At 73.8% G+C, this 57,671-nt stretch carries 40 protein-coding genes and 1 tRNA gene (2 of these 41 running past the window's edge); 27 read left to right on the top strand and 14 right to left on the bottom strand.

Annotation, left to right across the window (positions count from 1 at the left end):
• Window positions 1-729, bottom strand: the 5' portion of a protein-coding gene (locus tag ACZ6ZR_RS02575) for a M20/M25/M40 family metallo-hydrolase (protein ID WP_465638600.1). Its footprint begins 597 nt before the window's first position; the window shows 729 of its 1,326 coding nt (coding positions 1-729); the start codon lies at window positions 727-729; its stop codon lies beyond the left edge, outside the window.
• A gap of 206 nt (window positions 730-935) precedes the next feature.
• Between ACZ6ZR_RS02575 and ACZ6ZR_RS02580 the strand changes: the two genes are divergently transcribed.
• Together ACZ6ZR_RS02580 and ACZ6ZR_RS02585 are read left to right on the top strand one after the other, a co-directional pair.
• Window positions 936-1,023 (top strand) — tRNA-Leu (locus ACZ6ZR_RS02580).
• Between the two features lie 178 nt (window positions 1,024-1,201).
• A complete protein-coding gene (locus ACZ6ZR_RS02585) occupies window positions 1,202-2,008 on the top strand; it encodes a hypothetical protein (protein WP_465638601.1) in 807 nt (268 codons plus the stop codon).
• 257 nt (window positions 2,009-2,265) lie between these two features.
• Here ACZ6ZR_RS02585 and ACZ6ZR_RS02590 read toward each other — a convergent pair whose 3' ends face one another.
• From ACZ6ZR_RS02590 to ACZ6ZR_RS02605, 4 genes are read right to left on the bottom strand one after another with little or no spacing between them, the layout of a single operon-like run.
• Window positions 2,266-3,546 (bottom strand): TIGR02679 family protein, encoded by a 1,281-nt coding sequence (locus ACZ6ZR_RS02590; protein WP_465638602.1) that lies wholly within the window; start codon window positions 3,544-3,546, stop codon window positions 2,266-2,268.
• Window positions 3,543-7,829, bottom strand: a complete 4,287-nt coding sequence (locus tag ACZ6ZR_RS02595) for a TIGR02680 family protein (protein ID WP_465638604.1) — start codon at window positions 7,827-7,829, stop codon at window positions 3,543-3,545. Before ACZ6ZR_RS02595 ends, ACZ6ZR_RS02590 begins: the two co-directional genes overlap by 4 nt.
• A complete protein-coding gene (locus tag ACZ6ZR_RS02600) occupies window positions 7,826-9,169 on the bottom strand; it encodes a TIGR02678 family protein (RefSeq protein ID WP_465638605.1) in 1,344 nt (447 codons plus the stop codon). Before ACZ6ZR_RS02600 ends, ACZ6ZR_RS02595 begins: the two co-directional genes overlap by 4 nt.
• On the bottom strand, window positions 9,169-10,764 hold the full coding sequence (locus tag ACZ6ZR_RS02605) for a TIGR02677 family protein (protein WP_465638607.1): 1,596 nt from the start codon (window positions 10,762-10,764) through the stop codon (window positions 9,169-9,171). Before ACZ6ZR_RS02605 ends, ACZ6ZR_RS02600 begins: the two co-directional genes overlap by 1 nt.
• A gap of 147 nt (window positions 10,765-10,911) precedes the next feature.
• Here ACZ6ZR_RS02605 and ACZ6ZR_RS02610 point away from each other — a divergent pair, with 147 nt between their 5' ends.
• The 3 genes from ACZ6ZR_RS02610 to ACZ6ZR_RS02620 are packed head-to-tail and all read left to right on the top strand — an operon-like array spanning window position 10,912 to window position 15,488.
• Window positions 10,912-13,899, top strand: a complete 2,988-nt coding sequence (locus ACZ6ZR_RS02610; protein WP_465638609.1) for a DEAD/DEAH box helicase — start codon at window positions 10,912-10,914, stop codon at window positions 13,897-13,899.
• Window positions 13,896-15,209 (top strand): SWIM zinc finger family protein, encoded by a 1,314-nt coding sequence (locus tag ACZ6ZR_RS02615; protein WP_465638611.1) that lies wholly within the window; start codon window positions 13,896-13,898, stop codon window positions 15,207-15,209. Before ACZ6ZR_RS02610 ends, ACZ6ZR_RS02615 begins: the two co-directional genes overlap by 4 nt.
• A 57-nt stretch (window positions 15,210-15,266) precedes the next feature.
• Window positions 15,267-15,488, top strand: a complete 222-nt coding sequence (locus ACZ6ZR_RS02620; RefSeq protein ID WP_465638613.1) for a hypothetical protein — start codon at window positions 15,267-15,269, stop codon at window positions 15,486-15,488.
• 54 nt (window positions 15,489-15,542) lie between these two features.
• On the opposite strand, the gene ACZ6ZR_RS02625 is transcribed toward ACZ6ZR_RS02620, so the two are convergent.
• Window positions 15,543-17,174, bottom strand: coding sequence for an amidohydrolase (locus ACZ6ZR_RS02625; protein ID WP_465638615.1), 1,632 nt, complete (start codon window positions 17,172-17,174; stop codon window positions 15,543-15,545).
• Window positions 17,175-17,206: 32 nt separating this feature from the next.
• Window positions 17,207-17,650, bottom strand: a complete 444-nt coding sequence (locus ACZ6ZR_RS02630; RefSeq protein WP_465638617.1) for a RidA family protein — start codon at window positions 17,648-17,650, stop codon at window positions 17,207-17,209.
• Window positions 17,651-17,773: 123 nt separating this feature from the next.
• Between ACZ6ZR_RS02630 and ACZ6ZR_RS02635 the strand changes: the two genes are divergently transcribed.
• The 7 genes from ACZ6ZR_RS02635 to ACZ6ZR_RS02665 all read left to right on the top strand — a co-directional run bounded on the left by ACZ6ZR_RS02635 (window position 17,774) and on the right by ACZ6ZR_RS02665 (window position 26,129).
• Window positions 17,774-18,577 carry a fumarylacetoacetate hydrolase family protein gene (locus tag ACZ6ZR_RS02635; RefSeq protein ID WP_465638619.1) on the top strand — a complete coding sequence of 268 codons (804 nt, stop codon included), beginning with the start codon at window positions 17,774-17,776 and terminating at the stop codon, window positions 18,575-18,577.
• Window positions 18,578-18,647: 70 nt separating this feature from the next.
• Window positions 18,648-19,133 carry a cupin domain-containing protein gene (locus ACZ6ZR_RS02640; protein ID WP_465638621.1) on the top strand — a complete coding sequence of 162 codons (486 nt, stop codon included), beginning with the start codon at window positions 18,648-18,650 and terminating at the stop codon, window positions 19,131-19,133.
• Complete coding sequence (locus ACZ6ZR_RS02645; protein ID WP_465638623.1) at window positions 19,133-20,104, top strand: acyl-CoA thioesterase; 972 nt, start codon at window positions 19,133-19,135, stop codon at window positions 20,102-20,104. The genes ACZ6ZR_RS02640 and ACZ6ZR_RS02645 overlap by 1 nt, the downstream gene beginning before the upstream one ends.
• A complete protein-coding gene (locus ACZ6ZR_RS02650; RefSeq protein ID WP_465638625.1) occupies window positions 20,101-21,750 on the top strand; it encodes an AMP-binding protein in 1,650 nt (549 codons plus the stop codon). The genes ACZ6ZR_RS02645 and ACZ6ZR_RS02650 overlap by 4 nt, the downstream gene beginning before the upstream one ends.
• A complete protein-coding gene (locus ACZ6ZR_RS02655; protein WP_465638627.1) occupies window positions 21,747-24,137 on the top strand; it encodes a bifunctional salicylyl-CoA 5-hydroxylase/oxidoreductase in 2,391 nt (796 codons plus the stop codon). The genes ACZ6ZR_RS02650 and ACZ6ZR_RS02655 overlap by 4 nt, the downstream gene beginning before the upstream one ends.
• Before the next feature lie 222 nt (window positions 24,138-24,359).
• The gene (locus ACZ6ZR_RS02660) at window positions 24,360-25,268 is read left to right on the top strand and encodes an RNA-guided endonuclease InsQ/TnpB family protein (RefSeq protein WP_465638629.1); all 909 of its coding nucleotides are present in this window, start codon (window positions 24,360-24,362) and stop codon (window positions 25,266-25,268) included.
• Between the two features lie 27 nt (window positions 25,269-25,295).
• Window positions 25,296-26,129: a PaaX family transcriptional regulator gene (locus tag ACZ6ZR_RS02665; RefSeq protein ID WP_465638631.1), complete on the top strand. Its 834-nt coding sequence runs from the start codon at window positions 25,296-25,298 to the stop codon at window positions 26,127-26,129.
• A gap of 14 nt (window positions 26,130-26,143) precedes the next feature.
• On the opposite strand, the gene ACZ6ZR_RS02670 is transcribed toward ACZ6ZR_RS02665, so the two are convergent.
• Window positions 26,144-27,061, bottom strand: a complete 918-nt coding sequence (locus tag ACZ6ZR_RS02670; protein WP_465638633.1) for a TIGR03619 family F420-dependent LLM class oxidoreductase — start codon at window positions 27,059-27,061, stop codon at window positions 26,144-26,146.
• A gap of 109 nt (window positions 27,062-27,170) precedes the next feature.
• A complete protein-coding gene (locus tag ACZ6ZR_RS02675) occupies window positions 27,171-27,515 on the bottom strand; it encodes a VOC family protein (RefSeq protein ID WP_465638635.1) in 345 nt (114 codons plus the stop codon).
• Between the two features lie 52 nt (window positions 27,516-27,567).
• On the opposite strand from ACZ6ZR_RS02675, the gene ACZ6ZR_RS02680 reads away from it, so the two are divergent.
• Entirely contained in the window at window positions 27,568-27,909 is a 342-nt protein-coding gene (locus ACZ6ZR_RS02680; RefSeq protein ID WP_465638636.1) for a zinc ribbon domain-containing protein YjdM, read from the top strand.
• 64 nt (window positions 27,910-27,973) lie between these two features.
• Here ACZ6ZR_RS02680 and ACZ6ZR_RS02685 read toward each other — a convergent pair whose 3' ends face one another.
• A complete protein-coding gene (locus ACZ6ZR_RS02685; RefSeq protein ID WP_465638638.1) occupies window positions 27,974-28,375 on the bottom strand; it encodes a DUF5997 family protein in 402 nt (133 codons plus the stop codon).
• A gap of 83 nt (window positions 28,376-28,458) precedes the next feature.
• Between ACZ6ZR_RS02685 and ACZ6ZR_RS02690 the strand changes: the two genes are divergently transcribed.
• The gene (locus tag ACZ6ZR_RS02690; protein ID WP_465638640.1) at window positions 28,459-29,247 is read left to right on the top strand and encodes a LysR family transcriptional regulator substrate-binding protein; all 789 of its coding nucleotides are present in this window, start codon (window positions 28,459-28,461) and stop codon (window positions 29,245-29,247) included.
• Window positions 29,248-29,484: 237 nt separating this feature from the next.
• On the opposite strand, the gene ACZ6ZR_RS02695 is transcribed toward ACZ6ZR_RS02690, so the two are convergent.
• A complete protein-coding gene (locus ACZ6ZR_RS02695; RefSeq protein ID WP_465638642.1) occupies window positions 29,485-30,591 on the bottom strand; it encodes a DUF1152 domain-containing protein in 1,107 nt (368 codons plus the stop codon).
• Between the two features lie 135 nt (window positions 30,592-30,726).
• Between ACZ6ZR_RS02695 and ACZ6ZR_RS02700 the strand changes: the two genes are divergently transcribed.
• Window positions 30,727-32,127: an STM4012 family radical SAM protein gene (locus ACZ6ZR_RS02700; RefSeq protein WP_465638644.1), complete on the top strand. Its 1,401-nt coding sequence runs from the start codon at window positions 30,727-30,729 to the stop codon at window positions 32,125-32,127.
• Here ACZ6ZR_RS02700 and ACZ6ZR_RS02705 read toward each other — a convergent pair.
• Together ACZ6ZR_RS02705 and ACZ6ZR_RS02710 are read right to left on the bottom strand one after the other, a co-directional pair.
• Window positions 32,115-33,023, bottom strand: coding sequence for a DMT family transporter (locus ACZ6ZR_RS02705; protein ID WP_465638646.1), 909 nt, complete (start codon window positions 33,021-33,023; stop codon window positions 32,115-32,117). The genes ACZ6ZR_RS02700 and ACZ6ZR_RS02705 overlap by 13 nt on opposite strands.
• A 115-nt stretch (window positions 33,024-33,138) precedes the next feature.
• Window positions 33,139-34,437, bottom strand: coding sequence for a M64 family metallopeptidase (locus ACZ6ZR_RS02710; protein ID WP_465638648.1), 1,299 nt, complete (start codon window positions 34,435-34,437; stop codon window positions 33,139-33,141).
• A 137-nt stretch (window positions 34,438-34,574) separates the two neighbouring features.
• Between ACZ6ZR_RS02710 and ACZ6ZR_RS02715 the strand changes: the two genes are divergently transcribed.
• Together ACZ6ZR_RS02715 and ACZ6ZR_RS02720 are read left to right on the top strand one after the other, a co-directional pair.
• A complete protein-coding gene (locus ACZ6ZR_RS02715) occupies window positions 34,575-35,921 on the top strand; it encodes a helix-turn-helix domain-containing protein (RefSeq protein ID WP_465638650.1) in 1,347 nt (448 codons plus the stop codon).
• A 236-nt stretch (window positions 35,922-36,157) separates the two neighbouring features.
• On the top strand, window positions 36,158-38,431 hold the full coding sequence (locus tag ACZ6ZR_RS02720; RefSeq protein WP_465638652.1) for a M9 family metallopeptidase: 2,274 nt from the start codon (window positions 36,158-36,160) through the stop codon (window positions 38,429-38,431).
• 55 nt (window positions 38,432-38,486) lie between these two features.
• Here the strand turns inward: ACZ6ZR_RS02720 and ACZ6ZR_RS02725 are convergent, their stop codons facing one another.
• On the bottom strand, window positions 38,487-39,500 hold the full coding sequence (locus ACZ6ZR_RS02725) for a helix-turn-helix transcriptional regulator (RefSeq protein WP_465638654.1): 1,014 nt from the start codon (window positions 39,498-39,500) through the stop codon (window positions 38,487-38,489).
• Window positions 39,501-39,816: 316 nt separating this feature from the next.
• Between ACZ6ZR_RS02725 and ACZ6ZR_RS02730 the strand changes: the two genes are divergently transcribed.
• From ACZ6ZR_RS02730 to ACZ6ZR_RS02775, 10 genes are all read left to right on the top strand, one after another.
• Window positions 39,817-40,002 (top strand): hypothetical protein, encoded by a 186-nt coding sequence (locus ACZ6ZR_RS02730; RefSeq protein ID WP_465638656.1) that lies wholly within the window; start codon window positions 39,817-39,819, stop codon window positions 40,000-40,002.
• 193 nt (window positions 40,003-40,195) lie between these two features.
• Window positions 40,196-41,377 carry an AAA family ATPase gene (locus tag ACZ6ZR_RS02735; protein ID WP_465638657.1) on the top strand — a complete coding sequence of 394 codons (1,182 nt, stop codon included), beginning with the start codon at window positions 40,196-40,198 and terminating at the stop codon, window positions 41,375-41,377.
• 351 nt (window positions 41,378-41,728) lie between these two features.
• Window positions 41,729-42,226 (top strand): cobalamin B12-binding domain-containing protein, encoded by a 498-nt coding sequence (locus ACZ6ZR_RS02740; RefSeq protein WP_465638659.1) that lies wholly within the window; start codon window positions 41,729-41,731, stop codon window positions 42,224-42,226.
• On the top strand, window positions 42,223-43,551 hold the full coding sequence (locus ACZ6ZR_RS02745) for a methylaspartate mutase (RefSeq protein WP_465638661.1): 1,329 nt from the start codon (window positions 42,223-42,225) through the stop codon (window positions 43,549-43,551). Before ACZ6ZR_RS02740 ends, ACZ6ZR_RS02745 begins: the two co-directional genes overlap by 4 nt.
• A complete protein-coding gene (locus ACZ6ZR_RS02750; protein ID WP_465638663.1) occupies window positions 43,548-44,567 on the top strand; it encodes an asparagine synthetase A in 1,020 nt (339 codons plus the stop codon). Before ACZ6ZR_RS02745 ends, ACZ6ZR_RS02750 begins: the two co-directional genes overlap by 4 nt.
• The gene (locus ACZ6ZR_RS02755; protein ID WP_465638665.1) at window positions 44,564-45,880 is read left to right on the top strand and encodes a glutamate synthase-related protein; all 1,317 of its coding nucleotides are present in this window, start codon (window positions 44,564-44,566) and stop codon (window positions 45,878-45,880) included. Before ACZ6ZR_RS02750 ends, ACZ6ZR_RS02755 begins: the two co-directional genes overlap by 4 nt.
• Window positions 45,873-47,144 (top strand): MFS transporter, encoded by a 1,272-nt coding sequence (locus tag ACZ6ZR_RS02760; RefSeq protein ID WP_465638667.1) that lies wholly within the window; start codon window positions 45,873-45,875, stop codon window positions 47,142-47,144. The genes ACZ6ZR_RS02755 and ACZ6ZR_RS02760 overlap by 8 nt, the downstream gene beginning before the upstream one ends.
• Window positions 47,137-48,573 (top strand): amidase family protein, encoded by a 1,437-nt coding sequence (locus tag ACZ6ZR_RS02765; RefSeq protein ID WP_465638669.1) that lies wholly within the window; start codon window positions 47,137-47,139, stop codon window positions 48,571-48,573. The genes ACZ6ZR_RS02760 and ACZ6ZR_RS02765 overlap by 8 nt, the downstream gene beginning before the upstream one ends.
• Window positions 48,574-48,661: 88 nt before the next feature.
• A complete protein-coding gene (locus ACZ6ZR_RS02770) occupies window positions 48,662-48,868 on the top strand; it encodes an MbtH family protein (RefSeq protein ID WP_465638671.1) in 207 nt (68 codons plus the stop codon).
• Between the two features lie 61 nt (window positions 48,869-48,929).
• Window positions 48,930-57,671 carry the 5' portion of a non-ribosomal peptide synthetase gene (locus ACZ6ZR_RS02775; protein ID WP_465638673.1) on the top strand. The gene runs 717 nt beyond the window's last position, so only the first 8,742 of its 9,459 coding nucleotides appear in the window; the start codon lies at window positions 48,930-48,932; the stop codon falls past the right edge of the window.

Consider the following 57,671-nt stretch of genomic DNA (forward strand, 5'->3'; position numbering starts at 1 on the left):
CTTGTGCCGCCCCAGCCGGGCCACCGCCTCGCACAGCTCGGTGATCGCGTTGTCGTCGTTCTCCATCGAGCCGTGCCCGGCCCGGCCCTCGACGGTGAGCCGCATCCAGTGCATGCCCTTCTCCGCCGTCTCCACCAGGTACAGCCGCACCTGGTCGTTGACGGTGAAGGAGAAGCCGCCGACCTCGCCGATCCCCTCGGTCACGCCCTCGAACAGCTCCGGGTGCTTGTCCACCAGGAACCGCGCGCCGTAGGTACCGCCGGCCTCCTCGTCCGCCACGAAGGCCAGCACGATGTCGCGCGGGGGCTTGCGCCCGGTCCGCAGCCGGTCGCGGACGACCGCCAGGGTCATCGCGTCCATGTCCTTCATGTCCACCGCGCCGCGGCCCCAGACGCAGCCGTCCGCGATCTCCCCGGAGAAGGGGTGGTGCGTCCAGTCCGCCGCGTTGGCCGGCACCACGTCGGTGTGACCGTGGATCAGCAGCCCGGGCCGGGACCGGTCCTCGCCCTCGATCCGCACCACCGTGGACGCCCGGCCCTTGGCCGACTCGTAGATCTTCGGCTCCAGGCCGAACTCGGCGAGCTGCTCCGCGACGTACTCCGCCGCCTTCCGCTCCCCCGGCCCCGACCCGTCCCCGTAGTTGCTGGTGTCGATCCGGATCAGGTCCCGGCAGATGTCGGCGACCTCCGACTCCCCGGTCACCTTCGACCCCGTCCGCGCGTCGCTCACGGTCTCTCCTCGTCGTCTCGCCCACCCGGCCGGCCGGCACGCCGCACCATCCGGCCATCCTCCCCCAGGCACCGCTCCGCCCCAAGACCATTCCCCCGGATCGAAGCCCCGCGAGCCCCCGCAGGCACGGTTTTGGGTCCTGAAGCTGATCTTTGCTACAGTTACACATGTCGCCGCGGGGAACAGCCCGCGAAGACAGACACCTTGTCCGGGTGGCGGAATGGCAGACGCGCTAGCTTGAGGTGCTAGTGCCCTTTATCGGGCGTGGGGGTTCAAGTCCCCCCTCGGACACCAGCAAGACCCCAGTAATCACTGGGGTTTTTTGCGTTTCCGGGTTACCGCGTGACCAACGGCGTGACCAACAGAAACGATCTTGCCCGAGGCAACCGTGGAAGTAACGGTCCTGGCCGTGTACGGGATCCTCAAAGGCGTGCCGACCGTCCTACGCTGAATCGCCGTGTGAGGAGCCTCCATGACTGTGCCTCCGATACAACCGCGTCACGCCCTCCTGCCCGACCGTGAGCGTTCCCACGCGGTGCTCGTCGGCTCCAGCGCCGGCCTGCACCTCCGGCCCTCCCCCCGGCAGCCGGAGGAGTCGACCGCCCGCCTGGCACGGGCGCTCACCTCCCCCGGTCCCGGTGGGGCGTTCCACTGGAAGAACACCGCGGTGCTGCTCGGCCCGGAGCGACCGGCCGACGTGCTCGACGCCCTGCGGCGCGCCGCCGAGGCAGCATCGGACGTGCTGCTGTTCTGGTACGCCGGGATCGGCTTCCCTCACGACGGGGGACTCGCCTTCGGCGTGACGGGCACCGATCAGCAGCACCCGGCCGACACCGGCGTCGACCTGGACGCCGTCGCCGGGATCATGAGCACCAGTCAGGCGGCCCGTCCCACCGTCATCCTCGACTGCGACTACGCAGCCGTAGCCACGACGCGGTTCACCGGCACAGCCCCCGCTCCATCCCTGATGGCCGCCGAAACCTCGAGTTTCCGGCCGATGGCGGACCCCTTCACCGAGACCCTCGTGGACGGCCTGACCGGTGGCGTCCACTCGGGCCCTGAGGCGTTGGACCTGGTGACACTCCAGAACGCGATCGAGGCCGCCTTCACCCGGACCCGCTACTACGTGGAGAACGAGCACATAGGAGGACCCTCCCACGTGCTGCTCCGGGGCGGCCGAGAACTGGCCCTGGGCATCAATCCTGCCTTCGGCCTCCCGAACCGCTCCGGCGCGCTGCCCCCTCATCCGGATGTCGTCGACGCGCAGGAGTCGTGGTGAGCGCTCGAACCGCGCGACCTGCCGTGATTCGGACGCGAGAACTCCCGCACGGGCCGCGGCGGATGGGTGAAAGCAGGTGGTGCCGGTCCCGTCCGCCGTGGCCTGACGCGACACACGGACAGCGGGTGCCCGTCCTCCCATGCCCGGAGGCGCATCCGCATCGGGACTCATCCGATCGGACACCAGGAAGGACCCCACCTCAGGTGGGGTCCTTCTGCTTCTACGGGCTCCGTGCAAGGGGCGGGTGACCTGGTGGATCAGGCCAGGTCGGCGATCAGCAGGTGGAGCGCGGACTCCTCGTGCAGGGCGGTGTCGAGGGCGGCCATGGCGGGTCTGAGGCCCGGGTCCCAGAGGGCGTCGACCGGTGTGCCCGTGAGGGGCAGGGGTGGGCTGCCCTGGGCGTGGGTGTGGGCGGCGAGGTGTTCGTAGTCGTCGGCCGTCATCCGCCAGGGGCGGGCGTGGTAGCGGTGGACGAGGCGGTTGGCGAGGGCGATGCCGGGCCAGTCGAAGTCGCCGTGGTAGGCGAAGTCGCGGCCGGCGGCGGACAGGGTGTCCAGGAGTTCGAGGACGACGGTGGCGGCGCTGCCCGAGGTGCAGATGAGGGTGGCGCGGCATTCGGAGGCGGCTGCCGCCTCGACGACCTGGGGGTTCTCGCAGATGTGTACCGGGGTGCGGGAGGGTGTGGAGAGGTCGAGGGAGCGGAGTTCGCGCAGGGTCAGGTGGGTCTCGGCGTGGTGGTCCGCGCGTTCGCGCAGTGCCCGCTCGCGCCAGCCGTGGCCGGCTGGGCGGAGGCCGTAGGTGAGGACGGTGCTTGACACTTCGTCAGGGGAGACGGCGGCGAGCCGCCAGAGGGCGCGCCGGCCTGCGGCGTCGGCGGGGAGTGGTGAACCGTGGGCGAGGGCGAGGCCGCGGAGGACGAGGCGGGAGAGCAGGGTGTCGTCGTCCAGGCCGTGGGCGGTACCGGTGACCAGGGTGGCGAGTTCGCCCCGGCCTCGGAGCGGCGGGGTGGATTCTGCGGCCGGGCGGAGCAAGCCGAGGAGCCGGATGGCCTGCTGGAGGAGGTCCTTGGCGGCTTCGGCCGGGAGGCGGCCGGCGGTGCCGGTGCGTCGGATGTCGGCCAGCCACTGGTGGGCCCAGTCCTCGTCCGCCAGGGGTGAGGTGGCGAGCGAGGCAGCCACCACAGCCCAGAGGTCGGTGCGGACGGACTGGGCGGCGGAGCGCGCCGCCTGCCGGTCGGTGAGCGGGCCGCCGAGCAGGCGGACCGTGTCCGCCAGGCCGCACCCGGCCGCGCCGGCGCGGAGGCGGGTGTCCAGGTCGGCCAACCGGATGGTGGTGGTGGGGCTGCCGATCCGGCGGCCGAGTAGGAGGGAGAGTGCTTCTCGTGACGGTGCGTCGAGGCCGGTGAGCCGGATGCTGCCGCCGATGTGCAGGCCGTTGCGCTCCAGGCGGGCCCGGACGGCGGTCCAGAGTCCGGCGAGTTCGGGTTGGGAGAGCCAGGTGATGGCCGAGGACGGCAGCTGGTGGTCAGGTCGGCTCATTCGGTCACCAGGCGGCGGTTGCGGCCGTTCCAGGCGTAGTGGAGGGTGGCGACGCCTCGGTGGCCGGGGTCGCGCAGGCATTCGTAGATGTGGAGTGACGGGACGTCAGGCCAGTTCCCCATCAGCCGTTCGCTGGTGAGGACGAAGTCCAGATCGAGGTCGACCAGGATCCGGCCGAGCCGGGCGTGGGTCGGTTCGTCGACCTTGGCGAAGGCGTCGTCGAGCAGGATGAGCCGGGGCACCTGCGGGGCGGTCTCCGCCAGGGTGGTGAAGTGGGCGGCGGCCGCGGCGAAGAGCACCAGGTAGGAGAGGACGCGCTGCTCTCCCTGGCTCAGGCCGGTACGGCCGGAGAACTTGCGCCGCCGTACGGCCGCCGCCTCGTTGACGACCCAGGGCTGGAAGGTGAACCAGGTCCGGTAGTCGAGCGCGCTCCGCAGGTGGGCGGCGTAGCCGGCTCCGGGGTCGGCCCGGCGGGCGTCCTCGATCCGCCGCTGGAGGACTTCCCGGAGCTGCTCGGACTGCTCACGGGTGCGCAGTCCGGACGGGCTGCGCAGCAGTTCCACCGCGGCGCGGACGTCGGCGTCCACCGTGTCGGCGAGCCGCCAGTCGAGTTCGACGCCGAGCCCGTGCGAGGTACGTACCGAGCGCAGGGTGTCGTTGAGTGCCGCCACCAGGGCGCCTGCGGACAGGACCTGACGGGACAGGTTGTCGCCGAGTTCGCCAGTGAGGAAGCGCTGGAAGACCTCGTGCTCGCGTTCGGTGAGCCGGGAGCGGGCCTCGGCTGCCTGGCCGGCGATCCGCTCGCCGACCAGGGCGACGTCGTGCTGGCCCAGGTCGTCGACCAGGTGGCAGACCATGATGCCGTCGAGTTCCTCCAGGGCCGCGTCGTAGCCGCCGGCCAGTTGGTCGCGCAGGTCGTTGAAGCGGTTGAGCAGGGTGGTGCCGGTGACGTCCCGGCGTTCGGCGTCGAGGGCTCCTCGGCAGACGTCCGTCAGGGTGTGCAGGGCCTTGAGCCGGGCTCGCACGTCACCGTGCGCGGGGTCGGCGGTGGTCGGTTCGACGGCGCTCAGTTCGGCGTGGGCCGCCAGGCCGGCGCCCCGCGCCACCTCCGGGGTGGCGAGCGCGGTGCGCAGGGCGCGGCCGGAGTCGATCACCTCGGTCTCCTGCGCGCGGAGCTCGTCGCGGCTGACCAGCTCGGCCTGTTCGGCGCGCACGCGCCGGTCGTGCAGGTCCGCCAAGGTCCGCTCGGCCTTGGGCAGTTCGACGGCCGCGGCGTCGAGGCGACGGCTGATCCGGTCCTCCCGGTCGAGGAGTTCGTGCTCCGAGGTGCCGACCGCCTCCTCCAGTGTGTGGAGGGCCCGCCGGGCGGAGGACAGTTCGCCGCGGTGCCGCCGGTAGTCGCTCTCCGCGTCGGCCAGGCGGGCGCGGGCCCGGTCGTAGCCGGTGATCTCCTCCCGGTGGGCGGCCGCCGTGGCGCCCGCTGCGCGCAGGTCGTCCCGGAGCCGGGCCAGGCCTGCGGTCAGGTCGCGCAGGGCGTCCCGGACGGCGTCGAGGGCATCGGGGTCGGTCGGCAGGGCGTGCGCGGTTGCCGCTGCCTCGGCCTGCCGGCGGGCCTCCGCGCTCGCGGCCCGCGCCTGGTTCGCGGCGCCCGCCGCCGTGGCGGTGGCCCGGGCGAGGGTGGACTCCGCCCGTCCGGCGGCGGTCAGGTGGGCCCAGGCGTCGGTGAGGCCCTGGGCCTTCGGGCGGCGCCGGAGGGCTGCGGTCAGCTCGGCGAGCCGATCGGTCAGCTTCCGCACCTGCACTTCCGCCAGGGCGAGTTGGCCCTGCGCGGCGTCGATCTGCTCGGCGAGTTCGGCGATCCGCCGGCGCCTCGTCGCGGCCCGGACCTCGGTGCCGAGGTACTCGGCCCGTGGTTTGGCGTAGGCGCCCTGTGCCACGCCGAGACGCCACCGGCCGTCCGCGCTGATCGCGCTGTGCCCGTCCGGGTCGAACGGCGTGCCGGGCGGTATCAGCGCGATGGCCCAGAGCAGCTCGGCGATCTGGCGCTCCGTCACCGCGGCGCCGGCTGTCGCGACGGGGCGCAGCACCGTCGCCACGGTGGGGCCGGCGACCGCGGACCGGCCGGGGGCGAGCACGGTGTCGCGGGTGAGCGGGTCGATGACCGTTCCTTCGGCCGTCACCCAGGCGTCGAGCAGCCCACCGGCTTCGAGCGCCGCTTCGAGACCCGCCTGGTCGGCCGCCGTCAGCCCGTCCACGAAGTCGACCAGGCGGTACAGGGGTGCGCCGGTGGCCGGCTGCCGGTCCGCGTCCCGGTAGCGGGAGGGCGGTGGCTCGGGGTCGGAGCGCCGCTCCCACTCGTCCTTCTCCCGCTCCAGGGAGGCGATGGCCGTGGAGAGTTCACGGACCTGGAGCCGGGCGCTGCCCCGGTCCTCCGCCAGCTGCTCGACCGGGCCGGCGAGGGCCTGGTCGGCCGCGATCTCCACGTCCTCCCGGGTCTCGGCCGGGAGCGCCCGTTCGGTGAAGGCGGTGTCGGCCGCGCCGTCCCGGGCCACCAGCGCGCGGACGGCCTCCAACGGCACCTCGGCCAGGCCCTCCAGCCGGCCCGCCCAGGCGGACACCTCGGCTGCGTACAAGTCGCTTGCCGCGAGCACCAGTTGACGTCGGCGCTCGGTCTCGGCGGCGGCCTCCTCGGTCCGTTCCTCCAGGCGCTCGCGCTCACGGTCCGCCTCGCGCGCGGCGTCGGCAGCCGTGCGGGCCCGGGTCAGCAGCCCGGCCAGCTCCCCGACCGTCCGCTGCCTGGCCCTCACCACCGGCTCCGCTGCGGCCAGTTGGCCGTCCCAGCCGTGCAGGGCCTCCGCCACGGCGGCCGGGTCGAAGGCCCGGACCCGCTCCCGGCGCAGCAGCAGGCTGTCACCGTCGGGGCCGGGGAGCTCCTCCTCGGCGGCGGCCGCCAGCACGGTGACCGGGGCTGCGGCCGGCTCCCCCAGATGGGCCCGGCCCGTCGCGGAACGGTCGGCCGCCTCCCCCAACTCCGCGTGTGCGGAGCCGAGTCGGCGCAGCGCGGTGCCCACCCGGTCGGCTCCGGCCGACACCGTGGCGCCGGCGGCGTCCGCCGCGCCGTGGGCGAGCTGCCATCCGGTGAAGGCCGACTCGGCCGCCGTCCGCAGCGCGGCCACCGTGCTCCGGCGCTCGCCGAGCTCCTGCAGGCTGCGGTAGCCGGTGCTCAGGCGCAGCGCGTCGAGTTCCGCCTTCGCGTCCTCCTGCTCCTGCCGCAGCCGGTCGCGGACCTCCGCCGCCGTCTCCTCACCGGCCGTCAGCTCGGCGACCAGCCTTCCGGCCTCCCCCGCCGCCTTGCGCCGGTCTCCGAGCCGCCCCAGCTCCTCGCCGACCCGGACGGCCCGGCGGCGCAGCACGCCGTGCAGGTAGCCCCGGTAGCCGCCGAGGAAGTGGCTCAGCGCGGCGTCGGTCTTCTCCAGCCGGCCGAGGTCCCCGCGGACGTTGTCGAGGTCGTCCAGGTTGCGGGCGACCCTTTCGATCACGTCCTCGTCCAGCCCGGGCAGCGTCTCGCTGAGGACGGCGACCAGCCCTCCCGACTCGATCCGGTCGCCGATGGTGGGGCGGCGGAGCCGGTGCAGCAGCTGGGTCAGGTTGCGGTAGCGGGCGCTGTCGGTGATGCCGAACAACTCCCGTGCCACCCGCGCCCGGTGGTCGGCCGCCCGCTCCTGCACCTGGTCGGTGCCCACGCTCGCGCGCAGCCGGTCCAGTGGCAGCGGCTGACCGGCCTCGGCCAGGTGCAGGTCGTGGCCGATCCGCCGGGTGGTGGTGAAGAAGTACGGCTTGGCGGTGTTGGCGGACTTCGACGCGCGGATGGCCGCGCCGAGGGTCAGGAACTGCCCACCGGCCTCACCGGCCTCGCCCGTCCCGCCGACCTCACCGTCCTCGCCGACCTCGCCGACCTCGCCGACCTCGTCGGCGCGGCGGAACTCCACCCACAGGTAGCCCAGCCGGTTGGTCTGTTCGAACCCGTCGAGCATCAGCCAGGCGAGGGTGGTGCGGCCCGTGCCGGTGGCGTCGAGGGCCCGGGTGTCGCCGTCCAGCAGGAAGGGCAGCAGCAGTTCGAGCGCCTTGGACTTGCCGGCCCCGTTCTTGCCGCGCAGCAGCAGCCGGCCGTCGCCGAACGCGAACTCCTGCTCGTCGTACTGCCAGACGTTACGGATGCCCGCCCGGTGCAGCCGGTACCGGCCACGGCCGAGGTGCTGGGCTCCGGCGGATTCGCGGCTCACGGTGTCGGATCTCCCAGCGGGCTGGTGTCGGGCTGCGGGCTGAAGGCGGACGGCCGGGCGGCCTTCCGGACGGTGACGGTGGTGGCGTAGCGGGCGGCCGCGGCGAGCAGCACCCAGCCGCCGCCCGGGTACCCCCGGGCCTCCCGCACATCGGTGACCTGCCGACCGGCCGGGGCCTCGGTCTCGTACCCGTCCGGCACGCCGAAGCCCTCCGCCCGCAGCGGGCCCGCCGGGGCGGCCAGCCGCATCCTGGCCAGCAGGTCGAGCACGTCAGCGCGCAGCGCCGCCGGGTCCTCGACGTAGCCGCGCTGCCAGTTGCCGCGCCGGCCGTACTCCTCGACCAGGTCGTGCAGGATCTCGTCCACCAGCCCGGGCGGGATCGGCACGCCGATCACCAGCCGGCCACCGGTGGCGGGGTGGCCGGCACCGTCGGGGCGCAGGTGCCGCACCAACCGCTCCACCAGCAGCAGCGCGGCCTGGGCGACCGTGCCGGTGCCGGGGAAGTGCAGGTCCGTCAACTCCTCGTCCGGGTCGACCAGGGCGATCCCCTCGGCGCGGATCTCCGCCTCCAGGCCGAGCAGTTCGGCGAAGGCCTGGGCCTCCCGGCGCTGGCGGGTACGCAGCCATTCGCGCTCGCCGGCGGTGAGCTCGTCCAGGTGGACCACCGGTGTCTCCACCAGCCTGCGCCGTACGTACGTCCGCGCCCCGCCGAAGCCCGGGTCGGCCGCGCGGCCGATCAGGTCGGCGCCGTCCCGGCTGCGGGCGAGCGGGCCCGCGACGATCGAGCGGGCGATCTCCCGGTCGACCGTCAGCAGCGCCTCCCCCTCGGACTCCTCGGTCACCGAGCCGACGCTTCCCTCGACCTCCGTCAGCACGCCCCACCCGACCAGCTGCCGGAACGCGGCCGCCAGCGTCCGCTTCTCCGCCTGGCGGCCGGTGTCGGCGAGTTCCAGCCCGGCGTCGACCGCCGCCGCTCGCACGTCCGCCACCAGCTGGGACAGCAGGACCTGCTCGGGCGCGGTCACCAGCGCCGAGAGGGCGAGCGCCAGACAGGCGTAGGTGCGCGGGGTGAACGGGGTGCCGGTGGACCGCACCAACCGGTGTCCGGCCCCCGGGCCCAGCCCCGCCTTGAACAGCCTGGCGAACCGGGCCTCCACCAGCAGCCGGTAGCCGAGCACCTGTTGGAACCGCGGCCCGAGCCAGTCGGCATGACGGCGGATCAGCAGGAAGGTCTCACCGTGCGGCCCGTCCGCGTGCACCAGCGGCTGGGCGAGCAGCAGCCTGGCCGCCGCCCGGCGCTCGGCGGCCAGCTCGACGTCGTGGGTGGAGGGCAGCACCATCAGACTCCGGCCCCCGCCGGCTCGGTGGCGGCGTACCGGCCGAGGGCCAGCTCCAGGTCGTCCACCAGCAGGTCGCCGTCCACCGAGTGCAGCACCGTGCCGGCGCCGGCGACCCGACGGGCCGTCAGCCTGAGGTCCAGCTCCGCGTCACCTGCCGAGACGCCCTCCAGCGTGAAGTCACCCCGGGTGGGCCGGCGCAGCTGGGCGTTCCCGAGCGCGGAGGCCAGCAGCTCCAGCAGCAGCGCCATCGCGGCGGAGGTCAGCCGGACCTGCGCGAAACGGCCCGAGGCGCTGCGCAGCTCGTCCGCCGCCTCCTGCCGGGCGCCCGCCAGCGCCCGCGCCCGGTCCAGCAGGCGCCGCTTCTGGGCGGAGTGGTCCTCGACCGCGGCGGCGCGACCGCGCTGGGCGCGGTCGCCGCGCTCCCGCAGGGTCACCGGCACGTCCACCACCGGGCCGCTCCACCAGCTGACGTGGGCGGACACCACCCCCTCCGGATCGGGTGCCACCCCCAGGTGGCGGGCGCCGTACAGGCCGAACGCGGCCACTGCCAGGTCGTGCGCGGTCTCCGGCTCGGCCGCGTCGAACCAGGCCGCGAGCCGGAGCAGGTCCCGGCGCCGGGACATCTCTCCCGAGGCCGAGCGCAGCATCCGCTTGGCATTGGCCAGCAGGGACTGGAGCGCCCGGAGCGTGGCACCCCGCAACTGGTCCACCTGGCTGCCCTGGCCGTCCAGGTCCTCGAACCAGCCGCGCAGACCCTCCCAGTCCGTCAACTCCCGCCCCCGGCTGCGCTGGACGCGGGTCCGGTCCGCCAGCGTGCCGAGGCCGACCGCGTGTTCGTCGATCCGCTTCAGCAGACCGGGCAGGTCGGGCCACAGCTCCGCGAGGCTCGACGCGATCCTCGGCGAGCGGAAGGACACGTCCTCGGTGATGGCCTCGACGTAGTCCAGCAGCAGTTCCTTGAAACCCTGGTACTCCCCGCCGTCCAGGTCGTAGCGGGACAGCACCTGCCCCAGGTAGGCGTAGAAGTCCCGTATCGAATCGGCGAATTCGGCGAACTGCACGAACAGCGTGCTGATCTTCTCCAGCGCCTCCTGCGGGTCCGCGCCACCGGGCCGGGCCACCGCCGACAGCAGCTCGCGCAGACCGCGGTCCACCAGCGCGAGCAGTTCGCTGCTCACCTCACGGGCCGCGTCCGCCCCCGCCAGCACCTCGTCCGCGTCCCGCTGCACCCGCTCGCCGAGCTTCGAGAGCTGGTACCGCGCCCGCGACCGCTGGTACTCGGCGATGCTGGCCGCCTTGACGGTGTGCGTGCTGCGCAGCAGGTTGCCCCACTTCACCAGCTGCTCCAGCCGGGCGGTCACCGTCTCGGCGTCGGCCCGGCCTGACCAGGCCTCGCTCTCCGCCAGCTTCGCCAGGATGTCCGGCACCGCCAGATCCGCCAGCAGGGTCGAGCAGAACACCCGCATGAGCGCGACGTACTCCAGCCGCTCGGGTGCGCTCAGGTAGGAGTACGCGGTGAGCCGCTGCCAGAGCTGCTCCTCCGTCAGCGGCTCGCCACCCATCTCGCTCGCCGTCTGCCCGGCCTGCTGCTCCATGCCCGCGAGGATAACCGCAGGCAGGGACGGTACGGGCCCGATCCAACGATTCTCCGACGGGCCGCCACTGCCGGGCACCTCGGTCCCCTATGCTCCGGGACAGACCGGTTCGGATCGTTGGGGAGTGGCAAGCGCATCGTGGCAACCGTGCACCACCTCACCGAGACGCCCCGTACTCCGGCCCCCTTGACCCCGGCCGAGTTCTCCGCGCTCGGCACCTGCGCCGCCGTGTTCCGGCCAGCCGATCCGCCCCGGCTCGGGCAGGTGGCGTTCTGGCGCCCCGACGGGACCGCCCCACCCGGCCGGGGAGACGTCACCCAACTCGTCGTCGCCCGCCCGCACGGTGCTTCGGCGCGCCGCCGCACCGTACCGGCCACCATCCTGACCGTCGCTCAGGCACTGCCCGTCCTCACCCGGGCCCGTACCGCTCCCGGGGCCGGCCCGGCCGCCGCCTTCTGGGGGGCAGCCGGTCTGCTCGCCCTTCAACTGATCGCACGGGGGCGGCTGTTGCCCGGCGTCAGCCCGGGCGGCACGGACGCCTGGCGAGTCGGCCCGCTGGACCAGGACGACCTCCGGCGGGTCCGCGAGCTCGCCGCCGCCATGCCACCGGAAGCCCGCGCCGTGCCGTTCCCGGAGCGCACTCCCCTGCGACTGCCCGAGGCCGAGCCGCTGCTGCGCGCCTTCCTGGACGCGGTCGCCGACGGGATGCCCCGCACCCCGGCCGCCCATCTCGCGGCCGGCGGCCCGGCGTGGGCCTCCCCCGCACCCCAGCAGGCGGGCGCGCACCGGGGGTGGGCAGCCGAGACCGCCGCCGGGCTGGACGCCGGGGTACGGGTGTCGCTGCGTCTGGAACTGCCCGGGGCGGCAGGCCTCGTGGCCGGGGATCCCGACGAGTCCGATGACCGGTACGACGGGTGGGAGGACGGGTGGGAGGACGGCAGTTGGGAGGATGACAGTGCGCACCTGCCCTTCCGCGCGGTCGTCCAGCTGCACAGCCTCGGTGACGCGACCCTGGTCACCGACGCCGCCGACCTGTGGGCGGGCCGCGCGGCCGCCGGTGACGCCTTCGGCCCCCGCACCAGGGTCGACACGCTGCTGACGCTGCGTCGGGCCGCCCGGGTGTGGCCGCCGCTGGCCCGGCTGCTGACGGCAGCCGCCCCGGCCGAGCTGGAGCTGTCCGACGAGGAGGTCCGGGAACTGCTCGGCGACGCCGCAGTGCGCCTGGCGGCGGCCGGGCTCCAGCTCCACTGGCCCAAGGAACTGGCGCGCGAGCTCACCGCCCGTGCGGTGGTCGAGCCGTCGGAGCAGGCCGGCTCCGATCTTCCCTCCCTGCTCTCCGCCGAGAAGCTGCTCGCCTTCCGCTGGCAACTCACGGTCGGCGGAAGGGAATTGACCAAGGCTGAGCTGGACCGCCTCGCCGAGGCGCAGCGTCCGATGGTCCGGCTGCGCGACCAGTGGGTGCTGCTCGACCCGGAGACGGTGCGGCGCGCCCGCGAGCGCGAGGAGAGGCGCCTCACCCCGCTGGACGCTCTCTCCGCCGCCCTCACCGGCAGCGCCGAGGTCGACGGGGAGCTGGTCGAGGTCCGCTCCTCGGGGTGGCTCGCCGAGCTGCGCGAGCGCCTCGCCGACCCCGAGGCGACCGCCCGCCGCGAACCCCTGCCGCAGCCCGCCGCGCTCCAGGCCACCCTGCGCGACTACCAGGTGCGCGGCCTCGGCTGGCTGCACCGGATGACCTCACTCGGCCTCGGCGGGTGCCTCGCCGACGACATGGGCCTCGGCAAGACCATCACCCTGATCGCCCTGCACCTGCACCGCCAGGCCGATCCCGCCACCGCCGGCCCAACCCTGGTGGTCTGCCCGACCTCCCTGCTCGGCAACTGGCAGCGGGAGATCGAGCGGTTCGCTCCCGGCACCGCCGTCCGCCGCTTCCACGGCACCGCCCGCGAGCTGAACGGCCTGGCCGCAGGCGAGTTCGTGCTCACCACGTACGGCACCATGCGCCGGGACGCCGCCCGGCTCGACGCCGCCGGGCCCTGGGGACTGCTGGTGGCCGACGAGGCCCAGCACGTCAAGAACCCGTTCTCCGCCACCGCCAAGGCGCTGCGCACCCTCACCTCCCGGGCTCGGGTCGCCCTCACCGGCACGCCCGTCGAGAACAACCTCTCCGAGCTGTGGGCACTGCTCGACTGGACCACCCCGGGGCTGCTCGGCCCGCTCAGGACCTTCCGGGACCGCTACGCCCGGAGCGTGGAACGCGGCGACGACCCCGGGGCCGCCGAGCGCCTCGGCACCCTCCTCCGCCCCTTCCTGCTGCGCCGCAGGAAGTCGGATCCGGGCATCGCCCCGGAGCTCCCGCCCAAGACCGAGACCGACCGCGTCGTCGCCCTGACGAAGGAACAGATCGCGCTCTACGAAGCCGTGGTGCGCGAAACCATGGCCGAGATCCGTGGCAGCACGGGCATCGCGCGGCGCGGACTGGTCGTCAAGCTGCTCACCGGGCTCAAGCAGATCTGCAACCACCCGGCGCAGTACCTGAAGGAGGACGGGTCGAGCCGGGTCGCCGAGCGGTCCGGCAAGATCGGTCTGCTGGACGAGCTCCTCGACACCATCCTCGCCGAGGGCGACGCCGTGCTGGTCTTCACCCAGTACGTCGCCATGGCCAGGATCATCGAAGGCCACCTGGCGCAGCGCGGCATCCCGGCGCTGTTCCTGCACGGCGGCACCACGGTCAAGCGGCGCGAGGAGATGGTGCGGCGCTTCCAGGGCGGCGAAGTCCCGGTCTTCCTGCTGTCGTTGAAGGCCGCCGGCACCGGCCTCAACCTCACCCGGGCCGCCCACGTCATCCACTACGACCGCTGGTGGAACCCGGCCGTCGAGGACCAGGCCACCGACCGTGCCTACCGGATCGGCCAGACCCAGCCGGTCCAGGTCCACCGCATGATCGCGGAGGGCACCGTGGAGGACCGCATCGCCGAGCTGCTGAAACGCAAGAAGGACCTCGCCGAGGCCGTCCTGGGCGGCGGCGAGGCCGCGTTGACCGAACTGACGGATGCGGAGCTGGCCGAGCTGGTGGAGCTGCGGACGGCCGGTGGTCGCGTGCGCACGGCCCGCCCCCGCAAGGCGGCCCTCGCGTGAGCGCCCGCCGCACCGCTCGGAAGGCCGACGCCGAGCGCAGTCGGACGTTCCCCCCGCTGCCGCCCGCCCGGGGCCGCCGCTCGTTCGCCGAGTCCTGGTGGGGCAACGCCTGGGTCGAGGCGCTGGAGGGGAAGCAGCGCTCCGCCACCGGCCGCCTGGCCCGCGGCCGTACCTACGCCAGGAGCGGCAACGTCGGCGAGATCACCGTGACCCCCGGCCGGGTCGCCGCCCGGGTCCAGGGCAGCCGTCGTACTCCGTACCGGACGTCGATGGACATCCCGGTGCTGAGCGAGCGCGACTGGGAACTGCTGCTGGACGCCGCCGCCGGGCAGGCCGGGCACATCGCGGCCCTGCTCGACCGTGACATGCCCGCCGAACTGGTCGAGGACGCCGCACGGGCGGGGGTACGGCTGCTTCCCCGGCAGGGCGAGCTCACCCCGGCCTGCTCCTGCCCCGACTGGGGCCACCCCTGCAAGCACGCGGCCGCCGTCTACTACCAGGTCGCCCGGCTGCTCGACCAGGACCCCTTCGTCCTGCTGCTGCTCCGGGGCCGCGGCGAGCAGGAGCTCATGGACGAGCTGCAGCGACGCAACGCCGCACAGGCAGCCCTGGAGTCCGCCGGCACCCATGACGTACCGTCAGCCGCCGGATCGGTCCCCGCCAAGGACGTCTTCGCCGCGGCGAGGGCCGGGCTCCCGCCGATTCCCGGCCCACCGCCCGCCGTCGACCGCCCCGGGCCCACGGCGGTACTCGCCGACGCGGCCGGCCCCGGTGCCGAGATCGACCCGGCCGCGCTGGAGTTCCTCGCCGCCGATGCCGCAGGCCGCGCCGCACGGCTGCTGGCCGAGGCGCTCTCGCCCACCCATCCCGACGCGGCACCCGCCGACCCCTTGGACATCGACCAGGACGTCGTCCGCCTCGCCGCGGCCGAGGGCCCGCCCGCCGTCCTCGCGCGCCTGGCGGACGCGGCCGGGCTCGGCCCCACCGACCTTGCACGCGCTGTCCGCGCATGGCACCACTGCGGCCCCGAGGGCCTTCGGATCCTGAACGAGTCGTGGGACCCGGAGCCGTACGAACTCGCCGCCGCCCGCGACGCGGTCGGACAGGCCTGGGAGGGAGGGCGCGCCCCCGTCCTGCGGGCCACCCGCAACCGACTCACCGTCACCGGCAGCGCCGCACAGCTGCGCCTGGGCTCCGACCGGCTCTGGTACCCCTACCGCAAGGAGTCCGGCACCTGGTGGCCCGCCGGCCCCGCCGACCGCGACCCGGCGGCGGCCCTCGCCGCAGCCCTGGACCCGGAGCCGTCCTGAACCACCGCGACGGGGCGGGATTGGGAGGTACGGCGGTCCCGGGTGAGAATGTGGTCCATGAACGAGAACACCCCCACCGCGCCCACCTCGGCCATCGAGAGGCGCGCCCAGCTCCTTCAGGCGATGCGGGACGGCGGCGGCTCCTGGGACTGGGTGCGCGCCCGCACGACCTACGTGGTCGAGCCCGACCCGCGCACCGTACGGCGGGACCTGGAGCAGCTGCGCAAGGCGGGCTCGGTCTACCGTGACCGCGAGACGGGCACGTACCAGGCCGGCTAGGACGCCGACGACAGCTCACCGGACCCCGGCGGAAGCCGGGGTCCTTCTGTTTCTTCAGCCACCCCCGTGCACGAGGTGGCCGCCGAGCAGGGTGTGGGTGGGGAGCAGGCCGTCGAGGGTCCGGGCGGGGGTGGTCGTCGGGTCGTCGGGCCAGACGGTGAGGTCGGCGAGGCGGCCGGGGGTGAGCCGGCCGCGCAGGTGGGTCTCGCCGGTGAGGCGGGCGGCGGCTGTGGTGTGGAGGGCGACGGCCTCCGTGCGGTCGATGGCGTGCTCGGGGCCGAGGATGCCGGCGACGGTGGTGCGGGTGGTCAGGCCGTGGAGGGAGTGGGCGGCGCCGTACGCGCCGACGGGGTAGTCCGAGCCGGCCGAGACGTCGGCTCCCGCGTCGAGCCAGGCGCGGGCGGGGAAGAGGGCGGCTACCCGGTCCTTGCCCCAGTACTCGGACTGGATGGCGGCGACGTCGTGGAGCAGGGGCTGCTGGATGGTCACCGGGACGCCCAGGCGGACGGCCCGCTCGCGCTGCTGACGGTCCGCCAGGCCGCCGTGTTCCATCACCAGGGTGCCGTACGGGAGGCCGGGGAGGCGGCGTTGGACCCGCTCGTACAGGTCGAGGAGGGTGCGGACGCCGCGGTCACCGTAGGCGTGGATGCCGACCCGCAGGCCGCGCCGCGCCACCAGCTCCACGGCGGCTTCCAACTCCGGTGGATCCCAGGCGAGTTGTCCGGTGTAGCCGGGGGTCGGGCAGTGCGCCGGGCAGTACGGGGCCTCCAGCGCGGCGGATTCGATCCCGCCGTCCATCCAGAACTTCACGCCCCACACGCGGAGCCAGGGGTCGTCGGCCTGCCGCGAGTCCTCCGTCGAGTCGAGGAGGTCTTCGACCTGCCGCACCGAGGTGAAGCCGAGGGTGCCGAGCAACACCCGGACCCGGCAGCCGAGTTGGCCGGAGTCGCGGAGCTGCCGGAGGGCGGCCAGGTCGGCCGGGGTGGAGTTGGTGTCGCGGACGGTGCCGATGCCGGTGGCGGCGTAGGAGTGGGTGGCCAGGCGCAGGCCGTCCAGCTTGGCCGCCGGGTCGGGCGCCGGGAGGTGGGGCCGGATCAGGGCCAGGCCGCCGCGCAGGTGGCCGGTGGGGCGGCCGGCCGGGTCGCGGGCGATGGCGCCGCCGACCGGGTCGGGGGTGGCGGCGTCGATGCCGCACCGGCGCAGCGCGGGGCCGTTGAGGACCTGGTTGTGCACCCCGCGCAGGACCAGCGCCGGGTGCCGGTCGGTGGCCCGGTCGAGTTCGGCGGCGGTCGGGAAGCGGCGTTCGGCGAGGTTGAGCTCCTGCCAGTGCCCGGCGGTGCGGATCCACTCGCCGGGCGGTGTCCGGTCGGCCCGCGCGCGGATCAGGTCGAGGAACTCGGGGATCGAGCGGGCGCCGTCCACGGCCACGTCGAAGGCGCTGTCGGCGGCGGCGATCAGGTGGGTGTGGGTGTCGTCGAAGGCCGGGAGCACGGTGGAGCCGGGCAGGTCGAGCACCCGGGTGTCCGGGCCGAGGAGGTGGTCCAGCCCGTCCGGGGACGCGGAGACCGCGAACACCCGGTCGCCGCGCACGGCCAGCGCCCGCTGCGGCTCCTGGCCGGGGACCAGGGTGTGGATGCGGCCGGCCCGGAGCAGCAGGCCTGCGGGAGCTGGGGTGAACGAGGGCACTGCGGCCTCCGAGCGCTCGGTCCGATGGTGCGTCAGGAGGCCTCGGGCCGGGCGGGCCGGACGAGCCGCTCGTCCGGGATGACCGCGACGCCGAGGATCTCGATCAGGGCCTCGGGCTGCCAGAGCCCCGTGGTGCCGATGCCGGCCATCGCGGGGTAGACCGGCCCGGCCAGTTCGCGCCAGACCTCGCCGATCTCGCGGCCGTGCGCCTGGTAGTCGGGGATGTCGGTCAGGTGGATCGTCACGCTCACCAGGTCCTGCGGGATGCCGCCCGCCGCGGCCAGGGTGGTGAGGAGGTTGCCGAAGGCCTGGCGGAACTGTTCGACGATGCCGCCCGGCACGATCTTCATGTCCCGGTCGAGGGCGGTCTGGCCGCCCAGGTGGAGCGTGTTGCCGCTGAGCGTGCCGTGCGAGTAGCCGCTGGGCTTCGGGAGGGACGGGGGGTTCACCGGACGGGGCGTCAGATCGGTTGCCATGGCGAGCTCCTGCGTGACGGGAACTTGGGCGCCGTCACCGTAGCATCTATTGACAGTCGCGTGACGGTCGCAGAAATAATGAAATACCGGCGGGACGCGGCGGACGAAGGAGGAGCACGGCTCATGCACCTCGCGACAGTGGCCCATGCGGGCGGTACCAGCGCCGCGGTGCTCGACGGGGACGTCTGGCGGGCCCTGCCCGCGGCCGACCTGTCGGCGCTGCTGGCACCGGGGGCACCGACGACAGCCGGTGCGGTGATCGACGGCGCCGTCCCGGTGCTGCCGCTGCCCGCGCCCCGCAAGGTCGTCTGCTGCGGCCTCAACTACGCCGACCACATCCGCGAGACCGGGCGTGAACTCCCCACCCACCCCACGCTGTTCGCCAAGCACGCCGACACCCTCACCGGCCCCGGGGACGACCTCGTGCTGCCGAAGGGCCTGGAGGTCGACTGGGAGGCCGAGCTCGCCGTCGTGGTGGGGGCGACGCTGCGCCGCGCCGACCGGGCGGCGGCGCTGACCGGGATCGCGGGCTACACGGTGGCCAACGACGTCTCGGTGCGCGACTGGCAGTACCGGACGCTGCAGTGGTTCCAGGGCAAGGCCTGGGACGCCTCCACCCCCGTCGGCCCGGTGGTGGTGACGCCGGACGAGCTCGACCCGGCGGCGGGCGTGGAGGTGATCTGCCGGGTCAACGGCGAGCAGGTGCAGCGCGACTCCACCCGGACGCTGGTCTTCGACCCGGCCGACCTGCTCGCGTACATCTCGTCCTTCACCGTGCTGCGCCCCGGCGACCTGGTGCTGACCGGGACCCCGGGCGGCATCGGCGCGGCCCGCGAGCCGCGGCGCTTCCTCTCCGACGGCGACGTGCTGGAGACGGAGATCCCCGGCATCGGCACGCTGCGCAACACCGTGCGCTTCACGGACTGACCGTTCGTCACATCCTCCGAACATCCTCCGACAACGCCCTCCCACAAGGAGCAAGGAGCAAGGAGCTTCGATGGACCCCACACCCGGTGACTACGTCCTCGACGGCGACAACTCGATGTACGCCACGGAGAGCGGCCTGGTGGTCCCGGTCGTGACCCGGGCCGGCACCGAGCCCGGGGACACCGGCCAGTCCGCCGGTGCCACCCGGATCTCGGGGATCAGCATCCAGCACACCCCGGCCACCAGGCTCTGGTTCGGCAAGGTCCACAACGAGGGCGGCTACCGCTCGGTGCCGCACCACCACGGCGAGGCGGAGACCGGTGGCTACGTGCTGCTGGGCCGGGGCCGGATCTACTTCGGCCGGAAGTTCGAGGACTACGTCGACCTGGCGGAGGGCGACTGGGTCTTCGTCCCGCCCTTCATGCCCCACGTCGAGTGCAACCTCGACCGCGACAACCCGCTGACCTGGATGACGACCCGCACCCCGGAGAACATCGTGGTCAACCTCCCCGAGGTCCCGGACGCGGACCTGCGCGACTGGCTGGAGCGCCCCTGATGACCGACACCACCTCGGAGACCTTCACCGCCGCCGTCACCCTCACCCCGGCGGAGCCCGAGCACTTCGACCTCGCGTTCACCGCCGTCACCCAGGCCTGCCCGTGGCCGAAGGCCTACGGCGGCGACCTGGTCGCCCAGGCCGTGGCGGCCGCCATGCGGTCGGTGGAGGACGGCAAGGCGCTGCACTCCGCGCACTCCTACTTCATGCGCCCCGCCGAGATCGGCAAGGAGGTGCGCTACGAGGTGGAGCTGCTGCGCGACGGCCGGGGCTACGCGACCCGGCAGGTGCGCGGCTACCAGAACGGCAAGCCGCTCTACGTCTGCCTGGCCAACTTCGCGGCCGGCGAGCCCGGCCCGAGCCACCACGCCGAACTCCCGAACCTGCCGGACCTGCCGGGCCCCGAGGCCCTGCCCAGCTCCGCCGAGTACCTCGCGGAGCGGACCGGCGGGACGATGACGCCGAGGTCGAAGGAGTACTGGTCCACCGGGCGCAGCTTCGACATGCGGCACGTGCCGGGCCCGGTCTACCTCGGCGTCGAGGGCGCGCGGGTGCCCCACCAGGCGGTCTGGGTCCGGCCGTTCGACGCCCTGCGGCCGGTGGAGGGGCTCACCGACGCGCAGCGGGACGCGGCGGCGCTCGCCTACGTCTGCGACTACACGATCCTGGAGCCGGTGCTGCGGGTGCTCGGCCTGCACTGGGCGCAGGAGGGGCTGGTGACCGCCAGTCTCGACCACGCGATGTGGTTCCACCGCGCGCTGCCGCCGGGCGCGGCGGACGGCTGGCTGCTCTACGCCCAGCGGGCGGACGCGGCCGAGGCCGGGCGCGGCCTGGGTTCGGGCCGGTTCTTCACCCCCGACGGCACCCACCTGGCCACCGTGGTCCAGGAGGGGATGATCCGCGTGCCCGGGGCGGACGGGGCGGACGGGGCGGACGGGGCGGACGGGACAAGCGGAGCGGGCCGGCCATGACGGACCCGGCATCGGCGCACCGCGACAGCTTCGCCCGCGACCACCTGCCCCCGGCCGACCGGTGGCCGGTCCTGGAGTTCACCACCGAGCTGCTCCAGTACCCCGAACGCCTCAACGCCGCCGTCGAACTGATCGACCGTCCGACGGCGGCCCTCGGGCCGGACCGGCCCGCGCTGCGCACCCCGGCCGGCGAGGTCTGGACGTACGGCGAGCTGCGCCTGCGGTCCGACCAGATCGCCCAGGTGCTGGCCGAGGACCTGGGCCTGGTCCCCGGCAACCGGGTGCTGCTGCGCTCCCCCAACAACCCCTGGGCGGTGGCCGCCTGGCTGGGCGTGCTGAAGGCCGGCGGCATCGTGGTCTCCACCATGGCCGCCCTGCGGGCCGGCGAGCTGGCGCCGATCGTGGCGAAGACCCGGCCGTCCGTGGCGCTGGTCGACCACCGGTTCCTCGACGAGCTGCTCACCGTCCGGGACGCGGCGGCGCCGGGGCTGGCCGTGCTGGCCCACGGCGGCGACGGGGCCGAGGACCTGTGCAGCCGGGCCGGCCGGAAGTCGGGGCGGTTCGGGGCGGTGGACACCGCCGCGGCGGACGTCGCGCTGTTCGGGCCGACCTCGGGGACCACCGGCGTCCCGAAGATCACCGTGCACTTCCACCGCGACGTCCTGTCGATCGACAACACCTTCGGGCGGCACACGCTGCGGCTGCGCCCGGACGACCTGGTCGCCTGCACCGCGCCGTTCGCCTTCACCTTCGGCCTGGGCATGCTGGTGGTCTTCACGCTGCGGGCGGGCGCCTGCGCCTTCCTCACCGAGACCACCACTCCGGTGCAGCTGGCCGGGCTGGTCGCCGAGCACGGGGTGACGGTGCTGGCCACCGCGCCGACCGCGTACCAACAGATCGTCAAGTCAGGTGCGGTGCACCAGCTCTCGGGTCTGCGACGGGCCGTCAGCGCAGGCGAGCACATCCCGCTGGCGCTGTGGGAGCAGCTGCGCGAGGAGCTCGGCCTGGAGGTGATCGACGGGATCGGCGCCACCGAGCTGCTGCACATCTTCATCTCGGCCGAGGGTGCGGAGATCCGCCCGGGGGCGACCGGCCGGCCGGTGGCCGGCTACCGCGCCACCGTGCTGGGCCCGGACGGCGAGGAGGCCGCGCCCGGCGTCCCGGGGCGGCTCGGCGTGATCGGCCCGGTCGGCTGCCGCTACCTCGACGACGAGCGGCAGGCGGACTACGTGGTGAACGGGTGGAACGTCACCGGCGACACCTTCGTCCGCGACGAGGACGGTTACTACTGGTACCAGGCGCGCAGCGACGACATGATCGTCTCCTCCGGCTACAACATCGCCGGCCCCGAGGTGGAGGCCGCGGTGGTCACCCACCCGGACGTGGCGGAGACCGCTGTGGTGGCCGCCCCCGATCCGGCGCGCGGCTCGGTGGTCTGCGCGTTCGTGGTGCTCCGTGACGGGGTGGCCGGGGACGCGGCGAAGGCCCGGGAGATCCAGGACCACGTCAAGCGGCTGATCGCCCCCTACAAGTACCCGCGCGACGTGCGCTTCGTCGACGCGCTGCCGCGCAATCCCAGCGGCAAGCTCCAGCACTTCAAGCTCCGCCGGATCGTGGAGGAGCAGGCAGCGAGGGACCGGACATGAGGATCGCCATCGCCGGCGGCGGCCCGGGGGGCCTCTACCTGGCCGCCCTGCTCAAGCGGCTCGACCCCGCGCACGGGATCACCGTCTGGGAGCGCAACGCGCCGGAGGACACCTTCGGGTTCGGCGTGGTCTTCTCCGACGAGACGCTCAGCGGGATCGACAACGCCGACGAGGTCGTGCACGCCGCGATGGAGAGCCGGTTCGCCCGCTGGACCGACGTGGACATCGACTTCGACGGCCACCGGTTCACCGTCGGCGGCCAGGGCTTCGCCGCGATGAGCCGCCACGACCTGCTCGGGATCCTGCAGCGGCGGGCCGCCGAGCTGGGCGTCACCGTCCACTACCGCACGGCGGTACCGGACGTGGACGGGCTGCGGGCCTCGCACGACCTGGTGGTCGCCGCCGACGGGCTGAACTCCGCGATCCGCACCAAGTACGCCGACGTCTTCCGGCCGACGCTGGACCGGCGGCGGAACAAGTACATCTGGCTCGGCACCGACCTGGTCTTCGAGGCGTTCCAGTTCTTCGTCAAGCAGACGGAGTGGGGCACCATGCAGATCCACGGCTACCCGTACTCCGACACCGGCTCGACCTTCATCGTCGAGATGCGTGAGGAGGTCTGGCGGCGGGCCGGCTTCGACCGGGACGAGGACCTGACCCTGCCGGCGGGGGCCTCGGACGAGTACGCCGTCGCGCGGATCCGGGAGCTGTTCGCCGAGGAGCTGGGGGGCCGTCAGGTGCTCACCAACAACTCCCGGTGGCTCAACTTCACCACCGTCCGCAACGAGCGCTGGTCCGCCGGGAACGTGGTGCTGCTCGGCGACGCCGCCCACACCGCCCACTTCTCGATCGGCTCGGGCACCAAGCTCGCCATGGAGGACGCCCTCGCCCTGGCGGCCTGCCTGCACGAACACCCGACGGTGGAGGGGGCGCTGACGGCGTACCAGGCCGAGCGCAAGCCGGTGGTGGAGTCGACCCAGCGCGCCGCGCAGGCCTCGCTGGAGTGGTTCGAGAACATCGGGATGTACGCGGGCCAGGCCCCGGCCCAGTTCGCCTTCAACCTGCTGACCCGGTCCCGGCGGATCACATTCGAGAACCTCAGGGAGCGGGACGCCGGCTTCGCCGAGCTGATGGAGCGCGAGTACGCCCGGCACGAGCGGGCGGACGGGGCGGCCCCGGCGATGTTCCAGCCGGTGACGATCGGTCAGCTCCGGCTGAAGAACCGGGTCATGCTCTCCCCGATGGACATGTACTCCTCGGTGGACGGGGTTCCCGGGGACTTCCACCTGGTGCACCTCGGCTCCAAGGCGCTCGGCGGGGCGGGCCTGGTGATGAGCGAGATGGTCTGCGTCTCGCCCGAGGGGCGGATCACCCCGGGCTGCCCGGGGCTGTGGACCGACGGGCAGCGCGAGGCCTGGCGCCGGGTGACCGGCTTCGTCCACGAGCGGACCACCGGGCGGATCGGGCTGCAGCTCGGCCACTCCGGCCGCAAGGGTTCGACCCGGCTGATGTGGGAGGGCATCGACCAGCCGCTCGAGCAGGACAACTGGGAGGTGATCGGCCCGTCCGCTCTCCGCTACGGCCCCGGCTGCCACCTCCCCCGGGAGGCCACCCGGGCGGACCTGGACAAGGTGGTCGCCGACTTCGCCGCGGCCGCCGAACGCGGGGTGGAGGCCGGTTTCGACCTGGTCGAGGTGCACGCCGCCCACGGCTACCTGCTCTCCTCCTTCCTCTCCCCCGTCGCCAACCGGCGCACCGACGAGTACGGCGGCTCGCTGGAGAACCGGCTGCGGTTCCCGCTGGAGGTCTTCGACGCCGTGCGCCGGGCCGTCCCGCCGGAGGTCCCGGTGACCGTCCGCATCTCGGCCACCGACTGGGTGCCGGACGGCAACACCGAGGACGACGCCGTGGAGATCGCCCGCGCGTTCATCGAGCACGGCGCGGCCGCGATCGACGTCTCCTCCGGGCAGGTCACCCAGGACGAGCGGCCGGCCTACGGCCGCTCGTACCAGACGCCGTTCGCCGACAAGATCCGCCACAAGGTGGCCGGGCCCGCCGGGGTCAAGGTGATCGCGGTCGGCGCCATCTCCTCGTACGACGACGTGAACTCCATCCTGCTGGCCGGGCGGGCGGACCTGTGCGCGCTGGGCCGCACCCACCTCTACAACCCGCAGTGGACCTTGCAGGCGGCCGCCGAGCAGGAGTACCGCGGCGCGGGCGCCGACTGGCCGGTCCAGTGGGACGCGGGCCGCCGCCGGCCGCCGACCGCCCGGACCGACCGGGTCCCGCCGCGGCTGGAGCTGCTGCGCGAGGGGGCCGTGGACCGGGTGCACCAGCGGTGGACGCCGGGCTCGGGCAGCGGCTCTGATCCTGGGGCGCGCCGCTGAAATCATGAACCGCCACGTCGGTGATCAGGTGGCTCTTCGCCGCAAATCCCGGCCTTTGGTGCGAGAGTGCGTGCTGTCGGCGTGCCGGGCGAAGGCCCGTCGTAGCGGAGCTACCCGGGCTTTTGGCCGGTGCGGCGAGAGTGCGTGCCGGGCGGCGTGACGGGGCAAACCTTGCCGGGCACGGCACTAGGGTGATCAACGTGGGCTCGGAGGGGGTGTTCCATGCTGCAGGGTCGCAGGTACCGGCTTGAACTCGACTCGGCGCAGGCCGGGTTGTGCGAGATGTTCGGCGATGTGTGCCGGTCGGTGTGGAACACCGCTCTTGAGCAGCGGCGTGAGTACCGGCGGCGTGGCGCGTGGACGAACTACTACGTGCCGCAGGCCGCCGAACTTGCCGAGGCGAAGCGGGAGTTCCCCTGGCTGGGAGAGGCCCCGTCGCACGCCTTGCAGCAGACGCTCAGGGACTTGGACACGGCGTGCAGGCGGCACGGGACCTTCCGGGTGATGGCGCGGCTACGCCGCTTGCGGCAGCAACTCTCGCGGAGCACGCGCGGCAGCAACCGGCGCAGAGCGGTGCTGGCGAAGATCAACGCCAGCACCGGCCGTGTCCGCGACCGCCGGGCAGACTTCTGCGCGCGGACAGCGGCCGACCTGACCACCCGTCATGCGGTCGTAATGCTGGAAGACCTCCGAACGAAGAACATGACCCGCAGCGCCGCCGGCACGGTGGATGCCCCCGGAGCGAACGTCCAACAGAAGGCCGGCCTGAACCGGGCCATCCTGGACAAGGGATGGCACACGCTCGAACTCGCGCTCCGCAACGCGGCGCGCACCACCGGAACTCAGGTGCTGGTCCCGGCGGCGTACACCTCCCAGACGTGCAACGAGTGCAAGCACGTGGACCCGAACTCGCGCAAGAGCCAAGCCGAGTTCGAGTGCACCGCTTGCGGACACACTGCGCACGCCGACGTGAACGCCGCGAAAAACATCCTCAACGCCGCAGGGCATGCGGTGTCAGGGCGTGGAGACCTCGGCACTGGCCGGTCCGTGAAGCGCCAACCGCCGGCCACCCGCGCACGCATGGGGCGAAGCCCCCGTTCCGCACGGGCGACCGGAATCCCCGTGCGTTAATGCGGGGATGAAGTCAAACTGAACCGGATGAGCGAGACGAAGAGCGCCCCGCCCCCTTCTCCGGCCGCCGCCCGCCTTTCCCGGACCCTGCTGGTGAGCTTCCTCGGCGCGGTCGTCCGTCCGATGGGCAACTGGATGCCGATCGCGGGCACGGTGGAGCTCCTCGGCCAGGCCGGCCTCGACGCCTCCGGCGTCCGGACGGCGGTCTTCCGGCTCAAGAAGCGCGGCTGGCTGGAGTCGGAGTCCCGCTCAGGCCTGCGCGGCTACGCCCTGACGCCCACCGCACTGGAGGCGTTGGCCGCCGGTGACGAGGTGATCTGGCACGCACGGCAGCCCGCCGACCTCGGCGACGGCTGGTGCCTGGTGAACTTCTCGGTGCCGGAGTCCGCCCGCGCGGTCCGCCACAAGCTGACCGCGCACCTGGCCTCGCTCGGCTTCGGCAACATCGGCGCGGCGGTGTGGATCGCGCCCGCCCGGATGCTCCCCGCCGCCCGGCGCGCCATCGCCGAGCTGGACCTCGACGGGCAGTGCGCCGTCTTCGTCGGCGACTACGCCGGCGGCCAGCAGCTCACCACCATGGTCGGCAACGGCTGGGACCTGGCCGGGATCGACGGACGCTACCGCGCCTTCATCGAGGAGTACGGGGACCGGGCCGCCGCCACCGACGACGCCCAGGCCTTCGTCTCCTACCTCGCGGTGGTCGACCACTGGCGCAAACTGCCGTTCCGCGACCCCGGCCTCCCGCCCGAGGTGCTGACCGAGGGGTGGAGCGGCCCCGCCGCCGTCCGCCTCTTCGAACGCCTGGTCGCGGAGCTCGACGGCCCGGCCCTCGCCCACGCCGCCGAGCACTGGCGGGCCTAGGAACTGATGTCGCGTCAGGCGCGCAGCCGGTCGTGCAGTTCACCGGCGAGCGCGAGGTACTCGTCGGCGTCGCGCGCGGCGAAGTGCAGGTCGATCAGCGGCTCGGCGCCCAGGTCGGCGACCGCCGCGGCGAGGTGGTCGGCGAGCTGGGTGACCGTGCCCCGGCGCGGGACCTGGTCCCCGGGTGCCGGGTCGGGGACGATCACGGGGTTGACCCGCAGCACCAGGCGCAGTGCCTCCGGGTCGCGCCCGGCGTCGGTGGCGTGCTGCCTGACGGTGCGCCACATGTGGGCCAGCACCGGTGCGGGCATCCCGGCGGCCAGCCAGCCGTCGCCGCGCCGGCCGATCCGTTCGAGGGTGGCCGGGCTGAAGCCGCCCAGAAGCAGGGGCGGACGGGGGCGCTGGGCGGGCTTGGCACCGATGGCCGCGGCGGGGACGGTCCAGCGGGGGCCGCTGTGCCGGACCACCTCGCCCTCGGCCCAGACCCGTTCCAGCACGTCCAGGGTCTCCTCGAGCCGGGCGCCCTGCCCCTGCCAGGGGACGCCGACTGCCTGGTACTCGTCCTTGGACCAGCCCAGGCCGAGCCCGACGTCCAGGCGCCCGGCACTCACCAGGTCGAGCGTGGTCAGGGTGCGGGCCAGCAGGACGGGCGGGTGCCAGAGGGCGTTCAGGGTGCTGGTGCCCAGCCGGACCCGCCCGGTCGCGCCGGCCGCCACCGTCAGCAGGGTCAGCGGGTCCAGGAAGGTCCGGAACTCGGGCGGGACCGTCCCGTCGCCGCCCGGGTAGCGGCTCCGCGGCGCGGTCGGGACCAGCAGCCGGTCACCGACCCAGAGGCTGTCGTAGCCGATCCCCTCGGCGGCGGCCGCGATCCGGGCGGCGAGGGCGGGGTCGGCGAACCGCCCGTACTGGGGCAGCGAGAGTCCGATGCGCATGAGTGGTCTGACCTTCTTCGGGTGCGGTCCTGCCTGACGGACGGTCAGCGACCGGCCGTGATGTCCGGACCACTCTCGCCGAGCCCGATCAACGTTCGATCAACGTCGCTCAGGCGGTGACGAAGCAGAACTCGTTGCCCTCGGGGTCGGCCATCGTGCGGAAGGACCCCTGGTCGTCGGTGACGGTCCCGCCGGTGGCGGCGGCCCCGAGGGAGACGGCCAGCGCGACGGCGGCGGGGAGGTCGTCCACGGCGATGTCGAGGTGCAGCCGGTTCTTGGCGGCGCGGGGTTCGGGGACGGGCTGGAAGGCGAGGCGCCCGCCGGCCGGGAGGTCGACGTGGGACCAGCCGCGGGCACGGTCGACGGGGGTGCTGCCGAGCAGCGCCGCCCAGAAGCGGGAGAGGGCCCGCGGGTCGTGGCAGTCGACGACGACCTGGCTCAGGTGTGCGTGCATGGGTGGAGCCTAGAGTGCGGTCTAGTGCCGTGCCCGGCACTAGGCTGGCGGGATGAGTGAGAGCCTGCCTGCCTGTCCGAAGTGCTCCGGTGAGTACACCTATGAGATGGACGCCCTGATGGTGTGCCCGGAGTGCGGCCACGAGTGGGAGCCGGGTGCTGCCGAGGCCGGGGAACGAGTGGTCAAGGACGCGGTCGGGAACGTGCTGACCGACGGGGACACCGTGACGGTGGTGAAGGCGCTCAAGGTGAAGGGCAGCCCGTCGGGGATCAAGGCCGGGACCAAGGTGCGCAACATCCGGCTGGTGGACGGGGTGGACGGCCACGACATCGACTGCAAGGTGGACGGCTTCGGGGCGATGCAGCTCAAGTCGAGCGTGGTGAAGAAGGTCTGAGAGTCCGTGACGCGCACCGGCCCGGGACCGATCGGTCCCGGGCCGGTGCGCTGCCGGTGGAGCGTCAGGCCTTCTTGGCGGAGGCCTCCTGCTCGTTCTTGTCCTTGATGCGCTTGGTCTCCTTGCGGACGTCGACCAGGGAGGCGCGCTCGTGCTGGAGCCAGAGCGGGTTCTCGGCCTTGATGGCCTCGATCTGCTCGGTGGTGAGCGCCTCGGTGACGCCGCCTCGGGTCAGGCCCGCGATGGAGACGGTGAGCTTGGCGGCGACCACGGGGCGCGGGTGCGGGCCGTTCTGGCGCAGCTCGGTGAGCCAGGCCGGCGGGTTGGTCTGGAGCGCGTTCAGCTCGTCGCGGGTGACGACGCCCTCCTGGAACTCGGCAGGGGTGGCCGGAAGGTACACACCGAGCTTCTTGGCCGCGGTAGCCGGCTTCATCTGCTGGGAGGTCTTGGAATTGAGCGATGTCATGGGGACAAGGGTAAGGGAATCGGGCACCCGTCCCGGTCACGGCGGTGGTCGGTGACGGGCGGAGGGGTCGGTAGCCTGGCGGGGTGACTGACTCGCAGGTGGTTCCCTCCCCTTCTTCCTTCCGGCTGGCGTACGTCCCGGGCGTGACCCCGACCAAGTGGGTGCGGGTCTGGAACGAGCGGCTCCCGCAGGTGCCGATGACGCTGGTGCAGGTGGACGCGTTGGAGGGGTCGGCCACGCTGCGGGACGGGCTGGCGGACGCCGGGCTGGTGCGGCAGCCGGTGGACCGGTCAGTGCTGAGCGCGATCCCGCTGTACACCGAGACCACCGTCGTGGTGGTCCCGAAGGACCACCTGCTGACGGCGGTGGACGAGGTGGAGCTCGCGGAGCTGGCCGAGGAGATCCTGCTGCACCCGCTGGACGACACGCTCGGTTGGCAGGAGCTGCCGGGCCGGCCGGCCTTCGAGCGGCCGGCCACCACGGCGGACGCGATCGAGCTGGTGGCGGCGGGGATCGGCGTGCTGCTGGTGCCGCAGTCGTTGGCGCGGCTGCACCACCGGAAGGACCTGACGTTCCGTCCGGTGCCGGACGCTCCGCAGTCGCAGATCGCGCTGGCCTGGCCGGAGGAGCACACCACCGACCTGGTGGAGGAGTTCATCGGGATCGTCCGGGGGCGGACGGTGAACAGCTCGCGCGGCATGGCGGCGCAGTCGAAGGAGCAGCAGCAGGCCAAGCAGGCGGCGCCGAAGAAGAAGCCGCAGCAGGGCGGGAAGCCCGCCGCGAAGGGCGGCCGGGGCGGCGCCCAGCCCGGCCGGGGCGGCGCCAAGAAGGCGGCCCCGGCCAAGCGGGCGAAGCCCAAGCGCCGCTCCTGACCCTCCGGGCCCCGGGCCCGGCCTGGGGGCTCGCTCCGGACCGAGCCGACCCGGCCGGGGGGTTCGCGCCGGGATCAGGCCAGGCCGAAGGCGCGTGAGTGCCCGGCGGGCCGGCCCCGGCAGCAGCCGTCGGACGGGCGCGGGGACGCGCAGCCGCCACGGTGGCGGGCCCGCAGGGCGGGAGAAGCCGCCGGAGTGAGGTCGGGCTCCCCCCGGCGCCCCCGGCCCGTCGAGCTCTCAGGCCACCTGCCCCCGGCCGGAGCGCAGCCGCCAGAGCGGCGGGGCCGACCGGTCGGGGGCGTCGGCGGAGAGCCAGGACCGGAGGGCGCGGGCGGCGGACGGGGCGAGGTCGAGTTCCTCGGTGATCCGGCGGGTGGTGACGTACTCCACGCCCAGGGCGGCGGTGCCGGCCTCCCAGGTGGCGAAGGCGGCCGGGTCGAACGGGAGGGCGGGCGGCACCGCGCCCTCGCCCCGGGCGGCGCGGGCGCGTTCGCGGGCGATCTCGGAGAAGCCGCAGACCTCGACGCTCGCCTGCTCGGCCTCGGCCAGCGAGGTGGAGCCGTGCAGGGCGCGGGCGAGCGGGTTGAGGTCCAGGGCCCGGTCGAGGTCGAGCCGGTGGACGTCGGCGCTGCCGACGGTGAGGGTGAGCGGTTGGGGTGCGTCCCGGGTGCCGCAGACGCCCCGCACGCCCCGGGCCGCGGCGACCAGCAGGGCACCGGCCTCGGAGGGGTGCCAGTCGAAGACCCGGTCGACGGCGGTGGTGTGAGCGGCCGTCAGCCGGAGGGCGGGCGGGCCGAGGCGGGGCAGTAGGACGGGGAGGGGCACTTCGTTGTCGAGGCCGGGGCCGGCCACGTGGACGGTGGTGGGCAGGCCGCTCGCGGCGCAGGCGGCGAGCGCGAGGGCGTCGCCGAGCGGGCTGCGCAGGGTGGGTTCGGTGCCGTCGGCCACCACGTCGCCGCCGACGTCGACCAGGTCGATCCGGTCGGCGCCGCAGTGCGCGGCGGCGTCGCGGAGCTGGCGGGCCAGCCCGAGGGCTCCGCCGTAAGGATCCAACAGGCCGAGTGCGGGCCGGAGTTGGGCGGCCAGGCGGGGCAGCAGGGAGCCGGCCGGCGGGCGGGGCGCGGTGGCCGGGGTGACCAGGCGGAGCGCTCCGCCGCCGGGGGTGAGGCCGGTGAAGTCGGCGGTGCGGCGCGGGCCGGGGAGCGGGTCGACCACCAGGCGTTCCCAGGCGTAGGTGAGGACCAGGGCCGGGGCGTCGGGGCCGTGCAGGGCGGCGTGCACCAGGGCGGTGGCGATGGCGTCGCCGCCACCGCCGGCGGCGATCAGGAGTCGGGTCGTGGTCATGGGTACGAGGGTTATCCCGGCGCGGCGGGGGCCGACAAGGTTGTGAAAGTACCGAGGAGGGCGCGCCCGGAGCGCGCGGATTCTGAAGGATCGCCCGATGATCAGACCTGACGGTGCGTCAATACCGTTGCGAGCATGACGGATACCAGTACTTCGCTGCCGATCGTGCCGCTCGGCTCCGAGCAGCGGCCCGCCGCCGACTCGCCGTACCAGCAGTACGTCTACGCCTACCCGCACCAGAAGTCCTACCGGCTGCTGGAGGAGCGGCCGCTGCTGAGCGAGCTGTGGGCGAAGGAGCGGCTGGACGCGCTCTCGCTCTACGTGCACGTGCCGTTCTGCGAGATGCGCTGCGGTTTCTGCAACCTCTTCACCCGCACCGGGGCGCCGGAGGAGGTGACCGGGGCCTTCCTCGGCACGCTGGAGCGGCAGGCCCGGGTGACCAGGGAGGCGCTGGAGGCGAAGGGCGAGGAGGTGCGGTTCGCGCTGGCGGCGTTCGGCGGCGGGACGCCGACGTACCTGACCGCGGGTGAGCTGACCCGGCTGGCGGACGTCTGCGAGCGGGTGATGGGCGCCGACCTGCGGGCGGTGCCGTGGTCGGTGGAGACCTCGCCGGCCACCGCGACGGCGGACCGGCTGGCGGTGCTGCGGGAGCGGGGCGCGACCCGGCTGAGCATCGGGGTGCAGAGCTTCCTGGACGAGGAGGCGCGGGCGGCGGTGCGGCCGCAGAAGCGGGCCGAGGTGGACGCGGCGTTGGGCCGGTTGAAGGAGGCGGCGTTCCCGATCCTCAACATCGACCTGATCTACGGCATCGAGGGGCAGACCGAGGAGTCCTTCCAGGTCTCGCTGGACGCGGCGCTCGGCTGGGAGCCGGAGGAGATCTACCTCTACCCGCTCTACGTGCGGCCGTTGACCGGTCTGATGGCCCGGCACGACCGGGACGGGCGGCGCTGGGACGAGCAGCGGCTGCGGCTCTACCGCTTCGGGCGGGACCACCTGCTGGCGGCCGGGTACCGGCAGACGTCGATGCGGGTGTTCCAGCGGATCGGCACGGCGGCGGTGGAGGGGGCCGGCGAGGCCGGCATCGCCGAGTACAACCAGCAGGCCGGGATGGTCGGACTGGGCGTCGGCGCACGGTCGTTCACCACCGGCCTGCACTACACCACGGACTACGCGGTGGCGGTGCCGGAGGTGCGGCGGATCATCGACGGGTACATCGCCACGCCCACCGAGGAGTTCCGGCGGGCGCAGTGGGCGTTCCGGATGGACGGGGACGAGCGGCGCCGGATGTACGTGCTCCAGCGGCTGCTGGACGCGGACGGCCTGGCGGTCGGCGGGTACCGGGAGCTGTTCGGGACCGGGCCGGAGGAGGACTTCCCGGCGGAGTTCGCGACGCTCGTGGAGCGGGGGTGGGTGTGGCTGGTGGACGGTGCGGTGCTGCGGCTGACCTCGGAGGGGATGGCGCACGCGGACGCGGTGGGGCCGCTGTTCTTCTCGGCCCGGGTGCGCGCCACCATGGCGGAGTATCAGGACCGTTGAGGTTCTGAGCTGCCCCGCCGCGGGAGCGCGACCAGCACCAGGCCGCCGAGCAGCAGGGCCAGGCCGAGGGCGGCGGCCGGGCCGGGGCGTTCGCCGAGCAGCAGGCCGAGCAGGGCGGCGACCAGCGGTTCGGCCAGGCTCAGGGTCGCGGCGGTGGCGCCGCCGACCCGGCCGACGCCCCGGGTGAAGAGCAGGTAGCCGAGGGCGGTGGTGCCGAGCGCCAGCCAGGCGATCAGGGCCGCGGTCCGGGGAGTGGCCAGGCCCTCGGGGGCGGCGAGCAGGGCCGGCAGCACCAGCAGGCCCGCACCGAGCACGCTGGCCGGCGCGGCGGCGGACGGGTCCCCGCCGTGCCGGACCAACGGACCGGTGGCCGCGATGTAGACGGCGAAGCTGGCACCGGCGGCCACCGCGAGCAGGATGCCGGCGAGGTCGGCGCGGGCCCCACCGCCGGGGACCAGGAGGAGGGCGATGCCCGCCACCGCGAGGGCGGTGCCGCGCCACCAGGCCGGGCTCAGCCGCTCGGCGTTCAGCGCGCGGGCGCAGAGGCCGGCCGCCACCGGGGTGGTGCCGAAGGCGGCGGCCGTGGCGAGGGCGGCGCCGGTGCGGCTGACGGCCTCCAGGAAGCAGAGTTGGAAGGCGGCGGTCACCAGGACGCTCAGCAGCAGCCAGCGGCGGACGCCGGGGCGGGCGAGGGTGCGCAGGCCCTTCGGGCGGACGGTGCACAGCGCCAGCACCAGGCCGCCGAGCAGCATCCGCCCGGCGCCGACGGCCGCCGGGGCGGCGGTGGAGCCGGCCAGCACCTGGGCCGGGCCGACCGTCCCCCAGAGCACGGCGGCCCCGAGGACGAGGGGCACCCCGCTCTCCCGCCGCCCGGTCCGCACCTGTTCGATGGTCATGGGCGGACGCTAACGAGCCGTCAGCACCGGGCGGAATCGGGTGAGTTGACCACAGACCGGCTGCGGCCCGGGCCCGGGGCCGTAGGTTCGCACCAGCCGGCCCCGGGTGGCGGGGTCAGCGGGTGACCTGCCAGCTGAGGGTGTCGGTGAGCAGCAGCTTGAGGTCGGGGTCGATCACGGCCGGGGTGGGGTCGGTGGCCCGGGCGGTGAGTTCGCGGGTCTGGCCCTTGCCGAGGTGCAGGTCGGCGGTGCGGACGGTGGTGCGGTCGCGCAGGCCGGTGAGCTCGCGGCCGTCCAGGTACCAGCGCAACCGCGTTCCGGGGGTGGGGAGTTCGACGGTGACCACGGCATTGGCGTCGAGCGGGGCGGCGGTCGGGGTGGTGCTGGCCAGGGTGGTGGCGTAGCGGTGGAAGCCGGCGATCATCGCCTCCCGGCCGGGGAGGTTGAACTCGCGGCCGAGCGATCGCATGATCGAGTTGTCGGTGGGCCGGTAGAGCCCCGTCGGGTAGTAGCCGCCGCCCTGGTAGGCGCCGACGGTGCCGCCGTCGGGCGAGGTCTGGCCGAGCCAGCGGTACCACTTGGTCTTGGTGCGCTTCATCTGGGCCAGGGTCTGCTTGCTGAGGTTGCTCTCGGCCGGCTCCTTGCCGGTGTAGCCGCCCTGGCCGTCGTACCAGTACTCGTCGGCGAGCTTGCCGAGCGAGTGCCCGGTCTCGTGCACGGCTATCTGGCCGGACTTGGCGTTGCCGCCCGCGACGGTGGCGATGCCGGAGTAGCCGAGCTCGGAGGAGACGTCGTTGTAGCCGGCGCCGCCGTACTTGGCGCTGTTGGCGACCACGATGACCAGGTCGGCGGCGGGGGCCTTGGCCGCGTAGCGCTCGACCGCGTCGGTGTCGACGCAGAGCAGCCGCTCGACGTCGCCGCACCAGAAGTACGAGCCGAGCGCGGTCCTGCGGGTGGTGGTGCGGTCCGGGTCGCCGGTGACGCCGGACTCGGCGGAGACGGCGTCCACCGCCCAGACGTTGAACAGCGAGCGGTAGCTCGCGTAGGGCTCGACGGCGGTGATCTCCTGCCACTTGGCGGCAGCGTCGGTGTGGAACTTGCCCTGCTCGGCGGCGGTGTAGCCGTCGCCGATCACCACCACGTCGAGCTTGGTGGCGGTGGAGCCGTTCTGCACGACGGTGGAGACGTCGCCGTCGCCCTGCACGGGGGCGGCGAGGCGCTGCGGGGCGGCCTTGGCGGCGGTGACGGCCACCTCGGCGCGGCCTATGGTGCCGTCCTCGGCGAAGGTCTCCACCTGGTGGCGGGCGGCCGGGGCGGGAGCGGGGGCCGGGGCGGCCGCGGCGGGGGCGGCGAGTGCGAGGCCGGCCAGCAGGGCGGTGGCCAGCGCGGACGGGACGATCCTGGTCGAGGGCACGAACGGACCTCCGATGGGAGTAAGTTGAGGGTTAATCACACTTAAGTGGTGAGTTAATGTAGGGCACCCGTACGGCCCCCGACAATGGGGCGGCGGAACGGGCAGGACCAGCAGCCCGCCGAGGCAGGGGGACGGACGTGACGGAGCAGGACGAACCGGCCGTGATCGGCAGACGTCTCCAACAGCTGCGCCGCGAACGGGGCCTGACCCAGCGCGCGCTGGCCGGCGAGGGCTACACCGCCGCCTACGTCTCCACCCTGGAGGCCGGCCGGGTCCGCCCCTCCGAGGCCGCGCTGCGCTACCTGGCCGAGCGGCTCGGGGTGACCCACGACGAGCTGGCCACCGGCCGCCCCGCCCATCTGGCCACCGAGCTGTGGCTGGAACTCACCGAGGCGCAGGGCGCGCTGGCCACCGGGGACCACACCGGGGCCGCCGTCCGCTTCGCCACCGTCCGGGAGCGGGCCGAGCGGCACGGCCTGGCCGCGCTGCTCCCGGCCGCCCACCTCGGGCTCGGCGAATGCGCCCTGGAGAGCGGCGAGCTGGAGCGGGCCCGGGAGGAGTTCGAGGCGGCCGAGCGGCTGTTGGCCGACGAACCGCCACCGCGCCGGGCGGCCGCCGTCCGGGGCCGGGCGGTGGCCCACCTGCTGGGCGGTGAACTCCGGTACGCCTGCTACCTGCTGGAGACCGCGATCGACCAGCTCAACGCCGCCGGGCTGCCCGACCCGGACGCACTGCTGCTGCTCTACTCCGCGGTGATCGGCCCGTACATGGACATGGGCGCGCACGCCCGGGCCGCCCAGGCCGCCGAGCTGGCCCTCGCGCTGGCCCCCGGCGCCACCGACCCGGCCCTGGTGGCCGGGCTGCATCGCAGCGTGGCCCGCACCCTGATCGCCGAGGGCCGGGCCGCCGAGGCGGACGCCTCGCTGGCCAAGGCGCAGCAGCTCTACCAGCAGCTGCGGCTCGGCTCCGACCTGGCCAAGTGCCACTGGATGCGCGGCTACGTCCTCGCCCAGGACGGCGAACTCGACCGGGCGGAGCGGGAGTTGCGCACGGCCAGGACCATGCTGGCGGCGCACGGGGCGGAGCTGTTCACCCAGCAGGTGGACGTGGAGCTGGCCGACGTGCTGCGCCGCCGGGGGCGGCGGCAGGAGGCGGCCGAGCTGCTGCGCGCCCTGCTGGACCGGCTCGGGCCGACCAGGGGCGCGGTGCACGCGGCCGGGGCGCACCGGCTGCTCGGCCTGGTGGCCGAGGAGGAGGGCGACACCGAGACCGCCGAGGAGCACTACGTCAACGCCCTCTCGCTGCTCGAACAGACCGGCGCGGCGGGCGACTTGGCCGACCTCTGCCGGCTGCTCGGCGACCTGCTGCGACGCACCGGCCGCCCCGGACAGGCGCTGGACGTCTACCGCACCGGCCTCGGCCACCGCGCCGCCCCGGGCACCACCACCCTGGGCCCGGGCCCCGCGAGGCCCCCGATCCCCTGACCCGGCGCCGCCCGTCCGGTATCGGAATGTCGGAGAGTGGCGGCACGCCCCAGGGCCTGTCCTGCGGGTTCTCCGGTCCGGACACCCCGCCCACCCGGAACCTTCCCTTCCGATACCCATCCGAGATGTGACGGGCCTTCCGTGCGCGGTGTGATGTGTGCCATTTTACATGTCACACATTGAGTCGGCTGCGTCCCCCAACAGCGCGGCCACTACTCGGCCCGGAGGCCCCCACCGTGCGACCCTCCCGGATACCGACGGCCCAGCTGGGCCGTCTGCTCACCCTAGCGTTCGCGTTCCTGCTGACCCTCGGCTTCTTCGCCCCGCAGAGTCGCGCCGCCACCACCGCCCCGCAGGACCAGGGCCGGACGGCTCCCCGCAGCTTCCCGCTGCCCAAGTCCCCGAAGCTGCCGGACGACCACCGCCCCGTCCCGGGCGAGACCCTGACGGACGCTCAGGACTCCCCCAAGGCGGGCAGTGCCCCGCAGCAGGCGCAGCAGGGCAAGGCGCTGCGCTCCGCGCCGAACGCGCTGGCCGCCGCCGCTGCCGCGAGCTGCACCCCCGCCGACTTCGCCAAGACCGGCGCCGCGCTGGTCCAGCAGGTCAAGTCGGTCGACGTGGCCTGCATGAACTCGCTCTTCACCCTGGACGCCGACGGCGCCGCCAAGGTCTTCCGCGAGGACCAGATGGCCACCGTCGCCGACGCACTGCGCACGGCCTCCGCCACCTACGACGGCACCAACAACGCCGCCATCGGCCAGCTGGTGCTCTTCCTGCGGGTCGGCTACTACGTCCAGTGGCGCTTCCCGGACCGGGTCGGCGCCTACGGCACCCCGCTGAAGACCGCCGCCCGCGGCGCCCTGGACGCCTTCTTCGGCGCCCCGCGCTCCAAGGACGTCAGCCAGGCCAACGGCGAGACCCTGGCCGAGGCCGTCACCCTGATCGACAGCGCCCACGAGAACGCCCGCTACACCGGCGTGGTCAAGTGGCTGCTCAACAGCCTCACCCCCGCCACCGGCGGCGCGATGTGGAGCGCGGTGGACAACACCCGCACCGTCATCGAGAACGGCACCGAGTACCCGGAGTTCATCGCGGCCCTGCAGGCCGACCCGGCCTTTGCCGCCGCCATGTCCGGCCTGGTCACCCGCAACGCCGGCGGCCTCACCGGCGGCGACCTGGCCACCTCGATCGGCATCCAGCTCGGCTCGCTGGTCGCCTTCCCCGAGCTGCGGACCCAGGCCCGCCCGCTGGTCAAGGACCTGATCGCCCGTTACCCGCTGGTCGGCGCCTCCGGCCCGCTCACCATGAACCTGGCCTGGTTCGCGGAGAACCGCGACAAGGGCAACTGCGCCGCCTACGGCATCTGCGACCTGCCCACCCGGCTGATCCCGCTGGTGCTCACCGTCGACCACACCTGCAGCCCCTCGCTGCGCATCCGCGCCCAGAACATGAGCGCCACCGAACTGGCCGACACCTGCACCAGCCTGGCCAACCAGGACGCCTTCTTCCACGCCCTGGTCAAGGACGGCGGCCCGGTGGCCGGCGACCAGAACAAGCGCCTGGAGGTGGTGGTCTTCGACTCCTACTACGACTACAGCCTCTACGCCTGGTCGATCTACGACATCGAGGTCGACAACGGCGGCATGTACCTGGAGGGCGACCCGTCCAAGGCCGACAACCAGGCCCGCTTCATCGCCCACGAGGCCACCTGGGAGCGCCCCAAGTTCCAGATCTGGAACCTGAACCACGAGTACACCCACTACCTCGACGGCCGCTACGACATGGCCGGCGACTTCGAGGCCGGGATGTCCACCCCGACCGTCTGGTGGGTCGAGGGCGTCGCCGAGTACGTCTCCTACAGCTACCGTGACGTCCGCTACGACGACGCCATCGCGCAGGCGGCCAAGGGCACCTACAAGCTGAGCACGCTGTTCGACTCCACCTACGAGAACGCCGACTCCACCCGGATCTACAACTGGGGATACCTGGCGGTCCGTTACATGCTCCAGTCGCACCCGCAGGACATGGCCGCGCTGCTGGCCAAGTACCGGGCCGGCGACTGGGCGGGTGCCCGCACCCTGCTCACCTCCACCATCGGCACCCGCTACGACGCCGACTTCGCCACCTGGCTGACCGCCTGCGGCACCGGTCAGTGCGGCAGTCTCCTGCCGCCGCAGGCGCCGCTCTGCACCCAGGCCGACACCCGGCAGTACGACAAGAACTGCCGCCGGGACGGCATCGCGGCGGCCACCGGCAACTACGCCTACATGTTCGTCTACCTGCCGGCCGGGGTGCCGCAGCTCACCATCACCAGCAGCGGCGGCACCGGCAACGCCGACCTCTACTACAACGGCGGCAGCTGGGCGACCACCTCGTCCAGCCTGGCCAAGTCCGCCAACTCCGGCAACGGCGAGACGCTGACCATCAGCAACCCGCCGTCCGGCTGGGTGTTCTTCAGCCTCTACGCCCAGCAGGGCTTCAGCGGCGCGAGCGTCACCACGCAGTACTGAGCACCAGCGCGCAACGCTGCCCCGCAGGCCCAACCGGCCTGCGGGGCACCGCCGTTCAGAGCGACGCCCGCTCCCCGGGCGCTCCCCCGGAGCCGCCGGGGCCGAGGTCCAGGCCCAACTCGCTGATCAGGAAGCCCGCGTGGAGCCGGCTGCGGGCGCCGAGCTTGTCCATGATGTCGGAGACGTGGCGCTGGCAGGTGCGCAGTGACATGCCCATCCGGCGCGCGATGGCCCGGTCCTCCAGCCCCTGCACCAGCAGCCGGACGATGGAGAGCTTCATGTCCTCGGAGATGGCCAGCACCCGCTCCTGGCTGTAGTTCTCGGGGAACGGGGTGGCCGAGGTCCAGGCCCGTTCGAACGCGCCGATCGCGAAGTCCACCAGGCTCGGGTCGCGCAGCAGCATGCAGCCCGCGTCGCTGTCCCGCATGGCGATCACGGCGGCGGTCTGGTCGAAGGCCAGCATCCGCATGAAGCCGTCGCCCAGGGTGCGGATCTCCGCGCCCAGCCGGGAGACGTGGTCCACGTACTCCACCGTCACCGTGGAGAACTGGGCGGTGTGCTGGTAGAGCGTGCGCATCCGCACGCCCCGGGCGAGCACCCGCTCGGTGCGGGCCAGCGACTCCTTGAGCACGTCGTCCTTGCGGGCGCCGCCCGGCTGGGAGGTGAGGATCTCCTCGGTGGCGCCGTCGGCCAGCTCGGTGATGACGGCCCGCACCTCGTCCAGGTCGGTCAGCCGCTGGACCCCGCCGCCGACCGCTCCGGCGGTGAACTTGGCGTGCTCGTAGGCGTGTTGGAAGGCGGCGAGCCGCTCCCGGGTGGCCGCGATCTCCCGTCTGCGCTGCTCGATCTCCCGCTCGGCGGGGGCCAGCAGCTCGGCGGCGGCGGCCTCCGGCAGGCCGGCCAGCAGCATCCCGGGCCTGGTCGCCGAGCGCTTGAGGAGCTTGAGCTCCAGCAGCCGGTCGACCACCCGGGCGCGGGCCGGATCCTGGCGTAACTCGTCTCCGTCCACCTGCTGCCGCTCGGCCACGTACTGGAACAACTCCAGTTCTTCCTGGCCCAGTTCTGCCATCACATAGGTTGTGCCAGGTCCGACGGAGCGCACGGCCACACATCCCGCCATGGTCGAATGTACATACGAAGGGGAGTCGTATGTCATGTTATCGCCCAGTGGCCGACAAGGGCACCTGATCCGACCGCAGTTCCTTCACGGAGCAACCACATGACGGCCCGTCATGTCCGGCCTTGCCCGGTATGACCCCCTCGTATCTGCGTCATGGCGTACTCACGGCCCCTGGAGGGCCCTTACCGGCCCTTCGGAGCCCCGGCAGACTCGTCGATGTCGGGAAACACCCGGCGGACATCGGTAAGTCGAGGGGAAACTCACCATGGACCGCAAGCTCTTCACCGCCGCCGCTGTATTCTTCGCCGCCACCGCCACGGCCCTCCTCGCCACGCTGGCCACCTCCCCCGCCTCCGCCGACACCGTCGCCGACACCGGCTCGCAGACCACCAACGTGACCGTGGCCCCCTCTCCGAGCCCGAGCACCGGCTCCGACCTGGGCTGGGGCTGACCGCAACCCCCGGGCCCGCACCCCGCGGACGGCCACCCCGGCCGCACGGGAGCGGAACACCGGAGCGCGAGCGGGCAATCGGCCCGACCGGCGCTGCACGGACATGACAGAAGAGTCCGGATAGGCCGCCGAAACGCGACAGACATCCAATACGGACAGAGAGACGTGGGGAAATCAGACCGTGGACGAAGCGTTGAATTCTGTCCGATTCTCCGGCCTCCTCAGGGAATTCCGCCGGCACGCCGGACTGACCCAGCAGGAACTGGCCGACCTCTCCGCACTCAGCGTCCGCGCCGTCCGCGATCTCGAGTCGGGCCGGGTCCACCGGCCCCGCCGGGAGACCGTCCGGCTGCTGGTCGCCACCCTCCGCCTGGAGGGCGCCAGACGGGCCGCCTTCGAGCGGGCCGCCACCGAGACCGCCGAGGGCCGCGACGCCCCGCCCGATCCCGCCCTGATCGGACGCGAGACCGAACTCACCGCCCTGACAAGCCTGATCCGCGAGGGCGGACGCCGGCTGGTCACCGTCACCGGCCTGCCCGGGGTCGGCAAGACCCGGCTGGCCCGCGCCGCCGCGGACCGTCTGCACCGCAGCGGCTGGACCGTGAACGGCAGCCTCGGCGACCGCGACGCCCTGCTGCTGGCCGACCGCCCGCAGGACGGCCCGCCGATCGGTGAACTCCTGGCCCGCCACCCGGGGTTGCGCGTCCTGACCACCGCCTCGGCGCCGCTGCGGTTGCCCGGCGAACTGGTCCTCCCACTGGCCCCGCTGCCCACCCCGCGCCCCACCCCCGGCGCCGACCCGGCCGGGCTGCTGCGCCAGGACGCCGTCCGGCTGTTCCTCGCCCGCCTCCAGCACGTCCGCCCCGGCCACCGGCTGGACCCGGCCGAGGCCGCCACCGTGGCCGAGCTCTGCCGCCGCCTGGACGGACTGCCCGCCGCCATCGAGCACGCCGCCGAGTGGTGCCTGATCCAGCCGCCGCGCCGCCTGCTGCTCTGGGCCAGGCAGAGCCCGCTTGAGCCGGCCGACTCCCCCGCCGCCGGGCCGGTGCTGCGCGCCGCCCTGCACCAGAGCATCGGCGAACTCTCCTATGCCGAACGTGAGTTGCTCCGCCATCTGGCCGGGCCCGGCCGAGGCCCCGGACGCTCCTTCGAGCAGCTGCTCACCCGCACGTGCACCCCGGCCGCCGAACTGGCCACCGCGGTGCACGCCCTGCTGGTGCGCGGCCTGGTGCGGGCCACGCCCGGCAGCACCGCCGAGGACGTGGACTCCGGCGAGCGCTTCACCGTGCCCTACCTCGTCCGGCACGCCCTCCTGGAGGCGACCACGCCGGCCCCTGCCGCACGTCCCCTGCGCGTCCTCGCCGCCACCGGCTGAACCGCGGCCTTCTGGGCGTCCGGCGGCGTCGCCGCCAGGGGCGCGAGGAACTGCGCGAGACGGAGGATCCGACCCGATTGCCGGGCACGGGGAACCAGTTGCAAGTGAGAGTCCGTGCCCGGCACTCGGGTCTCGGTCTTCCGTCTCGCGCAGTTCCTCGCGCCCCTGAGGGCCCCTGCGGGGCCCAAGAACCGCCGCCCGCCTGCCGGTGTGAACTGCCGGGTGCGCGCCGCACGGACGCCTAGCGTTCGGCTGTCGGCGCCGATCACCGCAGCGCCGCAGCCCACCGGGCCCCTCCGCCGTACCGACCCCCGTGGTCCGGCGTGCCCTCGACCATCCTGTGAGACGACCATGGAGCTGAAGCACCGCCCTGCCCAGCCGCGCCCCCGCACCGCCGCCCGGGCCGCCCACTCCGGCCTGGACGTGCTGGTCACCAGCGTGGCCTCCGACGCCCACACCTGGAACCTCATTTACCTCCAGCTGCTGCTGGAGGAGTCGGGCCACCGGGTGACCAACCTCGGTGCCTGTGTGCCGGACCAGCTGCTGGTCGACGAGTGCCTGGCCCGCCGCCCCGACCTGGTGGTGGTCTCCACCGTCAACGGGCACGGCCTGAACGACGGCCGCCGGGTGATCCAGCAGCTGCGCGCCCACCCCGAGCTGCGCGGCACCCGGGTGGTGATCGGCGGCAAGCTGGGCATCGCGGGAGCCGAACAGGACGACCAGGTCACCGAGTTGACCGCCGCCGGCTTCGACGCGGTGTTCCAGGACGGCACCGGCCTCGCCCGCTTCCACGACTACGTGCAGGCCATCCCCGCCCGGCCCGCCGTCCCGCTGGCCGGTGCCCGGTGAACGCCCCCGCGCCCCCGCCCGGCACCGGTGCCCCCGTCCCGGCCGGCTCCTTCGGCGGCTACGTCCGCGCCGCCCGCGCCTCCGGCCGGCTGGTGGTGCAGCCCCGGATGGGCATGAGCGACCCGCAGCTGATGCGGGCCGGGCTGCTGGCGACCCGTCAGGCCGACGCCACCACCGTCGGCACCCTCACCCTGGACAGCTACACCCGGGTCGGCGACCACCGCGCCGCCCGCCGGGCGCTGGCCGAGGGCGTGCCGCTGAACGGCTACCCGATCGTCGCCTACTCCACCGCCACCACCCGCGGCGTCACCGAGGGCATCGCCGGCCCCTCCTTCCCGGTGCAGGTCCGGCACGGCTCGGCCGCCCCGCAGGAGATCTTCGAGGCGGCGGTGGCGGCCGGTCTGACGGCCAGTGAGGGCGGCCCGATCTCCTACTGCCTGCCCTACAGCCGGACCCCGGTCGAGCAGTCGGTGGCCAACTGGAAGGCGAGCGTGGCCGTGCTGGCCCGGCTTCGGGACCAAGGCCTGGAGCCGCACCTGGAGACCTTCGGCGGCTGCATGATGGGCCAACTCGCCCCGCCCGGGCTGCTGGTGGCGATCAGTGTGCTGGAGGCACTGTTCTTCCGGGCGCACGGGCTGCGCTCCGTCTCGCTCAGCTACGCCCAGCAGACCCACCCGGGGCAGGACGTGGAGGCCGTCACCGCGCTCGGCCGGATCGCCGCCGAGCTGCTCGGGGACACCGACTGGCACCTCGTCGTCTACGCCTACATGGGCGTCTACCCGCGCACCCCCGGCGGCGCCACCCTGCTGCTGGAGGAGGCCGCCCGGCTGGCGGTGCACACCGGCGCCGCGCGGCTGATCGTCAAGACCACCGCGGAGGCGCACCGGATCCCCGGCGTGGCGGAGAACGTCGCCGCCCTGGAGGCCGCCGCCCGCGCCTCCGAGACGGCCGGCCCACCGCCGGAGACGGACGACACCGGCATCCACGCCGAGGCGCTCGGCCTGGTGCACGCCGTGCTCGGCCTCGACCCCGACCTGGGCCGGGCGCTGACCAAGGCGTTCGCCCGGGGCGTGCTGGACGTCCCGTACTGCCTGCACCCGGACAACGCCGGACGGGCGCGCAGCTACCTGGACTCCGCCGGGCGGCTGCACTGGTCCGACACCGGCGCGATGCCGGTGCGCGGCAGCGCCCGCTCCGCCGCCCGGATGACCTCGACCGGGCTGCTCGGCTCCCTCTCCTACGTCCAGCAGCGCTTCGACCGGCTGGCCCTCGATCTCGCCACCACCCGTCAACTCCCCTCCCAGACCAAGGAGTCCGTCCGATGACCAGCACCGTCGAGCCCACCGCGCGCACCTGGGAGCAGCTGCTGCCCCCCGCCGACCCGCGCGCCCACCTGACCTCGGCCACCACCCGCACCGTGCTGCGGGTCCAGCAGGAGCTGCTGGCGGGCGCCCGCGAGTACCTCACCGGCCTGGGCTTCCACGAGATGCTGCCGCCGGTGATCGGCCCGGTCACCGACCCGGGCGCGCGCGGCGCCAAGCAGGTGGACCTGGACTACTACGGCCACCAGTACAAGCTGATGACCAGTGCGATCCTCTACAAGCAGGCCTCGCTGCTGGCCTTCCCGAAGATCTTCTGCATCGCGCCCAACGTCCGCCTGGAGCCGCTGGAGACCTGCAACACCAACCGCCACCTGGCCGAGTTCCACCAGATCGACGTGGAGATGGCCGGCGCCTCCCGGGACGAGATCACCGCCGTGGTCGAGGGCCTGGTGCGGCACATGGTCTCCCGGGCGGTGACCAGGCTGCCGCGCGAGTTCGAGGAGCTGGGCCGCGACGTGAGCGCCTTCGCGGGGCTGCTGGGCGAGGCCTTCGGGCGGATGACGCACGCCGAGGCGGTGACCGGACTGCGCGAGGGCGGCCACCCGCAGAGCCCGGACGCCGAGATCGACTGGACCGGCGAGGCGCTGATCTCCGAGCGGGCCGCCAAGCCGTTCTTCGTCACCGACTACCCCAAGGGGTCGCGCGGCTTCTACGACCGGGAGAGCGCCGAGACCGCCGGCGTGCTGCGCAACTTCGACCTGCTGGCCCCGGAGGGCTACGGCGAGCTGTGCAGCGGCAGCGAGCGGGAGTCCGACTACGCCCGGATCGTCACCCGGATGCGGGAGACCGGCGAGAACCCGGCCAAGTACGGCTGGTACCTCCGGCTGGTCCGCGAGGGCATCCCCGCCTCGGCCGGCTTCGGCATCGGCGTGGAGCGCTTCACCCGCTACGTGACCGGCCTGAACTCCGCCTGGCAGGCCAACGCCTTCCCGAAGCTGCCGGGGGTGGTCTCGCCGTGACGAACCCTCAGAACCCCGGCCTGCACACCGCGGGCCTGCCCGAGCAGGCCGTCCGCGAGCGGGCCCGGCTCGGCGCGGCCGCCGCCTTCCCCGCCGAGGCGCACTACGGCCACACCCTGTTCGGCGCCGAACCGGCCTTCTCCACCGACCCGTTGGAGCAGCTGCGGATCACCCCGCCGGTCTTCATGCCGCAGCGGCTGGAGAAGCTGATCGAGCTCGGCCGGGAGCCGCTGCACACCGACGTGGCGCTGGACACCGTGGTCGGCGGCCTGCGCTCCTCGCTGCCGCTCTACCTCTCCGCCTTCGGCTCCACCCGGGCCGCCGGGACCGAGCAGGTGCTGGCCGCGAGCCGGCAGGCCGGGCGCCTGGGCATCCCGATGGTGATCGGCGAGAACATCGTGCCGATGAGCGGCTACGGCCGCGCCGGGGAGCGGACCAGGCGCACCGCGCTGGCCCGGATCGCCGCCTATCTGGAGGAACTCCCGTACGGGCTGGGCGGGGTGGCGGTCCAGCAGTCCACCGAGGACGCCGACGCGGAGGTGTGGAACCTGGTCTACAGCGACCCGGGCACCCAGCTGCTGCTGGAGAGCGGGCGGCTGGCCTTCGAGCTGAAGGTGGGTCAGGGCGCCAAGCCGGGCCTGGGCGGGATGACCGTGCTGGACCGGGCGGCGGCCGCCAGGGTGGACGAGCAGTTCGCCCTGGACGAGGTCTTCGGCCCGGACTCCGACCGGGTGCTGCGGTGCAGCAGCCCGGGCACCTTCACCGAGGAGATCCTCCGTCAGCAGATCCGGCTGATGCGCAACAACTACCCCCGGGTGAAGGTCTGGGTGAAGCTCCACCCGGGCCGGGACGTGGCGCACGCCGCCGCCACCGCCTGGGCCGCCGGGGCGGACTCGGTGACCGTGGACGGCGCCGAGGGCGGCACCGGCTGGGCGCCGGTGGCCTCGATCGCGCACGCCGGGCTGCCGCTCGGCGAGTGCCTGGCCCGGATCGGCGCCCGCCCGCAGCCCCGGGCGGACTGCCTGCTGGTCTCCGGCCGGATGTGGGAGGGCAGCCGGGTGGTGAAGAGCCTGGCGCTCGGCGCCACCGCCGCCGGTCTCGGCCGGGCCGCGCTGCTCGCCACCGACGAGGACCCGGAGGCCGGCCTGACCAGGCTGGTGGAGGCCCTGGCGCTCGAACTGCGGCTGCTGATCAGCGCGGTGGGCAAGTACGTGCCCGCCGCCCTCACCCCCGAGGACGTCTGGCCGCAGCCCGCCGCCCTCCCCACGACCGGCCCCGTCCCGCGCGTACCGGAGGTGCTGCACCATGGCTGACACACTCCCCAGGACCGAGCAGGACGCGGCGGCGCCGGAGCGCCGCAACGGCCCGCTCGGCCTGAACTACCTGTCCTTCACCGGGGCCATGAGCCTCTCCCAACTCGGCGACTCCGCCTGGTACGTGGCGCTCACCTGGACCCTGGTGCGGGACTTTAGCCCGGCCACCGCCGGTGCGGTGCTCACCGCGGCCAGCATCCCCCGGCTGATCGGCCTGCTCGGCGGCGGCGTGATCGCCGACCGCAGCGGCCCGCGCCGGGTGATGGTGATCACCGACCTGCTGCGCGGCGCGGTGATGCTGGCCGCGGCCGGCCTGATCGCGGTGAGCAGCCCCTCGGTGCCGGTCCTGCTCGGCGCGGCCCTGCTGCTCGCGCTGATCAGCGCCTTCTTCATCCCGGCCTCCGGCGCGGTTAAGCCGCTGATCCTGGAGGACAAGGACCTGGTCCGGGGCAACGCGCTGTTCGTCTTCGGCATCCGGGGCGGGCAGGCGGCCGGCGGTCCGGTCGGCGCCTGGCTGGTGGCGGCCGGCGGCGTCCCGCTGGTGGCGCTGGCCAACGCGGCCAGCTTCCTGCTCTCGGCCTTCGCCTCCGGCCGGGTGAAGTACACCCGGGCCCCCGCCCAGCCCGCGCCCACCGACCAACCGGCCCCGCCCAAGCCGCCGTTCAAGCGGATGCTGGTGGACGGGCTGCGCTACGTCGGCGGCCAGCGGCGGATCAAGCTGGTGCTGCTGGTGATCGGCCTGACCGAGCTGGCCTGCGCCCCGCCGGTCAACCTCGGCCTGGTGCTGCTCTCCGAGCGGCTGGGCACCGGGGCCACCGGCGCCGGTCTGCTGCTCACCGCGTACACCCTCGGCGCGGTGGCCAGTTCGGTGCTGACCATGGCCTGGCCCCCCGGCCGGCACGGCGGCCGGGTGCTGGTGTCCACCGTCTGGGCGGCGGCGCTCGCGCTGACCGGGATGGCCTTCAGCGACTCGCTCGCGGTGGCCCTGGCCTGCTACGCCGTGCTCGGTCTGGTGACCGGTCAGTCCGGCCTGGTGCTGGTCTCGATGCTCCAGCGCTGGACCGAGGCGCCGATGCGCGGCCGGGTGATGTCGGTGCTCTCGCTGGTCATCTTCGCCGCCGCGCCGCTGGCCAACCTGGCGGTCGGCGCGATGGTGAGCCTGCTCGGCTTCACCGCCGCCATGGCGGTCTTCGCGGTCTTCGCGGTGGCCGCGGCCCTGGTCACGCTGGCCACCCCCGGTCTGCGCGGGGTGCGTCTTGACTGACACCTCGCACCTGGGCTCCGCCGGGCTGGACCACAGCTCGGCGGGCTTCCCGGAACTCCGGGAGCTGCAGGCGCAGTTGCGCGACGGACGGCTGACCAGCGTCTCGCTCACCCGGCGCTGCCTGGAGCGGATCGAGCTGGCGGACCCGTTGGTGAACGCGGTGCTCGCGGTGGACGAGTCGGCCCTGGAGCAGGCCGCGCGGGCCGACCGCCGGTACGCCGCCGGGGCCGAACGCGGGCCGCTGGACGGCATCCCGGTGCTGGTGAAGGACAACATCGACACCGCCGGGCTGGCCGGCTCGGCCGGCTCCCGGCTGCTGGCCGGCCACCCGCCGGCCCGGGACGCCCGGGTGGTGGCCGGGCTGCGCGCGGCCGGGGCGGTGGTGCTCGGCAAGACCAACCTCTCCGAGTGGTCCAACTTCCGCTCCACGCAGGCCACCGAGGGCTGGTCCGGGGTCGGCGGGCAGACCCGCAACCCGTACCGGCTGGACCGCAGCCCGGGCGGCTCCTCGGCCGGTTCGGCGGTGGCGGTGGCCACCGGGATGGCCCCGCTGGCGCTGGGCACCGAGACCGACGGCTCGATCGTCGGCCCGGCCGGGCTCTGCGGGGTGGTCGGGGTGAAACCGGAGACCGGCCTGCTCCCGCTGGACGGGGTGGTGCCGATCACCCCGGAGCTGGACAGCGTCGGCGTGCTGGCCTCCCGGCTCTCCGACGCCGCGCTGGCCCTGGCGGTGCTCGGCGGGCAGACCGCCCCCGAACCCGACCGGGGGACGCTCCGGGTCGGCCTCTGGCGGGTGCCGCGGATGCCGGGGGTGGTGGACGCCGTACTCGACTCCACCACCCAGGCCCTGCGCTCCGCCGGGATCGCGGTGGTGCCGGTGGACCTGACGCTGGACCAGCAGACCGTCGAGGACGGCCTGCTGGCGATGTACGCCGAGTTCCGCCCGGCACTCGAGCGCTACCTGGCCGGGCGGCCCGGCGGGCCGCGCACGCTGGCCGAGCTGATCGAGGGCAACCGGAGCGATCCGGTCGAGCTCTCGCTCTTCGGCCAGGACCTGTTCGAGCAGGCGCAGTTGATCGGGCCCGAGGAGCGGGAGCGGGCCGTTCCCGCCCGGCTGCGCTCCCGGGAGGCGGCGCGCAGGCTGCTGGACCGCACCATGCGCCGCTACGGCGTCCAGGCGCTGCTGGCGCCCACCAACGAGCCGGCCCCGGTGCTGGACTACGAGCTCGGCGACCCGGGCACCCCCGGCAGCTCCACCCCGGCCGCGCTGGCCGGGTACCCGAACGTCTCGCTGCCGGTCGGCCAGTTCCGCGAACTCCCGCTCGGGGTCTCGGTCTTCGGCCCGCCCACGCTGGCCCGGCTGCTGCCGGTCGCACTGCGGGTGGCCGAGGCCTGCGCGGTCCGCCGCACCCCCGCGCTGCTGCCCTAACTGCCGGTCAACTGCCCTGCACGACTGCCCAGTTGGGCCACTCAAGGCTCATAGCGTAAGCCTCACAACGACTCCTCAGGAGGATCCGATGAGCAACCCCTTCGAGAACGAGGACAGCACCTTCCTGGTGCTGGTGAACCACGAGAACCAGCACTCGCTCTGGCCCGCCACCATCGACGTCCCGGCCGGCTGGGAGACCGTCAGGTCCGGTGCCACCCGGGCCGACGCCCTCGCCTACATCGAGGAGCACTGGACCGACCTGCGTCCCGCCAGCCTGGTCGCCCAGGCCTCCTGACCATCCATCCGCACGGGGGCGGGCCCACGAGAGGTCGAATGCCCTGGCACCGGGAGGCCCGATGACTCCGCTGTCCTTCGCACAGGCCCGCCTCTGGTTCCTCAACCAGATCGAGGGCCCCAGCCCCACCTACAACGTCCCGCTGACCGTCCGCCTCACCGGCCCGCTCGACCGGGCCGCCCTGCGGACCGCGGTCACCGACCTGGCCGAGCGGCACGAGGCCCTGCGCACCGTCTACACCGAGCGGGACGGCATCCCGTACCAGCAGGTGCTGGAGCGGCCCGAGATCCCCTGGTCCGTCTCCCGCCCCGCCGACGGCGAGCTGGTCGGGGCCGTCCGCGCCGCCGCCGCGCACGGCTTCGACCTCGCCGCCGAACTCCCGGTCCGCGCCGACCTGTTCGAGGAGGGCCCGGAGCAGCACACCCTGCTGCTGACCCTGCACCACATCGCGGCCGACGGCTGGTCACTGGCCCCGCTGCTGCGGGACCTGGCCACCGCCCACCGGGCCCGCACCACCGGCTCCGCCCCCGACTGGGAGCCGCTGCCGGTGCAGTACACCGACTACAGCCTCTGGCAGCAGGAGCTGCTGGGCGCGGCCGGGGACCCCGAGAGCCTGATGGCCACCCAACTCGCCTACTGGCGCGAGGCCCTGGCCGACCTTCCGGAGGAGCTGACCCTCCCCGCCGACCGGCCCCGGCCGGCCTCACCCTCCTACCACGGCCAGGTGCTGGCCACCCGGATCGACGGCGAACTCCGGGACCGGATCCAGGAGTTCGCCCGGCGCAACGACGCCACCCTCTTCATGGTGGTGCAGGCGGCCCTGGCCACCCTGCTCTCCCGGCTCACCGGCGCCACCGACGTCCCGCTGGGCACCCCGGTGGCCGGGCGCACCGACAGCGCGCTGGAGGACCTGGTCGGGTTCTTCGTGAACACCCTGGTGCTGCGCACCGACCTCTCCGGCGACCCGGGCTTCCGCGAGCTGGTCGCCAGGGTCCGGAATGCCGACCTGGACGCCTACGCCCACCAGGACCTGCCCTTCGAGCGCCTGGTGGAAGAGCTCAACCCGGCCCGCAGCCTGGCCCGCCACCCGCTCTTCCAGGTCATGCTGGTGCTGCAGAACAGCCCGGACGCCCGGCCCGACTTCGCGGGTCTGACCGCAGAGGCCGAGGTCATCGACCTGGACGTGGCCAAGTTCGACCTGATCGTGGAGCTGGCCGAGGACCGGGACGGCATCGGCGTGCTGCTCAAGTACGCCACCGACCTGCTGGACCGGGCCACCGTCGAGACCTTCGGCGAGCGGCTGCTGCGGCTGGTCGAGGCCGCCCTGGCCGGCCCCGAACTCCCGGTCGGGCAGCTGGACCTGCTCTCCGCCGAGGAGCGCCGCACCCTCACCGGGCGGTGGAGCGGCGGCCCGTCCGCCACCGACCCGGAGCGCACCGTGCACGGCGTCTTCGCCGAGCAGGCCACCGCCCGGCCCGAGGCCACTGCCCTGATCTTCGGCGAACAGCGCGTCAGCTACCGGGAGTTGGACGAGCACTCCAACCGGCTCGCCCACCACCTGCGCGCCGGCGGCCTGCGGCGCGGCGAGGTGGCCGGCATCCACCTGGAGCGCACCCCCGAGCTGGTGGTGGCCGTCCTCGCCGTCCTCAAGGCCGGTGGCACCTACACCGTGCTGGACCCGGAGTTCCCCGCCGAGCGGCTCAACGCCCTGGCCAGGAGCACGGACCTGATCGTCACCCGGGCCGCGCTGGCCGACCGGATCGACGCCCCGCAGCTGCTGGTCGAGGACGCGGCAGGGCACCCCGCCACCGCACCGCCCGAGCTGGTCGGCCCGCTGGACGCCGCCTGCGTGATGTTCACCTCCGGCTCCACCGGCGCCCCCAAAGGGGTGGTCTCCCCGCACCGGGCGATCGTCGGCACCCTGCTCGGCCAGGACTTCGCCTCCCTCGACCCCGCGCAGACCTGGCTCCAGTGCTCCCCCGTCTCCTGGGACGCCTTCGCCCTGGAGCTGTTCGGCCCGCTGCTCTCCGGCGGCACCTGCGTACTCCAGCCCGGCCAGCGCCCCGAACCGGCCCTGATCGCCGAGCTGGTGACGCGCCACCAGGTCACCACCCTGCACGCCTCCGCCAGCCTGCTGAACTTCCTACTGGACGAGTACCCCGAGACCTTGACCCACCTCCGGCAGGTGATGACCGGCGGCGAGGCCGCCTCCATCCCGCACGTGATGCGACTGGTCCACGACCACCCGTCCGTGAAGCTGGTCAACGGCTACTCCCCCGCCGAGTCGATGATCTTCACCGTCTCGCACGAGATCACCGCCGCCGACGGCTCCCGCCCCTCCATCCCGGTCGGCCGCGCCCTGAACGGCAAGCAACTCTGGGTGCTGGACGACCACTTGGCCCTACTGCCACCCGGCACCCCCGGCGAGCTCTACATGTCCGGCCTCGGCCTGGCCCACGGCTACACCGGCCAGCCCGGCCTGACCGCCGAACGCTTCCTCGCCAACCCGTACGGCGCCCCCGGCAGCCGGATGTACCGCACCGGCGACCTGGTCCGCTGGCTCCCCGACGGCACCCTGGAGTTCCTCGGCCGGGCCGACGACCAGGTCAAGATCCGCGGCTTCCGGGTCGAACCCGGCGAGGTCCGCGCCGCGCTGGCCGGCTTCCCCGGCATCGCGCAGACCGCCGTCACCGTCCGCGAGGACCGGCCCGGCCAGAAGCGCCTGGTGGCCTACTTCACCGCCGGCCACCCGGTGGACACCACCGAGCTGCGGGCCCACCTGACCAGGCTGCTGCCCGAGCACCTGGTGCCCGCCGCCTTCGTCCGGCTCGACGCGCTCCCGCTCACCCCCACCGGCAAGCTCGACCGCCGCGCCCTGCCCGTCCCCGACCTCACGCCCCGTCAGGAGTCCCGCCCGCCGCGCACCCGGCAGGAGGCCGTGCTCTGCGACCTCTACGCCGAGCTGCTCGGCCAGGACCGGGCCGGGATCGACGACGACTTCTTCGACCTGGGCGGCCACTCCCTGCTGGCCGCCAAGCTGATCGCCCGTATCCGCTCCGCCGCAGGCGTCGAGCTGACCGTCCGAGACCTGTTCGAGGCGCCCACCGTGCTGCGCCTCGCCGAGCGAATCCGTGGCGCCCGTGGGGCGCGAAAGGGGTCCTACGTCATGGAAGAGCGTCCCGAGGAGATCCCGCTGTCGTACGCGCAGCGCCGCCTCTGGTTCCTCAACAAGCTGGAGGGGCCGAACAGCACGTACAACGTGGCGCACACCATCCGGCTGCGCGGCGTGCTGGACGTGGACGCCCTGCACACCGCCGTCTCCGACGTGGTCGGCCGGCACGAGGCGCTGCGCACCGTCTTCCTGGAGGTGGACGGCGAGCCCTACCAGCGGGTGGTGGCCCCGGGCGTGGCCCGGCCGATGGTGACGGTGCTGGACACCGACGCCGAGGAGCTGCCGCTGGAGCTGGACTTCGCCTCCCGGCACGCCTTCGACCTGATGGTCGAACTCCCCATCCGGGCCCACATCTTCGCCGTCGGCCCCGAGGAGCACGTGCTGCTGCTGGTGATGCACCACATCGCCAGCGACGGCTGGTCGCTCGGCCCCGTGATGCGCGACCTGGCCACCGCCTACGCCGCGCGCTGCGACGGGGCCGCCCCGCAGTGGGAGCCGCTGCCGGTGCAGTACGTGGACTACACCCTCTGGCAGCAGGACCTGCTCGGCTCGGCCGACGACCCGGAGAGCCTGCTCTCGCAGCAACTCGCCTTCTGGCGCGAGGCCTTGGCCGACCTGCCGGAGGAGATCGCGCTCCCGGCCGACCGCTCCCGCCCGGCGCTGCCCTCCAACCAGGGCCAGGTGACCACCGCGCACCTGGACCAGGACCTGCACCGGCGCCTGCTGGCCTTCGCCCGGGAGAACAACGCCACCCTCTTCATGGTGATGCAGGCCGCCCTGGCCGGGCTGCTGACCAGGCTGGGCGCCGGCACCGACATCCCGCTGGGCACGCCCACCGCCGGGCGCACCGACGACGCGCTGGAGGACCTGGTCGGGTTCTTCGTCAACACCCTGGTGCTGCGCACCGACCTCTCCGGCGACCCGACCTTCCGTCAGCTGGTGGCCAGGGTCAAGGAGAGCGACCTCGACGCCTACGCCCACCAGGACGTCCCCTTCGAGCGGCTGGTGGAGGAGCTCAATCCCGTCCGCACCCTCTCCCGCCACCCGCTGTTCCAGGTGATGCTGGTGGTGCAGAACAACGCCGAGGCCAAGCTCCGGCTGCCCGGCCTGGACACCGAGATGGCGCCCGTCACCACCGACACCGCCAAGTTCGACCTCACCCTGGGCTTCACCGAGACCTTCGGCGCGGACCGCGAGCCGGCCGGCATCCGGGCGATGGCCGAGTACGCCACCGACCTGTTCGACCGGGCCTCGGTGGAGGTCATCCTGGACCGCCTGGTCCGGCTGCTGGAGGGTCAGCTCTCCGAGCCGGACGTGCCGGTGGGCCGGCTGGAGATCCTCTCCGGCGAGGAGCGCCGCGCGCTGCTGGTGGACTGGAACGACACCACCACCGAGTACCCGGCCGAGGCCTGCGTGCACCAGCTGTTCGAGCAGCAGGCGGCCCGCCGGCCGCTCGACACCGCGCTGGTCTTCGGCGAGGAGACCGTCGGCTACCGGGAGTTGGACGAGCGGGCGAACCGCCTGGCCCGCCACCTGGTGGCGAGCGGGCTGCGCCGGGGTGACGTGGTGGGCGTGTACCTGGAGCGCTCGACCGAGCTGGTCACCGCCGTGCTGGCGGTGCTCAAGGCCGGTGCCACGTACACCATGCTGGACCCGGACTTCCCGGCCGACCGGATCGCCGCCGTGCTCGGCCACACCGAGGCGGCCCTGCTGCTCACCGTCTCCGAGCTGGGCGGACGCCTGCCCGACGGCCCGCGGGAGCTGCACCTGGATCTGGACGCGGAGGCGGTGGCGCAGTACCCGGCCACCCCGCTCGGCGGCCCGGCCGACCCGGGCGACGCGGCCTGCGTGATGTTCACCTCCGGCTCCACCGGCGTGCCCAAGGGCGTGGTCTCCCCGCACCGGGCGATCGTCGGCACCCTGGTCGGCCAGGGCTTCGTGGACTTCGACCGGGCCCAGGTCTGGCTCCAGTGCGCCCCGGTCTCCTGGGACGCCTTCGCCCTGGAGCTGTTCGGCCCGCTGCTCTCCGGCGGCACCTGCGTACTCCAGCCCGGCCAGCGGCCCGAACCGGCCGTCATCGCCGAGCTGGTGACGCGCCACCAGGTCACCACCCTGCACGTCTCGGCCAGCCTGCTGAACTTCCTGCTGGACGAGTACCCCGAGACCTTCACCCACCTCCGGCAGGTGATGACCGGCGGCGAGGCCGCCTCCATCCCGCACGTGATGCGACTGGTCCACGACCACCCGTCGGTGAAGCTGGTCAACGGCTACTCCCCCGCCGAGTCGATGATCTTCACCGTCTCGCACGAGATCACCGCCGCCGACGGCTCCCGCCCGTCCATCCCGGTCGGCCGTCCGCTCGGGAACAAGCGGCTCTACGTGCTGGACGACGGCCTCGGCCTGGTCGCCCCCGGCGTCACCGGCGAGCTCTACATGGCCGGCGTCGGCCTGGCCCACGGCTACGCCGGGCAGGCCGGGCTCACCGCCGAGCGCTTCGTGGCCTGCCCGTTCGGCGAGCCCGGGACCAGGATGTACCGCACCGGCGACCTGGTGCGCTGGCGCGGCGACGGCGTGCTGGAGTTCCTCGGCCGGGCCGACGACCAGGTCAAGATCCGCGGCTTCCGGGTCGAACCCGGCGAGGTGCGCGCCACCCTGGCCGCCTTCCCCGGGGTCGGCCAGGCCGCCGTGCTGGTCCGCGAGGACCGCCCGGGCGACAGGCGCCTGGTGGCCTACGTGGTCACCGACGGCTCGCCGGAAGCCGCCGGGGTGGACGCCGCCGCGCTGCGCACCCACGTGGCCGCGCTGCTGCCCGAGTACATGGTGCCCTCGGCGGTGGTCTTCCTGGAGGCCCTGCCGATCACCCCGACCGGCAAGCTGGACCGGCGCGCCCTGCCCGCCCCCGACCACAACCGCGGCGAGCTCGGCCGCGAGCCGCGCAACGCCCAGGAGGAACTGCTCTGCGGCCTGTTCGCGGAGATCCTCGGCCTGGAGTCGGTCGGCATCGACGACGACTTCTTCGACCTCGGCGGCCACTCGCTGCTGGTCACCCGCCTGGTCAGCCGGCTGCGCTCGGTGCTCGGCGTGGAGATCGGCATCCGGGACCTCTTCCAGGCCCCCACCGTGGCCCGGCTCGGCAAGCGGGTGGACCGCGCCCAGCACGCCCGCCCGGCCCTGCGCGCGGTGGCCCGCCCGGACCGCCTTCCGCTCTCCTTCGCCCAGCAACGCCTGTGGTTCCTGGGCCAGTTGGAGGAGCAGGGCTCGGCCTACAACGTGCCGGTGACGGTCCGGCTGCGCGGCGCCCTGGACACCCGCGCGCTGCGCGCCGCAGTGGACGACGTGGTGGCCCGGCACGAGGTGCTGCGTACCGTCTTCGAGGAGTTCGCCGGCCGCCCGTACCAGCGGGTGCTCTCCCCCGAGCAGGCCGAAATCCCGTGGGACGAGGCACCGGTGACGGAGCAGGGGCTGCCCGGCGCGATCGCCCGGGCCGCCAACCAGGGCTTCGACCTCTCCACCCGGCCGCCGCTGCGGGTGCACCTGTTCGGCCTCGGCCCACAGGAGCACGTGCTGCTGCTGGTGATGCACCACATCGCCAGCGACGGCTGGTCAATGGGCCCGCTGATCCGCGACCTGGGCGCCGCCTACGCGGCCCGCTCCACCGCCGGCGAGGCGCCCGACTGGGCCCCGCTCCCGGTGCAGTACGCCGACTACACCCTCTGGCAGCAGTCCCTGCTCGGTGCGGACGACGACCCGGCCAGCCTGGTATCACGGCAGCTCACCTACTGGCGCGGAGCGTTGGCCGGACTCCCGGAGGAGCTGAACGTCCCGACCGACCGCCCCCGCCCGGCCACGCCGAGCCATCGGGGCGACGCGGTCTGGGTGAGCACCGACGCCGAGCTGCACGGCCGGCTGCTGAGCTTCGCCCGCGAGCACCAGGCCACCCTCTTCATGGTGCTCCAGGCCGGTCTGGCCGCCCTGCTCTCCCGGCTCTGCGGCGGCACCGACATCCCGCTCGGCACCCCGGTGGCCGGGCGGGTGGACGAGGCGGCGGACGACCTGGTCGGCTTCTTCGTCAACACCCTGCTGCTGCGCACCGACCTCTCCGGCGACCCGAGCTTCCGTCAACTGGTCGAGCGGGTCCGGGAGTCCGACCTCGATGCCTACGCCCACCAGGACATCCCCTTCGAGCGGCTGGTGGAGGAGCTCAACCCCGTCCGCACCCTCTCCCGCCACCCGCTGTTCCAGATCATGCTGGTGGTGCAGAACAACAGCGCGGCCGAGCTGAGCATCCCGGGCCTGGAGGCCTCGATCGTCCCGGCCGGGGTGGACACCGTGAAGTTCGACCTGACGGTGGCCGTCACCGAGCGCCGGGAGGCCGGTGCCCCGGCCGGGCTGAAGATCAACATCGACTACGCCTCCGACCTCTACGACCGGGGCACCGTCGAGGAGTTGGCGGCCCGGCTGGTCCGGCTGCTGGAGGGCGCGCTGGCCGCGCCGGAGCTGCCGGTCGGCCGGGTGGACGTGCTCTCCCCGGCGGAGCGCGGGCTGCTCACCGGGCAGCTCAGCGGCGGCCCGTCCACCGTGGACCCGGAGCGCACCGTGCACGGCGTCTTCGCCGAGCAGGCCGCCGCCCGGCCGGAGGCCACCGCCCTGGTCTTCGGCGCACAGCGCCTCAGCTACCGGGAGTTGGAGGAACGGTCGAACCGGCTCGCCCGCCACCTGATCGCGGGCGGCCTGCGGCGCGGCGAGGTGGCCGGCATCCACCTGGAGCGCACCCCCGAGCTGGTGGTGGCGGTGCTGGCCGCGCTCAAGGCCGGTGGCACCTACACCGTGCTGGACCCGGAGTTCCCCGCCGAGCGGCTCAACGCGCTGGCCCGCACAACGCGTTGGGTGGTGACCGACGCCGCGAACCGCGGCCGGATCGACGCCCCCGAGCTGCTGGTCGAGGGCGCGGCAGGACAGCCGGGGCACGCACTGCCCGAGCTGGCCGGCCCGTTGGACGCCGCCTGCGTGATGTTCACCTCCGGCTCCACCGGCACGCCGAAGGGCGTGGTCTCCCCGCACCGGGCGATCGTCGGCACCCTGCTCGGGCAGGACTTCGCGGAGCTGAGCCCCGATCAGGTCTGGCTCCAGTGCTCGCCGGTCTCCTGGGACGCCTTCGCCCTGGAGCTGTTCTCCCCGCTGCTCTCCGGCGGCACCTGCGTGCTCCAGCCGGGCCAGCGCCCGGAGCCCACGGTGATCGCGGCGCTGGCCGCCGAACACGCGGTGACCACCCTGCACGTCTCGGCCAGCCTGCTGAACTTCCTGCTGGACGAGTACCCGGCCACCTTCGCGAAGCTCCGCCAGGTGATGACCGGTGGCGAGGCCGCCTCTATCCCGCACGTGATGCGGCTGGTCCACGACCACCCGTCCGTGAAGCTGGTCAACGGCTACTCGCCCGCCGAGTCGATGATCTTCACCGTCGCCCACCACATCACCGCCGCCGACGCGGAACGCCCTTCCATCCCGGTCGGCCGCGCCCTGAACGGCAAGCAACTCTGGGTGCTGGACCAGTACTTGAACCTGGTTGCCCCCGGTGTGGCCGGCGAGCTGCACATGGCCGGACTCGGCCTGGCCCACAGCTACACCGGCCAG

The sequence above is a fragment of the Kitasatospora sp. NPDC088742 genome (assembly GCF_055584905.1).

What these genes read in the sequence shown, in the direction of transcription:
- ACZ6ZR_RS02740 (WP_465638659.1), top strand. Translation starts at nt 41,729, where the DNA reads ATGGAGCTGAAGCACCGCCCTGCCCAGCCGCGCCCCCGCACCGCCGCC.
- ACZ6ZR_RS02660 (WP_465638629.1), top strand. Translation starts at nt 24,360, where the DNA reads ATGCTGCAGGGTCGCAGGTACCGGCTTGAACTCGACTCGGCGCAGGCC.
- ACZ6ZR_RS02685 (WP_465638638.1), bottom strand. Translation starts at nt 28,375, where the DNA reads ATGACATCGCTCAATTCCAAGACCTCCCAGCAGATGAAGCCGGCTACC.
- ACZ6ZR_RS02725 (WP_465638654.1), bottom strand. Translation starts at nt 39,500, where the DNA reads ATGGCAGAACTGGGCCAGGAAGAACTGGAGTTGTTCCAGTACGTGGCC.
- ACZ6ZR_RS02585 (WP_465638601.1), top strand. Translation starts at nt 1,202, where the DNA reads ATGACTGTGCCTCCGATACAACCGCGTCACGCCCTCCTGCCCGACCGT.
- ACZ6ZR_RS02750 (WP_465638663.1), top strand. Translation starts at nt 43,548, where the DNA reads ATGACCAGCACCGTCGAGCCCACCGCGCGCACCTGGGAGCAGCTGCTG.
- ACZ6ZR_RS02620 (WP_465638613.1), top strand. Translation starts at nt 15,267, where the DNA reads ATGAACGAGAACACCCCCACCGCGCCCACCTCGGCCATCGAGAGGCGC.
- ACZ6ZR_RS02590 (WP_465638602.1), bottom strand. Translation starts at nt 3,546, where the DNA reads ATGAGCCGACCTGACCACCAGCTGCCGTCCTCGGCCATCACCTGGCTC.
- ACZ6ZR_RS02665 (WP_465638631.1), top strand. Translation starts at nt 25,296, where the DNA reads ATGAGCGAGACGAAGAGCGCCCCGCCCCCTTCTCCGGCCGCCGCCCGC.
- ACZ6ZR_RS02630 (WP_465638617.1), bottom strand. Translation starts at nt 17,650, where the DNA reads ATGGCAACCGATCTGACGCCCCGTCCGGTGAACCCCCCGTCCCTCCCG.
- ACZ6ZR_RS02640 (WP_465638621.1), top strand. Translation starts at nt 18,648, where the DNA reads ATGGACCCCACACCCGGTGACTACGTCCTCGACGGCGACAACTCGATG.
- ACZ6ZR_RS02730 (WP_465638656.1), top strand. Translation starts at nt 39,817, where the DNA reads ATGGACCGCAAGCTCTTCACCGCCGCCGCTGTATTCTTCGCCGCCACC.
- ACZ6ZR_RS02700 (WP_465638644.1), top strand. Translation starts at nt 30,727, where the DNA reads ATGACGGATACCAGTACTTCGCTGCCGATCGTGCCGCTCGGCTCCGAG.
- ACZ6ZR_RS02705 (WP_465638646.1), bottom strand. Translation starts at nt 33,023, where the DNA reads ATGACCATCGAACAGGTGCGGACCGGGCGGCGGGAGAGCGGGGTGCCC.
- ACZ6ZR_RS02600 (WP_465638605.1), bottom strand. Translation starts at nt 9,169, where the DNA reads ATGGTGCTGCCCTCCACCCACGACGTCGAGCTGGCCGCCGAGCGCCGG.
- ACZ6ZR_RS02635 (WP_465638619.1), top strand. Translation starts at nt 17,774, where the DNA reads ATGCACCTCGCGACAGTGGCCCATGCGGGCGGTACCAGCGCCGCGGTG.
- ACZ6ZR_RS02680 (WP_465638636.1), top strand. Translation starts at nt 27,568, where the DNA reads ATGAGTGAGAGCCTGCCTGCCTGTCCGAAGTGCTCCGGTGAGTACACC.
- ACZ6ZR_RS02650 (WP_465638625.1), top strand. Translation starts at nt 20,101, where the DNA reads ATGACGGACCCGGCATCGGCGCACCGCGACAGCTTCGCCCGCGACCAC.
- ACZ6ZR_RS02675 (WP_465638635.1), bottom strand. Translation starts at nt 27,515, where the DNA reads ATGCACGCACACCTGAGCCAGGTCGTCGTCGACTGCCACGACCCGCGG.
- ACZ6ZR_RS02670 (WP_465638633.1), bottom strand. Translation starts at nt 27,061, where the DNA reads ATGCGCATCGGACTCTCGCTGCCCCAGTACGGGCGGTTCGCCGACCCC.
- ACZ6ZR_RS02655 (WP_465638627.1), top strand. Translation starts at nt 21,747, where the DNA reads ATGAGGATCGCCATCGCCGGCGGCGGCCCGGGGGGCCTCTACCTGGCC.
- ACZ6ZR_RS02695 (WP_465638642.1), bottom strand. Translation starts at nt 30,591, where the DNA reads ATGACCACGACCCGACTCCTGATCGCCGCCGGCGGTGGCGGCGACGCC.
- ACZ6ZR_RS02645 (WP_465638623.1), top strand. Translation starts at nt 19,133, where the DNA reads ATGACCGACACCACCTCGGAGACCTTCACCGCCGCCGTCACCCTCACC.
- ACZ6ZR_RS02770 (WP_465638671.1), top strand. Translation starts at nt 48,662, where the DNA reads ATGAGCAACCCCTTCGAGAACGAGGACAGCACCTTCCTGGTGCTGGTG.
- ACZ6ZR_RS02760 (WP_465638667.1), top strand. Translation starts at nt 45,873, where the DNA reads ATGGCTGACACACTCCCCAGGACCGAGCAGGACGCGGCGGCGCCGGAG.
- ACZ6ZR_RS02605 (WP_465638607.1), bottom strand. Translation starts at nt 10,764, where the DNA reads ATGGAGCAGCAGGCCGGGCAGACGGCGAGCGAGATGGGTGGCGAGCCG.